Genomic DNA, 57,671 nt, shown 5'->3' on the forward strand with positions numbered 1-57,671 from the left:
AACAGGCTGTAGGACTCCAGCGCGCCGAACCAGACGCCCACGGGCGCGTCGTTCGAGCCCAGCTTGAGGCCGCGCACCACCTGCCCGAAGTCGGACAGGTGGTCCCAGTCCTCCCTCCTCACGAGACCCGTGCCACCCCATGCTCGCAATCTGACCGGTGCGCCGAGGTTGAGCCCGAACTCCGAACCACCCTCCAGGATGAGCGTGGGCTCCAGTTGGATGAAGCCCTCGGCCTCACCGCCGCCTGAGCGCGGAAGGTACGCGAGCGGTGCCACCTCCAGCCGTGCCAATGGAGACCCGGAGCGCGAGGATTCCTGGGGGCCTGAAGTCCCGGAGTCAGGCGCATCCGTAGCCGCTCCTCGCATGGGAAGCAGACCCAGCCACAGCACCGCCCACCAGCGGTTGCCCATTGCTCGCCCCTCGTGACTGCACTCCGGTGCGGTGTGCGGAACCCCGTGATAGCCGCCGAGTCCGACACGTCCGCCGTAAGCGCTCGCCGTGCCCGGTCGTGACGGGCGCCCGTGAAGTCGCGAAACCTCCAGGCCACTGGGCGGCGGGGCCTCCCGGTGACGCTTCGCACGAACTTGTCCGACAGTCGGACAGGTTTGGGCCCGAGCGGGGCGGGAGGTGTAGCGCAGGGAGGCCTGGGGGCTTGAGATGCTCCCGGCCACGGGAAACACGGAGGCAGCCATGTTCGTCATCACGGGAGCCACGGGGCGGTTGGGCCGGTTCGTCGTCGAGGGCCTGTTGAAGAAGGTCCCCGCGGACCAGGTCGCGGTCGCGGTGCGCAATCCGGACAAGGCCGCGGAGTGGGCCGCGCGCGGCGTGCAGGTCCGCAAGGCGGACTACAGCCGCCCGGAGACGTGGGACGGCGTGTTCTCCGGCGGAGACACGGCGCTGCTCATCTCCTCCAGCGAGGTGGGCCAGCGGCGCAAGCAGCACCAGACCGTGGTGGACGCGGCGAAGAAGGCTGGCGTGAAGCTCCTGGCCTATACGAGCATCCTGCACGCGGACACATCGCGGATGGTGCTGGCGCCGGAGCACCTGTTCACGGAGGAGGCCATCCGCGCGTCAGGCTTGCCGTTCGTGTTCCTGCGCCACGGTTGGTACCTGGAGAACTACACGGAGGCCGCGAAGCGCACGCTGGAGCAGGGCGTGCTCCGGGGCTGCGCGAAGGACGGCCGCGTCGCCCCCGCCACCCGCCAGGACTTCGCGGACGCCGCCGTCGCGGTGCTCACCGGCACGGGCCACGGGAACCCGGTGTACGAGCTCGCGGGTGACACGGGCTTCACGCTGGCGGAGTACGCGGCGGAGCTGTCACGCCAGTCCGGCAGGACCGTGACGTACCAGGACCTGCCACCCGCCGACTTCGCCGCCGCGCTCATGCAGGCGGGCCTGCCCAAGGGCTACGCCGACGTGCTGGCCAACTCCGACGAAGGTATCGCCCGGGGCGACCTGAACGACACCAGCCGCACGCTCAGCCGCCTCATCGGCCGCCCCACCACGACCCTGGCGGAGGCGCTGGCCGAGGCGCTCCAACAGGCCTGAGAAACACCACGGGGGAGCAGGCCCTGATGGACGGCTCCCCCGCGTTGCTTCAAGTCTGGACCGGAACTCAGGCCGCCTGTGCTCCCGCGCCGCTCTGGCGGGCCACTTCGCGCGGCTCCGGGTACACGGCGCGCTGGGGCGTGGTGATGCGGATGACGCCCAGCTTCGACAGCACGCGCATCACCTGCCACGTGGGGTCGATTTCGAAGGCGCGCGCCGCGAAGTTCGGGCTGCTGCCGTACTTGTGGTGGTTGTTCTGGAACAGCTCACCCATGCACAGCACGTCCACCGGCAGCGTGTTGCGCGACTTGTCCGCGCCCTTGAAGTTCCGGTAGCCGTACTTGTGCCCGCACCAGTTCACGATGGCGCCGTGCACCGGCCCCATCACGAAGTGCACCGGCAACAGCAGGAACATCCAGGGCGACGTCGCGAACGCCGCGTAGAACGCCGTGTACAGCGCCACCCAGCCCAGCACCGCCCACCAGGACTGGCCCAGCGTCTCGTCCACCAGCTTCCACTCCGGATAGCCACCCTCGAAGCGCGGCTCCGGCTGGATCCTGCGCGTCAGGATGCCCGAGTAGCGCTCCTTCGTGTGCCACATCATCCGCACCACGTCCTTGAAGTAGTGCGGCGAATGCGGGTCGTTCTCCGTGTCCGAGAACGCGTGGTGCTCGCGGTGCAGGATGGCGTACGCCCGCGGCGACAGGTACGACGAGCCCTGCACCAGGTAGGTGAGCAGGTGCATCACCTTCTCCGTGCGCGGCCCCATGCTGTACATGCGGTGCGCCGCGTAACGGTGCTGGAAGAAGCTCTGGAAGAAGACGCAGAGCAGCCAGTGACTGATGAAGAAGATGATGATGGCCATGACTCTCCCGTGATGACAGACACAGGGCTAACACCCCCCCTGTCACGGCAATGTCAGCGCTCCCCACGTCACCGGCACCGGACCGGCCCCACCGTCCCGTCCCGGACGCACGCCACTGAGCGTCACCCTCCGCCGCCTGTCCGCTGGTGGATAAGGCCCGGTGCGGTCACCCATTCGCCCCCGTCCCACGTGTCGCACCGCGACGTTGCGGGCCGTCCCCGGGGAGGGCAGAAGGGCACGCGGCGCGTCACCCCCCTTCACACCCAGGAGCCTCCACCGTGGATCGGGCAACCCTCGTCGGACTCGACAAGCAGCACGTCTGGCACCCCTACACCGCCATGGAGCAGTACGTCGCGAAGACGGACCCCCTGGTCATCGTCCGCGCGGAGGGCGTCTGGCTCCATGACGCGGACGGACGGCGCTACCTGGACGCCAACGGCTCCTGGTGGGTGTCCACCCTGGGACACCGCCACCCGCGCCTCGTGCACGCGCTCACCGAGCAACTGGGCAGCCTGGCCCACGTCTCGCTCGCGGGCATCACCCACGGCCCCGCGGCCCGGCTGGGCGCGGAGCTGACGGCGCTGGCCCCGGGCGCGGAGCGGGCGGACGTGCCTTCGGGCGAGAAGCTGTCGCGCGTCTTCTATTCGGACAACGGCAGCACCGCGGTGGAGGTGGCCATCAAGATGGCCGCGCAGTACTGGGCGCAGAACGGACGGCCCCGCCGCACCCGCTTCATCACCCTGACCGGCGCCTTCCACGGCGAGACCCTGGGCGCCACCAGCGTGGGCGGCGTGCACGAGTTCCGCGACGTGTTCGGCCCGCTCCTCTTCGACGTGGTGCACGTGCCGTCCCCCGCCGAACCCGACGGCCACGCGCGCGCCCTGGCCCAGGTGAAGGCCGCGCTCGCGGCGGATCCGGATGGCATCGCCGGCGTCATCCTGGAGCCCGTCATCCAGGGCGCCGCGGGCATGTGGATGTCGTCGCCGGACTTCGTGCGCGAGGTGCGCGAGGCCACCCGCGCGGTGGACACCTTCCTCATCGCCGACGAGGTCTTCACCGGCATGGGCCGCACCGGCGCGCGCTTCGCGGTGGACCTGGCCGGCGTGGTGCCGGACCTCCTGTGCCTGGCCAAGGCGCTCAGCGGGGGCCTGCTGCCCTTCGCCGCCACGCTCGCGTCGGAGCGCATCTTCCAGGGCTTCCTGGGGGCGAAGGACCGGGCGCTGTATTACGGGCACTCGTACTGCGGCAACCCGCTGGGCGCGGCCGTGGCGCGCGAGGTGCTGGCCGTGTACCGCGACGAGGATGTGCTGGGGCAGGTCCAGCGCAAGGCGCCGCGCGTGAAGGCCGCCTTCGAGCGCATGGCCGCCACCCTCCCCGGGCTGGTGCGCCCGCGCGCGGTGGGCATGGTGGGCGCGGTGGACCTGGGCGGCGGAGGCTACTTCGCGGACAGCGGGTGGCGCGTCTACGAGGCCGCCCGCCGCCGCGGCCTGTACCTGCGCCCCATGGGCAACACCGTCTACATCGCGCCGGCGCTCAACATCCCGGACGCGGACCTGGACCTGCTGCTCCAGGGCGTGGAGGACAGCCTGCGCGAGGTGGCGGCGGGCTGAGCCGTCCCCCGCGCGGAGAGCGCGAGCGCCCCCGTGCGCTCGCGCGGCCGCGAGCCTCGCGCCGCGAGGGCGTGCCCATCCTCCTCCGGGAGCGTGGCGCCCCGGGAGGGAAGGAGGGGCGGAGCGCCACGTCCGCGCCCGCCGGTCGGCGCGTGCCGGGAGGCCCCCTCCTGCCTCCCGGTGCCGCGCGGGCCTCCCCCGTGCGCATCCGTTGAGTCAGGCGCCGTGCCGGCGCCGATGCTCGACGAGGGGACCGCCATGACACTCGAAACCCACCGCCCGCAGACAGGCCCCGGCCTGCCCGCGGGGTTGACGCCGGACAGCGTGGAGTTGTTCCGGGCGCAACTGCGCGGCGCGCTCATCCAGCCGGGAGACGCCGACTACGCGGAGGCCTGTCAGTTGTACAACGCGATGATCCACAAGCGCCCGGCCATGGTGGCCCGGTGCGCGGACGTGGCGGACGTCATCGCCGCGGTGGCCCTGGCCCGCGAACGCAAGCTCCCCCTGGCCGTGCGCGGCGGCGGCCACAACGGCGGCGGCCTGGGGCTGGTGGATGACGGGTTGGTCATCGACCTGTCGCGCATGCGCGGCGTGCGCGTGGACCCCGAGGCCCGCACGGTGCGCGTCTCCGGCGGCGCCGTCTGGGGGGACGTGGACCACGCCACCCACGCCTTCGGGCTCGCGGTGCCCTCCGGCATCATCTCCACCACGGGCGTGGCCGGGCTCACGCTGGGCGGCGGCCTGGGGTACCTCACGCGCCGCTTCGGGCTCACCATCGACAACCTGCTCGCCGTGGACATGGTGCTCGCGGACGGCCGCTTCGTCACCGCGAACGAGGAGAAGCACCCGGACCTGTTCTGGGCGGTGCGCGGCGGAGGCGGCAACTTCGGCGTGGTGACGTCCTTCCTGTTCCGCGCCAACCCCGTGGACACCGTCATCGGAGGCCCCACGCTCTGGCCCCTGGACCGCGCTGCGGAGGTGCTGCGCTGGTACCGCGAGTTCCTCCCGGCCGCGCCGGAAGAGCTCAGCGGCTTCTTCGGCTTCCTCACCGTGCCGCCCGCGCCGCCCTTCCCGGAGGCGCTCCACTTCCAGAAGATGTGCGGCGTGGTGTGGTGCTACACGGGCGACCCCGCGCGCGCGGATGAGTTCTTCGCGCCCGTGCTGGCGCTCAAGCCCGCGCTGCACGGCGCGATGCCCATGCCCTTCCCCATGCTCCAGAGCGCCTTCGACGCGCTCTATCCGCCGGGGCACCAGTGGTACTGGCGCGCGGACTTCGTGCGCGAGATCCCGGACGCGGCCATCGAGCAGCACGTGCACTTCGCCGAGCGCCTGCCGTCCATGCAGTCCACCATGCACCTGTACCCCATCGACGGGGCGGCGCACCGGGTGGGCCCGCATGACACGGCGTTCCGCTTCCGCGACGCGCGCTGGTCGGAGGTCATCGTCGGGGTGGACCCGTCACCGGACCGGGCGGCGGACATCTCCGCCTGGGCGAAGGAGTACTGGAGCGCGCTGCACCCGTACTCGGCGGGCGGCGCCTACGTGAACTTCATGATGGAGGAGGGCCAGGAGCGCGTGCAGGCCACCTACGGCGACAACTACGCGCGGCTGGTGGAGGTGAAGCGGGCCTACGACCCCCAGAACCTCTTCCACGTGAACCAGAACATCCTGCCCGGCCCGGTGAAGCCCCCGGGCGTCGCGCACTGAAGGCGCGCGCTCAGGCCTGGGCCCGGGGCGGCAGCGGCAGGTCGATGATGAAGGCGGCGCCCTGGCCGGGGGCGCTCTTCAGGACCAGCTTGCCGTGGTGGCCCTCGACGATCTGCCTGGCGATGAAGAGGCCCAGCCCCAGGCCGTGCACGGAGCGGGGCGGGCCTCCGCGCTCGAAGCGCTCGAAGACGCGGGCCTGGTGCTCGGGAGGGATGCCCGGGCCGCCGTCCGACACGTAGAGGATGAGCCGGTCGCCGTGCTTCCTGAGCCCGACGCCGAGCGACGTGCCCGGCGCGTACTTGATGGCGTTGGACACCAGGTTCGTCAGCACCTGCTGCATGCGCGAGCGGTCCCACCACACGCGCACGTTCAGCTCCGCCCGGAGCTGCAGGATGCACCGGGCCTGCTCCATCTGCTCGCGGAAGATGTCCAGGACCTCGTGCACCAGCTCCATCGGGTCGCTCTCCTCCATGTGGAGGTCGAGCTTGCCCGCGCGGATGCGGGAGACGTCCAGCAGCTCGTCCACCAGCCGCGACATCCGCTCCACCTGCCGCTGCGCGGACTCCACCGCCACGAGGAGCTTCTCCGGGGTGGGAGGGTCGCTGCGCGTGGGGGACAGGCGCCGGCGCGTCATCTCCAGGTGCAGCAGCAGCGCGGTGACGGGCGTCTTCAGCTCGTGGGACGCCACGCCCAGGAAGGTGTCGCGCGCGGTGAGCGCGTGCTGGAGGTCTCGGGTGAGGGCCTCCAGTTGCTGGCGCGCGTGGGTCCGCTCGCTGACCTCCTGCACGGCGACGAGCAGCCCCTGGATGTGGCCCTCGCCGTCGCGCTGGGCGTGGATGTCCACGTCCAGGATGAGCTCCTGGAGCCCGCCCTGGCCGTCCGGCTGGCGCGCCGGGACCTCGTGGCCCACGAAGGGCTCGCCGGTGCGGTAGACGCGCTCCAGGTGCTGGAGCAGCACGCCGTGGCCTCCGACGGGCTGCGCTTCGCGCGCGGGCCGGCCCAGCATGTCCCGGCCCATCAGCTTCGCGAACAGGGGGTTGATGACCGTGAAGACGAGGTCCGGGCCCGTCATCACGCACATGGCCGAGGGGGCCTGCATGAAGAAGTCGGAGAGCTGCCGCCGGGCCCGCGCCAGTTGCAGTTGGCTGTCCACGCGCGCCAGCAGCTCGCGCGCGGAGAAGGGCTTCACCAGGTAGTCATCCGCGCCCGCCTGGAGCCCCTCGATGCGGGCCTCCTCGCCCGCGCGCGCCGACAGCATGATGAAGGGGATGCCGCGCGTGCGCGCGTCGCCGCGCAGCTTCTGGAGCAGGCCGAAGCCGTCCAGCCGCGGCATCATCACGTCGCTGAGGATGAGGTCCGGCTTGTGCTCGACCGCCGCCTCGAAGGCCGCCTCGCCGTCCGCCACCGCGCGCACGTTCCAGTGCGGCGCCAGGAGGCCGCTGACGTACGCGCGCATGTCCGCGTTGTCGTCCGCGACGAGGATGCGCCCGCGCCCCGCCGGCAGCACGAGCCCCGCGCCCGGGCCCCCCAGCGCGGTGGCGCCGCGAGGGGCCCCCACCGGCTCCGGGCCCGGCGGCGGGAGGGGCTCCGGCGCATCCGGCAGCCAGCGCAGCGCCTCCTCGCTGAAGGCGGAGCCCAGCTTGCCCGCGTGCGGCGTCCCCACGTCGTCGTGGACCTGCTCCGCGGGCAGGTGCGCGCGGCCCAGCGGCAGCTCCACGAAGAAGGTGCTGCCCTCGCCCTCCACGCTGTGGACGCCCAGCGTGCCGCCGTGCAGCTTCACCAGCTCCTGGATGAGCGCCAGGCCAATGCCGGTGCCCTCGTGCGTGCGCCCGCGCGAGGACTCCACGCGGTGGAAGCGCTCGAACACGCGCGGCAGCTCCGCCTCCGGGATGCCGGTGCCGGTGTCCCGCACGGTGAGCCGCACCCGCGTCCCCTCGCGCGCGAGCCGCACGCTGACGCCGCCGTGGAGCGTGAACTTGAACGCGTTGGAGAGCAGGTTGAGGACAACCTTCTCCCACATGTCCCGGTCCACGTAGACGGGCTCGCCCACGTCCTGCGTCTCCACGGTGTACCGCAGCCCGCCCTTCTCCATGGCGGAGCGGAAGACGCTGGCCAGGTCCCCGGTGAGCCGCGCCAGGTCCGTGGGGTGGAAGCCCGCCTTCACCCGGCCCGCCTCGATGCGGGAGAAGTCCAGCAGCGAATTGACCAGCTTCAACAGGCGCAGCGCGTTGCGGTGGGTGAGCTCCTGGCGCGCGCGCTGGGCCGGCGGCAGGGGCGCGTCCTCGTCCGCGAGCGACTCCTCCAGCGGGCCCAGGATGAGCGTGAGCGGCGTGCGGAACTCGTGCGACACGTTGGAGAAGAACGCCGTCTTCGCCCGGTCGATGGCCGCCAGCGCCTCCGCGCGCTGGGCCTCCGCCTCGTAGGTGCGCACGCTGACGACGGCGTTGGTGACCGTGGCCTGGAGCTGCTCGTAGAAGCTCCGGTAGGCGTCATCCATCGCGCGGCGGGGGCTCACGCCGGCCACCAGGTGGCCATAGGGCTCCGCCATGCCGGCCGGGTGGACGGGGAGCACGAGCGCGTGCGCGGGCGGCTCCTCGTAGGGCCCTGGCACGGTGCCCGCGTCCAGCGGCGCGCGCGGCACGTCCACGGGGTCCGCGCCCCCGGTGGCGAAGGGCCACGGCCCGTCCAGCCCCGCCTCCTCCGGGCTCCACGCGGTGCCCGGGGGCAGGCCCATGCCGCCCACCCACCGGACGCGCGGGGCGGCTTCGTCGCGGCGGTAGAAGAGGAGGAAGGGCACGTCGAGCGCGGCGTCCGGCTGCAACTGCGCCAGCGCGGCGCCAATGTCCTCCAGCGTCTTCACCTTGCCCAGGAGCGCGGACAGCTCGCGCAGCGTCTGCGTGCGCCGCGCGCTGAGCATCTTCTCCGTCACCTCCGTGATGGGGTGGAAGAGGCCGCCCACGCCCCCGGACTCGTCCCGGATGGGGCTGAAGGAGAAGGTCATGAAGGCCTCCTCCAGGTAGCCGTGCCGGTCCAGGAACATGCGCTGGTTCTCGATGTAGGAACCGATGCCCGTGCCCGCCTTCTCGAACACGCCGCCCACCACCGGCAGCGCCGTGGCCCAGCAGTCGCGGAAGCGCTGGCCCATGGACTCCGGGTGCTTCGCGCCGCAGATGGGCCGGTAGCTGTCGTTGTAGAGCTGTACCCGCTCCGGCCCCCACGCGATGAGGATGGGGAAGGTGGAGGACAGGCAGAGGCTGACCGTCGTGCGCAGGCTCTGCGGCCAGGTCTCCACCGGCCCGAGCGGCGTCTTCGACCAGTCCATGGAGCGGATCAACCGCCCCATCTCACCGCCGCCGGACAGCCAGTCCATGCCCCCTTCCGGGGACGCCGCCGCGGTGGAGCCGGCCTGGGAGGGACTGGGGAGCGTCATGAGGCCTCGGATGTTCGTCCAGGAAAACCATCCGGTTGATAGCGGATTCGCGCGGCGCGCGCCGGGTCATGCAGAACAAGTGTGAGCTTGCTTGCTTCAACCCCAGGTGGGGCGGCGGGGACCGCCGCTCACGGGCCTCGGGGCGACGGGCGGGGCGGCCGCTTCTCGCGGGCATGCCGCACGGCGAGCACCACGAGCAGCGCCGCCACGCCGGCCAGCGCGACGAAGTGCTCCACGCGGCCCACGCCCTTCGCCACGCGGTCCACGCTCGCGGAGCCCAGGTAGCCCAGCGTCACCACCAGGGGCGAGCTCAGGCACAGCGCCAGCCCGTCCCAGAGCAGGAAGCGGCGCAGGGGCATGCCCTCCGCGGCGGCCATGGCGAACACCGGCACGCGCAGCACGGACATGAACCGGCCCACGAAGACGACGCGCGAGCCGTGCTTCGCGTACAGACCCTGGATGCGCTCGCGGCGCTCCGGGGGGAACAGGCGGCGGGTGCGCCGGTGCGTGTACAGGGCTTGTCCCAGCCGGCGCGCCGTGAGGAAGAGCACGGTGTCCCCGCACAGCACGCCCGCGAAGCACAGCGCGATGGCGGCCGGGAGCGGCATGGCCCCCCGGTGCGACAGCACGCCCGCCGCGAGCTGCACCAGGTCCTCCGGGAACGGCAGCCCCAGGCCTCCCGCCACCAGCGCGAGGAAGAGCAGCGGGCCGGAGCCGTGCGTCAACAGGAGCTGGAGCGGCGAGGCGGTCATCGGGGCTGGGGCCCTTCAGGGCTCCGGGAGGACGGCCGCGGCGCGGCGCTCCTGGCGGAAGAGGAGGACCTCCCGGACGATGATCTGCACGGTGGCCGCCACGGGCACGGCCACCACCGCGCCCACGATGCCCCCCAGCTCCACGCAGAAGAGGACCGCGAGCAGGGTGACGAGCGGGTTGACGTGCACGGTGCGCTTGAACACGAGCGGCGCCATCACGTTGCCCTCCAGTTGGCCGTAGAGGAGGAAGTAGATGAACACCGCCAGCGCCTTCCACAGGCCGCCGGTGGCCAGCGTGAGCAGGGTGATGATGCCGCCCGCGATGATGGGCCCCGCGTAGGGCACCAGGCTGGAGAAGCCGCTGGCCACGCCCAGGGGCAGATAGAAGGGCATGCCCAGCACCGCCAGCATGGTGGTGGTGAGCGTGGCGTTGATGGCGCAGATGAGGGTGATGCCGGACAGGTAGCCGCCCGTCGCGCTGTACACGTTGCGCAGCACGCGCACGTAGCGCAGGCGGTGGTCGGGGCGGGCCAGGTCCAGCAGGCGCCGGAGCACGCCGCCGCCGAACACCAGCATGAACACCACCAGGAAGAAGACGGTGATGACGCCACCCAGGAGGCCCACCACGCCGCCAATGGCGCTCATCAGGAGCTCGGGCAGGGGCCCCGCGAGCGCGGGCGTGGCCTCCTCCAGCCGTTCGTTCCAGCCCAGGCTGTGCAGCCGCTGGTTGAGCGCGCGCAGGATGCCGGTGCCGCGCACCTGCTTCCACAGGTGCGGCCACTGCGTCACCAGCGCGTCCACCTGCTCCACCAGGTCCGGAATCACCAGCAGGCCCAGCGCCACGGTGGCCACGAACAGCGCGAACAGCACCAGGGTGATGGCCAGCCACCGCCGCATGCCGCGCTTCTCCAGCCGCGACACGCCGTGCTCCAGCGACAGCGCGATGATGGCCGCGATGCCGGTGAGCGTGAGCGCCACGCGCGTCCTGGCGACGAGCACCACCAGGGCCATCACGCCCAGCACCACGAGGCACACGGTGAACACCGTGCGGGGCGACACCTGGGACTTCGGCGGCAACGTGACGACGGGCTCGGACACCGGCAAAGGCTCCCCGGGGCGGGCCACCGGCTGCGGGCCCCATGCCTTGCGGATGCGTCATCCCGCGCCCGGCGGCAACCACCGTCGTCCTCCAAATGTGCGCGCCGGGGCCGCGCGCCGTCCAAGCGTCCTGCGGGTGACACCCGGCGCCGCGCGGAAGGCCGGGGCCGGACGCAATCACCGGCCGCGCGGTTCGTCACCCCGGCAGCCCCGAAATGGCCGGGCTGGCCGCCAGGCCGTCCGTCCCCCCGAGCACGGTTGCGCGTCCGCCACGCGACGGCGCCGCGCTCGGGCGTCCTGCACCTGACGCGCCGGGACGTCTTGGAAAGAGGGGACAGCACGGTTTGCCGGGCCCGTGCGTCAGACGGGGATGGGAACCTTCGTGGGAAGGGACTTTCGCGGGCCGGGAGAGGACACCATGAAAAAGATGGGTGAGCAGGAGCTGGAAGGGGTGCTTCGGGAGGCCCTGGAGACCGAGGCCCGGTGGCGCGGGCTGGCGGCGAAGCTGGCGGAGCTGGGCGGCGAGGAGATGGACGCGCAGTTGCTGGTGACGTTCCGGGGCGCGCGGGACGCGGGCGCGGTGCCGCCGGACGCGGGCTTCTTCCTGGTGGCGCACATCCTGACGGCGATGGCGGACGAGGCCATCGCGGAGGATCCGCGCGTGCGGATGCGGGCGCGCGAGCTGGACGCGATGGAGCGCGACTACGGCCTCACCGGCGAGGGCTGGCCGGAGGGGGAGCCTCCGCCGGAGGACTGGGAGGCGCTGTGCGTGGAGTACGAGCGCGCCTGTGACGAGGCGCGCGCCGCGTTCTTCCGCGCGTACGGCGAGGAGGAGATGGCGCGGCTGTACCTGGACCAGCGCGTGACGTTCCACCACCGCTTCGAGAGCGGGCGGCGCTTCTTCCACGGGCTGCCCATGCTGCCCACGCAACTGCACTGAGCGGCGGGTCCGCTACACTCCGCCCCGGTCTTTCGCGGGAGGCGGCGGATGCGAGCGGCAAGCCTGGCTGTGGCGGTGGGGTGTTGCGTGTGGGGCGCGCTGGCGTCCGGGGCGGCGCCCGCGCGGGGGGAGGCGAGCGCCACGTACGACGCGCTCCAGCGCCTGGTGCGCATCCGCGAGGTGTCGCTGTCGCCGGACGGCACGCGGGTGGCCTGGGTGGAGTCGGTGCCCGGGACCGCGGAGGCCGCGAGGCTCCAGGTGCGGGAGCTGGCGCATCCGGAGCGGGCCCCGGTGCGCGTCACCGCGTCGAAGGACGGCGCGCCGTGCGCGGAGGGGGCGCTGACGTGGAGCCCGGACGGCCGGCGGCTCGCGTTCCTGTCCACGGCGGGCGAGGGCCGGGCGAAGCAGCTCTACGTGGCGGACGCGTCCGGAGCTGGCGGGCCCGCGCGGCGGCTCACCACGGTGAAGGGCGTGCTGGCGGCGCCGAGGTGGTCCCCGGACGGGACGTCCGTGGGGCTGCTCGTCATCGAGGGCGCGGAGGACGCGCTGGGGCCCCGGGGGCCGGCGGCGCGGGAGACGGGCGTGGTGCAGGCGTCCCCGCCGGTGAAGCGCTTCGCGGTGGTGACGGTGGAGGACGCGCGGCTGCGGATGGTGTCGCCCGCGGGGTTGTTCATCCACGAGTACGCGTGGAGTCCGGACGGCGCGCGGGTGGCGGTGACGGCGTCGAAGCCCCCGGGGGACGCGAACTGGTGGAGCGCGCGGGTGTACGCGGTGGAGGCGGGGACGGGGGAGACGTCGCTCTTGCACGCGCCCCGGTGGCAGGTGGCGGAGCCCGCGTGGAGTCCGGATGGCCGGCGGCTCGCGTTCATCGAGGGGCTGATGAGCGACGAGGGCAACACGGGCGGGGACGTGCTCGTGGTGTCGGTGCCGGAGCGGCTGGCGGCGAAGGTGCGGTTCGGGGAGAAGGCGGCGCTGCCCGTGGAGGTGCCGCCCGCGCAAAACGTGACGGAGGGGCTGAAGGCGACGGCCACGGACCTCTTCTGGCCCGCGGCGGAGCGGCTGGTGTTCGTGGCGCAGGCGCAGGGCGAGGCCGCGCTGATGGCGGTGGCTCCGGGGGGCGGAGCGGTGAAGACGCTGTGGAAGGGCCCGGAGCACGTGACGGTGTCGCTGGGGAGGGACGGGGTGACGAGCGCGGTGGTGCGCGACTCCATCACCCAGGCGCCGGAGCTGTGGACGGGGAGGGTGGGGGCGTGGAGGCAGGTGACGCGCCTCAACGCGGACGTGCGCGTGCCGGTGGGCGACGTGCGCAGCGTGACATGGACGCGCGACGGGCAGCCGGTGCAGGGGTGGCTGGTGTTGCCGGTGCCGGACGTGTCCGGACGCAAGGCGCCCATGGTGACGGTGGTGCACGGAGGGCCGGCGGCGGGAGTGCTGCCCGCGTTCAGTCCGCAGACGGCGTTGTTCACGGCGAGCGGCTACGCGGTGTTCATGCCCAACCCGCGAGGCAGCTACGGCCAGGGGGAGGCGTTCGTGCAGGCGAACCGCCGCGACTTCGGCTTCGGGGACTTCAGCGACGTGCTGGCGGGGCTGGACGCGGTGCTGGCGTCCGCGCCGGTGGATCCGGCGCGGCAGGGCATCACGGGGTGGAGCTACGGCGGCTTCCTGACGATGTGGGCGGTGACGCGGACGCAGCGCTTCCAGGCGGCGGTGGCGGGCGCGGGCATCGCGAACTGGCAGAGCTACTACGGCACGAACCACATCGACGCCTGGATGCTGCCGTACTTCGGGGCGTCGGTGTACGACGAGCCGGAGGTGTACACGCGCTCCTCGCCCATCAACGGCGTGAAGCAGGTGAGGGCGCCCACGCTGGTGCTGCACGGTGAAAGGGACATGGAAGTGCCCGCGTCGCAGGGCTACGAGTTCCACAAGGCGCTGAAGACGCTGGGCGTGAAGACCCAGTTGGTCATCTACGCGGACGAAGGCCACAGCCTGCGCAAGCCCGAGCACCAGAAGGACCGGCTGCTCCGGACGCTGGACTGGTTCGACGCGAACCTGCCGGCGGCGGAGTCGAAGCCGAAGGTGCGAGCACCGGCGCGCTGAGGATCAGAGCTCCGAGAACAGGTCGACCGCCGCCTGGGCCAGCAGGGCCTGCTCGTCCGCATCGAGGCTCGCTGCGTAGCGGATGACGTCGCGCGGGCCTGGCGCTTCCGTGTTCCAGAAGAGTTGAAGCAATCTGTTCCGGAGCGTCCGTCCTTCCTCCCCCGCCTGCTGCAGTGAGTCGCGCACGGCCTGCGGGCCCACCAGCTTGACGTAGGCGAACATGTCGAAGCTGTCCTTGGTCTTGTCCGGGCGCAGCTCACGCTTGGCGCGTTCCTTCATCGTCAGGAACCCCGTGGCATCCGGCAGCAGGATCCGCAGCGGCTTTCCCGCGACCAGGACCACGGCATGACCGCGGCGGAGCGCCAGCCGTGCATCCGGCAAGGGCGTCATTCCGGTGGGCAGCTCGTTGGGGTCGACGTCCTTGGGGACGAAGAGGTCCACGTCCATCTGCCCACCGGGCAAGGTCTTCGACCAGCGGAAGTGCCGGGTCCTGGCATAGCCTCGATGGCGGAGGACATCCGGAAGGCGCTCGGCCATGAAGTCCGAGCCATCCACGTCGAACAGCAGATCCGGCTCGTAGGAGAAGCCTCGCTCGATCACGATACCGGTATCGGTCTCGATGGAGATGACCCCGCTTCCACCCCGCTGCCTGGACTCCAGCGCGAGGACTTGCCCTCCAATGAGCATGATGCGGCTGGAAAGGTCTCCCAAGTCGAGCATCAGCTCGCCCAATTCACCGAGGATTTCGTCGAAGCGCTCTTCATCCGTCATCAAGGCTCATCCGAAAGGGGGAGGGCCTGCGCGAAGCGCCGGGCCAAATCCTCCGCCTGTTCGGTTCCCCTGCCGCCGCTCTGGTGGAAGTCCACGGCCAACTGGGGCAGCGCGACCGCTGGACCGTGCGGTAGCAGTCGCTGTGCATGGTAGATGCCGCCCGCGTCGGTTTCGGCGGCTGGCTCCGGGCGAAGCACGAAGAAGTTGTGCGGAGTCATCCGGCGCAGTCCGAACGCCGAGACGGCGGGTTCAAGGGATCCCGAAAGGTAGATGCCGTGGGGGAGCCCGGAGACGGCTCGTTCGTCGGGACGCAGGGCGCTTGCCAGCGTGAAGGTCGAGCGGATGCCCTGGGAGGTCAGCAGGCCATGGGCCTTGCCGAGCAGGTCCGGAGTCGTGGCTGGAGCGTTGAAGCCTTCCCGGGTGATGGCTGTCGGCTTGTCGCTCGTCAGCCATGCTCTCAGCAGGGCCACCGGATCCCGAAGCCGGAAGCCGGTGCCGCGGCCTCCTTCGACGAAGCCTTCCTTCAGGAGTCTCGTGGTGACTCCATGTGCATAGGAGTAGCTCGTCTGGGTCTGCTCGGAGAGCGCGCGAACTGTCCAGCGCTGCTCGGGGGACTGGAGCAGGACGCGCACGAGCCGGCATCCCTTGCCATGGAACAAGGGCTCGCGAGGCGTTCGCTCCAGGGGGCGATGTCCCTGCACCCGGATGAAGGTGCTGCCTGTGCGCAGGAAGAACGTTCCGCGCATGTCGAGCAGGCCCACCTCCTCGCGCTCGCAGAGGTCGATGACGCTGGCGGAGGCCGAGTCCGTGACGAGCATCGGGAGCCGGAAGGCGGGAAGCGAGCGCGGATCCGCATCCCTGCGTTGAATCTGCTCGCGCAGGGCAGACAGCTTCTCGCGTTGGCTCAGCACATCCGTCGGGAACAGAGGGGCGCGATACCCCAACAACACGGGAACGCGAGCCTCCGGGAGCTGGACCACCGCGAGGTCGTAGAGGGATTCCCCCCGAGGACCTACCCGCGGCACCACGATGGCTTCCTGCTGCACCAGCTTGACGCCACGAGGCAGCGGCGGCGGATTCCGCCAGAACTCGTCACGGAAATGGGAGGGCCCGGGTCTCATTCAATTCTGTCGATATTGGCGTCCAAGCTTCGAAAAAGGGGCTATTAAAGCCCCATATCCACAATATCGACAAAATTGGCGTAAGGTCAGGGGCCGCGGCGGAGGCCGGGGTCGGCGGGGGCCACGAGCGAGTTGATCACTTGGTCGCGCCACTGGCCGTTGATGAGGAGGAAGTCGCGGGCGTAGCCCTCGGGGATGAAGCCCAGGCGGCGGAGGACGGCGGCGCTGCGCAGGTTCTCCGGCAGGTGGCTGGCCTGGAGCCGGTGCAGGCCCATGGCGCTGAAGGCGAAGTCGCAGAAGGCGCGGAGGGCCTCGGTCATGAGGCCCTTGCCCTCGTGGCGGTGATCCAGGCCATAGCCCAGGTCCGCGGCCTGGAGCGGCCCCCGGCGGATGTGGGCGAGCGAGGCGTTGCCGATGACCGGCGCGAGCGCGAGGGGCTGGCCCCTGGGGAGCAGGAAGACGCGCAGGGACACGTCGTGGCGGAAGTCCTCGCGGTCCTGGGCCAGGCGCGTGCGCCAGTAGGCCGAGGAGAAGAAGGTCGCCGGGCGCGCTGGCGACACCGGGCCCAGGTGGTCCTTGTTGGCCACGTGGTACGCCAGCACCCGCTCCGCCGCGTCGGGCGGCAGCAGCATCAGGTGGAGGCGCTCGGTGGTGAGCAGGACGGGCGACTTGTCGATCATGGCGGAGCCGGGCTTCCAAGGGTAACGCGCCCCCTCGGAACGTGCGCGAATGAAGCGCGGATGAAGAAAAAGGTCCCCACCCGCATGGAGTGAGGACCTTCATGCTCAGGGAGCACGGACGTGCGTTACTGCCCGTGGTCCATGGGCTGCTGGGGCACCTGCTGCTTCGCGGCACCGTCACCCGAGCCCTGTTCCGGCTGCGGGCTCTGGTGGTCCACGCCCGCGCCGTGCGGCTGCGCATCCGTGCCGCTGCCTCCCGTGCCATCCGGCTGCGCGTTCTGTCCCTGGTCCTGGTCGCCCTGGGGCGGCGGCTGCTGCGCTCCACTTCCACCCACGCCGCCGCTTCGCGACGGCTGCGCTCCCGCCACGTTGCGCTCCACCACGATCTCCACGCGGCGGTTGTTCGCGCGGCCCTCCGCCGTGCTGTTCGACGCCACCGGCCGGTTCTCACCCATGCCTCGAATCTGGATGCGGTCCGCGGGCACGCCCTGGTTCACCAGGAAGTTCCGCACGCTCTCCGCCCGGCGCTCCGACAACTGGTCGTTGTAGTCCTCCGAGCCTCGCGAGTCCGTGTGGCCTTCGATGAGCAACGGGTTCTTCGACTCCTTCAGCGCCGTCGCCACCTCCGACAGCCGGTCGCGCGCCGCGGGCAACAGCTCCGTCGCGTTCGTCGCGAACAGCACGCTGCCCGACAACGTCACCACCGTGCCGCGCGCCTCCTCCCGCACCTTCACGTTCTCGTCCTGCAGCCGCGTCAGCGCCTGCGACGCGCGCTGCTCCGCCTGGAGCCGCGCCTGCCGCTCCTGCTCCAGCTCCTGCGTGCGCTGCTGGAGCTGCTGGTTCAGCTCGGCCAGCCGCTGCGCCTCCGCCTGCTGCTGCTCCAGGCGCCGCTGCATCTCCGCTTCCATCTGCTGGCGCTGCTGCGCATCCGCCGCGCGCAGGCGCTCCGCCTCCTGCTGGCGCTGGGCGTCGAGCTGCTGACGCTGGGCCTCGAACTGCTGGCGCTGCTGCTCATACTGCTGGCGCTGGGCCTCGTACCTCGCGCGCTCCTCCTCCTGCTGGCGCGTGAGGTTCTGCGCGCGCGCCTCCTGCTGCTCCCGCAGGGACGCCTCCGCCTGCGCCCGCTGCTGCGCGGCCAGGTCCGCCTCGCCGCGCGCCGAGGCGATCTCCGCCTTGCGCAGGGCCACGTACGCCAACGAGCGCGTCCTCACCGAGCCCCTGCTCTCCGCGTACTCGTTCTCCGCCTCCTGCAGGGCCGCCCGGGCCGCCGCCACGTCCGCGGGGCGCTCGCGGCCCTCGGGGCTCGTGGACACCTCGCGGTACGCCTGGCGCGCCGCGGTCAGTTCACTGGGCGGGGGACCGTGCGCACACCCCACCGAGAGCGCCGTGACTCCCGCGACCGCCAACCATCCAAGTTTCCAACGCTGCATGACTCGCTCCTCACAAGGCTAGAGGTGGGGGACTCACTGACCGCGGCGGAGGGACTCGGCCTGCTCGGAGGCCCGCCGCGCCTCGTTCTTCAGGGGCACCGCGCGCGCCAGCGCCGACGCCAGGTCCGCGTCCGCCGCCGCCTGCCGGAACCGCAGCTCCGCGGCCTCCTGCTCGCCCTCTTGAATCAGCCGCTCACCGTCGGCGATCTGCTGACGCGCGAACTGAAGGTGCCGGGCGGCCTCGGGCACGTTCGGCGCCTGCGAGTTCTCCGCCGAGCGGAGCGCGGCCTCCGCCTGGACGCGCTGCTGATGGGTGGACGTAGCAATCACCTGCTTGCCTGCACAGCCAAGGGCCGCGACGCAGAGCAGGGCGGCGGCGAACAGCTTCGGGCGCATGGGTCACCTCATGCCGGTGGAATGCTGGGACGCTCCGGCGCGGCCCAGGGGGAGTTGGTTTGGAAAATGGGCGGTGCGCACCCGGTCGGCATCGGCGGCCTGTCCCCACCCGGCACGCTGGCCGAGGGGGTTGACAGGCGTCGTGTAGGGAACGAGGCGCACAGGCCCCGGCACGCACGGGCTGCTGGCCGTGCGGCGGGAGGGACGCTAGAGGGGGAACATGCGCCTGCACCTCGTGGACGGCACGTATGAGCTGTACCGGGCCCACTTCTCGCCCCGGCCGGGCACCACCGCGCCGGACGGGCGCGACGTGAAGGCCACGGCGGGCGTGATGGACTCGCTGCTCGCCCTCCTGCACGACGAGGAGGAGGCCGTGACGCACGTCGCGGTCGCGTTCGACAACCCCATCCGCTCGTTCCGCAACGCGCTGTTCGCCGGTTACAAAGGGGACGAGGGCGTGCCGCCGGAGCTGCGCGCGCAGTTCGACCTGGTGGAGGAGGCCGTCTCCGCGCTGGGCGTGCGCGTCTGGTCCATGAAGGACCAGGAGGCGGACGACGCGCTGGCCACCGCGGCGGCGCGCTGGGCGGGCGAGGTGGAGCAGGTGCGGCTGCTCACGCCGGACAAGGACCTGGGCCAGTGTGTGCGCGGCCAGCGCGTGGTGCAGGTGGACCGGCGGCAGCAGAAGGTGGTGGACGCGGACGGGGTGAAGGCGAAGCTGGGCGTGGCGCCAGAGAGCGTCCCGGACCTGCTGGCGCTGATGGGCGACGACGCGGACGGCATCCCGGGGCTGCCGGGCTTCGGGGCGAAGGGCGCGGCGGCGGTGCTCCAGGCGTATGGACACCTGGAAGCCATCCCGGACGACGCGGCGGAGTGGACGGTGAAGGTGCGGGGCGCGGACAAGCTGGCGGCGACGCTGAAGGCGCACCGCGAGGACGCGCGGCTGTACCGCACGCTGGCCACGTTGGTGGAGGACGCGCCGCTGCCGGGCACGGCGTCGCTCGCGGACCTGGAGTGGAAGGGCGTGCCGGAAGCGCGCTTCAAGGCGTTCTGTGAAGGATTGGGATTGAAGAGCCTCCAGCGCCGGCCGAAGCGCTGGGCGGCATGAGGAAGCCATGAGCATGGAATTGAAGCCCCCGCCGTCGGACGGCTGGGTCCCCACCCTGGACGACACCCCCTTCACCCGCATGGGCGGCGAGGCGCCCGTCCACGCGCTGGCGGAGGCCTTCTACGACGTGATGGACGCGGAGGAGCCCGCGCTCGCCGCCATTCACGAACTGGATGCGCAGGGGAAGGTGAACCGGGGCACGCGCCAGCGCTTCGGCATGTTCCTGGTGGGCTGGCTGGGCGGGCCGCAGCACTACAGCGCGACGCACGGCCACCCCCGCCTGCGCATGCGCCACGGGCACCTGCCGGTGGACACGGCGATGCGGGACGCGTGGCTGCGGTGCATGCGGAAGGCCATGGACCAGCAAGGCATCACCGGCGGCCTGCGAAGCTTCCTGGATGACCGCTTCGCCCAGGTGGCGGACTTCCTCCGCAACACGGAAGGGTGACCCCGGGGGCTTGGATGTAGCGCCGGCACAGGCCGGCCACTCCACCGTCCGCCTGGGTGCTCGCTCGCCGGTTCGTGGCCGGACGGGCGCCGCGCCCCCACCCTCCAGTTTTCACCACCCAATGGGGGTCGGGACCCATGCGAACGAACAATGAAATCTGGACGGCGGCGGGCTTCGGCGTCCTCGCCGGGATGCGGAGCATGACGGCGCCCGCGTTCCTCTCGCGGGAGCTGTCTCGCAAGCCGACGCGCGCGCTGAAGCGGGCCCTGCCGGGCCTCGCGTCGAAGAAGGTGTCGCAGCGCCTGGGCCTCCTGGCCCTGGGTGAGCTCCTGGGAGACAAGAACCCCAAGGCTCCTCCGCGCACCGCGTTCCCGGTCCTGTCCGGCCGCATCCTCTCCGGGGCCATCACCGGCGCCGCGGTGTCGCGCAAGCGCAAGGGGGCGCGGGTGGGCTTCGCCCTCGTCGGCGCCGCCGCGGCCATCGCCTCCAGCTACTTCTTCGTCGGCTTCCGCCGCCTCCTGACGCAGCGGCTGCGCGTGCCGAACGTGGCCGCGGGCCTGGTCGAGGACGGGCTCGCGCTGGCCCTGGGCTCCCGCCTCACCCGGGCGCTGCGTTAGGCGCCGTCCCGGGGCTCACCCCTGCGCCTTGCCGGGGGTGAGCCGCGCCTCCAGCCGCGCCAGCACCGCGTGCTCCGCCCGCGCCCGCTCCGCCAGGGGCGCGAAGAGCAGCCGCGAGCGCAGGCCCATGCCCTCCGTCAGTTCGAACTGGCGCAGGTCCTCCGGCAACGCGAGCAGCACCTCGCCCAGCGGCCGCACCCGGTGCAACTGGTACGAACCCGCCGCCTCCAGCGCGCGCACCACGTCCGCCACGGGCTCCGCGCGGGCCATGGCCTTGCGGGACTGCTCCTCGTACCGCAAGCCCGCCTCCACCCGCTCCTCCAGGTCCGCGAGCACCGCCGCCGACGTGCGCTGCGCCTCCTTCACCAGCCGCAGCGGATCCAACGCCCGCTCCACGCGCCGCCGCACCGCCGGGGACAGCGCCCGGGCCCGGCCCTCCACGCGCGACAGCACCGCGTCGCGGTAGCTCGCCGCGAAGCAGACCACGAACAGCGCCTCCTCCAGCGGCGCCCGCTCCCGCGCGGCCAGCCCCTCCGCCAGCGAGCACAGCCCCTCGCCGGTGAGCACGTACCGGCGTCCCCGGGGCAGCCCCTTCACGGGCGCGCTGGTGCTCGCCTCCGCGTGGCCCGCGCGCACCAGCCGCTCCAGCGTCCGGCGCACCTGCGTCAGGTCGATGTCCTGCGAGGGCCGGGTGACGTCGTGCTCCACCCAGTTGGTGAACAGCAGGAAGTAGAAGCGCACGTCCGACACGCGGAAGCCGCCCGCCCGAGCCCCGGCCCCGTGCGCCGCCAGCAGCGCCGCCTGCACGAAGGTGGCCTGCGTGTCGATGTAACCCAACCGCGCCGTCAGGGTGCTGTTCCGAGCCATGGCCCCCAGGATGCCAGCCCCCGTCCCGCCCGTCCCATTCCTCCCAGGTGACAGTGTCAGTCCGGTCGAAAGACATCTCCGGCGTGCTCATGCGTATGAGGGGCCAGCCTGACGTCACGGAGGGATTTCCATGCTGCCCTGGCTCGTCCTCATCGCCGGTTTTTGTCTGCTCATTGAGCAGTGCTCCCTGGGGTGGAAGCTGCCTCGCGTGCGCGGCTGGCACCTGCGGGTGGTGCTCATCAACCTGGCGCAGGTGGGCGTGGTGGTGCTGGGCGGCTACACCTGGGACCGGTGGTTCTCCGCGCACTCGGTCTTCCACCTGTCCCGGCACGTGAGCCCGGTGGTGGGCGGGGTGCTGGCCTATCTCATCGCCACGTTCGTCTTCTACTGGTGGCACCGCGCCCGGCACGAGAGCGACGTGCTCTGGCGGCTCTTCCATCAAATCCATCACAGCCCCCAGCGGCTGGAGGTCATCACCAGCTTCTACAAGCACCCGCTGGAGATGACGGCCAACAGCCTCATTGGCGGGCTGCTCGTCTACACGGTGCTGGGATTGAGCCCGGCGGCGGGCGCCATCTACACGGCCTGCTGCGCGCTGGGCGAATACTTCTACCACACCAACATCCGCACCCCGCGCTGGGTGGGCTGGTTCTTCCAGCGGCCGGAGATGCACCGCATCCACCACGAGTACGGCAAGCACCGGAACAACTACGGCGACCTGCCCATCTGGGACATGCTGTTCGGCACCTACGAGAACCCCGCCACCTGGGACGCCGCGTGCGGCTTCGACGACGCGAAGGAGCAGCGGCTGGGGGACATGCTCGCCTTCCGCGACGTGCATCGCTCGTAGGCGGTGGCACACTGGCGCCCCCTTCGCTTCATCCGTGAGGTCGCGCCATGAGCAGCTCGCGTCGGCAGTTCCTGACCCACACCGTGATTGGACTCGCGAGCACCGCCGTCTCCGCGGCGCCGGACGCGGGCACGTCCGCCCCGCCGGCCGGAGCGCCGCCCACCTTCGGCGCGGGCCCCACGGTGGGGCCCGAGGTGAGCCCCACAACCTTCGCGGAGGCCGAAAAGCTGATGCAGGTGCGACTCACGCCCGCCGAGCGCACCCAGGCCGCCAGCAACTGGCGCGTGTCCCTGGCCCCGCTGCACGAGCGCCGCACCGGCCCTCGCAAGCTGGAGCTGGAGCCCACGCTGTCGCCCGCCTCGCAGTGGAACCCGTCGCTGCCGGGGCTCAAGCCCACCGCGCCCGCGAAGGAGCGCTTCGTGCGCAGCCGCGACGCGAAGGTGCCGCTGCCCGCGAAGGAGGAGGACATCGCCTTCGCGCCGCTCACGCGGTTGTCGCGCTGGGTGCAGTCGCGCGCCATCACCTCGGAGCGACTCACGCGGCTGTACCTGGAGCGGCTGAAGCGCCATGACCCGAAGCTCCAGTGCGTCATCACGCTGACGGAGGAGCTGGCGCTCCAGCAGGCGCGGCAGGCGGACCAGGAACTCGCGGCGGGCCGCTACAGGGGCCCGCTGCACGGCATCCCCTGGGGGGCGAAGGACCTGGTGGACACCGCGGGCATCCGCACCACCTACGGCGCCGAGCCGTTCCGCGACCGCGTCCCCACCACGGACGCCGCCGCGGTGGAGCGGCTGCACCGCGCGGGCGCCGTGCTGGTGGCGAAGCTCAGCCTGGGGGCGCTCGCGCTCAACGACATCTGGTTCGGCGGCGAGACGAAGAACCCGTGGTTGTTGGAGGAGGGCTCCTCTGGCAGCAGCGCGGGGCCGGGCGCGGCGACGGCGGCGGGGCTCGTGGGCTTCTCCCTGGGCAGCGAGACGGGCGGCAGCATCGTGTCGCCGTCCATGCGCTGCGGCATCACCGGCCTGCGCCCCACCTATGGCCGCGTGCCTCGCACGGGCGCGATGACGCTGTGCTGGTCGCTGGACAAGCTGGGGCCCATGACGCGCGGGGTGGAGGACTCGCTGCTGGTGCTCGCCGCGCTCAACGGCGCGGACGCGGGTGACGTGGCGAGCGTGTCCGCGAAGCTGGACTTCGACGCGAACGCGCCCGTGAAGGGCCTGCGCGTGGGCTACGTGCCCGCGTGGATGAAGGAGAGCCCCGCCACGGACGTGGACCGCGCGGCGCTGGAGGCGCTCAGGGGGCTGGGCCTGACGCCGGTGGAGGTCCAGTTCCCCGACTGGCCGTACCCTGCCCTCAACGTCATCCTCTTCGCGGAGGCCGCCGCCGCGTTTGAAGAGCTCACGCTCAGCCACGGCGTGGACGCGCTGAAGATGCAGACGCCGGACGCGTGGCCCAACCTCTTCCGCCAGTCCCGCTTCCTGTCCGCGGTGGACTTCGTCCAGGCGGACCGGCTGCGCCGCAAGGTGGCGCAGGAGATGGCGCGCGTCATGTCGCAGGTGGACGTGCTGCTCGTGCCCTCGCTGCGCGACGAGGCCCTCACCATCACCAACCACACGGGCCACCCGTCGCTCACGCTGCGCACCGGCTTCGTGGAGGTGTCCAGGGCCCGCAGCGACTGGGCCCCGGACCCCAAACGCCCCATGCCCACCTTCGCCACCCCGCGCCGCGTCCCCCACGGCGTGACGCTCATCGGCCAGCTCTTCGACGAGGGCACCCTGGGCCGCGTGGGCATCGCCCTGGAGCGCGCCTCCGGCGTCGCCGGTGAGCGCCCGCCCGGCTTCTAGGTCGGGTGGGCCACATCCCATCCCTGCCGCGAGGCAGGGGGGACGGCCAGCCAGCACCCCCGAGGGCCCTGTTCCCCGGGCTGGCACACCCGCACCTTGCTTGCCTGTCATTGCAGGGGAGGGTGTATGGGATTGTCCAAGCCGGGAGTGAAGCTGTGGTGGATGATGGCGCTGCTGGTGGCGCCGGTGGCGAACGCCTTCACGGACGCGGACGCGGTGCGCGTGTTCACGTTCGCCCGGGCGCAGCTCGCGGACACGATTCTGGAGTTGCCCAACGTGAACCGCTCGCCCAAGGCGTCCCTGTCCAACGGGACGTGGACCACGGTGGCCAACACGGACCGCGTCGCGTGGACGCAGGGCTTCTTCCCCGGGAGCATGTGGTTCATGTTCCAGGTGGCCAACGAGCCCTACTGGCGCGACCGCGCGGACCTGTGGACGCGCCCCCTGGAGGTCCAGAAGACCAACACGGAGACGCACGACCTGGGCTTCAAGATGTACAACAGCTACGGCAATGCCTACCGGCTCACCGGCAATCCCTACTACCGGGACGTGCTGCTCACCTCCGCCGCGTCGCTGGCCACGCGCTACAACAGCACCGTGGGCATCATCGATTGTTGTGATTGGAACTCGAACTGGAACATCCCGCTCGTCACCGACACGATGATGGACATCGAGCTGCTGCTCTGGGGCGCCCAGAACGGCGGCCCCGCCGCGTGGCGCACCATGGCGGTGAACCACGCGCTCCGGACGCTCCAGGACGCGGTGCGCACCAATGGCAGCTCGTTCCACTACGTGGACTACAACAACAACGGCACCATCCGGTCGCAAGGCACCTTCCAGGGCTACCGTGACTGGTCCACCTGGGCGCGCGGGCAGGCGTGGCTCATCTATGGCTTCACGATGGTGTACCGCTACACGCAGGACGCGCGCTTCCTCACCGCGGCCCGCCGGGTGACGGACTACTACCTGGCGAACCTGCCCGCGGACCGCGTGCCCAACTGGGACTTCAACGCGCCCAGCCAGTCCAAGGACTCCTCCGCCGCGGCCGTCGTCGCGTCTGGCCTGCTGGAGCTGAGCAGCCTGGAGACGGACGCCACCCGGCGCACCACCTACCGCAACGCCGCGCTGGCCATGCTCGACTCGCTGGCGTCGACCGCGTACCTGGCGCAGGGCACCAACAGCCCGGGCCTGCTGCTGCACGGCGTGGGCAACTACCCGGCGGGGCAGGAGATCAACGTCAGCCTCATCTACGGCGACTACTACTTCCTGGAGGCGCTGCTGCGCTTCAACCCGCGCCCCAACTACCCCTGGTACTCGAAGCTGGAGCTGCCGCGGAGCCAGCATCTGCTGGGCACGGGCAACACGGGCACGCGCATCGTGGAGTTCGACCTCACCCCTCTGGCGGACAACCTGGGCGGCGGCGTGGTGGGCTGGACGGACAGCTCCACGGAGGTCACGGCCTTCAACCGGCTGAACATGGCGCTGCGCATGAGCGAGGACGGCATCTTCCAGGTGCGCAACGGCGCGGGCTACTCGTGGATCCGCCGGGTGCCGTACGTGCGCAACCAGACGTACCACTTCCGCATGAACGTGGACCTGCTCGCCCGGCGCTACTCCGTCTGGGTGACGCCGCCCGGCGCCGCGGAGGTGCAGCTCGTGGACCGGGTCGCGTTCCGGTCGGACGGGCCGCCCATCGACGACCTGGGCCGCGTCGCGGTCATCTCCACCGTGACGGACAGCGACTTCCGCGTGAACAACCACCGCGTCTACGCGCCCACCGCGAGCGTCGCCGCCGCGCTGGAGAAGCCCGCTCCACTGCCTGAAGCCGTGCTGAAGGAACTGGACGCGCGGGCCCCCGCCCCCACGCGCCGCTCGGCTCCGTCCGAGCGCTGACCGAGGGCCCCGGCCCGGTGGCCCACCCGACACAAGGTGGGCCACCGTGGGTGCGCGCAGGCCGGAAGCCGGTTACATCCGCCGGGTGACGAACCTGGACCTCTTCCTCCCGGAACCCGCCCCGCGCCCGGCCGCCGTCCCGGCGGGCCCCGGCCCGCTCGACCGGCTGCTGAAGGTGTCGCGCATCTACCTGGAGCCCGCCGTGCGGGAGCATGCGCGCGGCCGGGAGATCCTGGCGCGCTATCCGGACGCGGAGCGGGTGGAGGTGGCCTCGCACCAGCACATCCCCGGCCTCTTCGGCAACGAAGGCAACGTGGAGGCCTGGAACCGCATCAAGGGCAGCACCCTGGTGCTGGGGGGGAAGAAGACGCTGTCCTTCATCGCCAACGACCGCAGCTCGGACTTTATCGCGCCCTCCACGGCGAACGGCTGCGTGATGGCGTGCGCGTACTGCTACGTGCCGCGCAACAAGGGCTACGCGAACCCGGTCACGGTGTTCGTGAACATCGACCGCATCCAGGACGCCATCCGCAAGCACGCGCACAAGCGCGGGCCCAAGCTGGAGCCCAACACGGTGGACCCCCACGCGTGGGTCTACGACATCGGGTGCAACAGTGACTGCGCCGCGGACGCGGCCATCAGCGACAACGTGCGGGACCTGGTGCGGCTGTTCACCACGCTGCCCAACGCCAAGGCCAGCTTCGCCACCAAGCTGGTGAACCGCGAGCTGCTCACCTACGAGCCGAAGGGCAGAACGCGCATCCGCTTCAGCCTGATGCCGCACGCGCCGGCGAAGCTGCTGGACGTGCGCACCAGCCCCATCGCGGAGCGCATCGCAGCCATCGACGACTTCGTGGCCGCCGGCTACGAGGTGCACCTCAACTTCTCCCCCGTCATCCTCCACGAGGGCTGGCAGGACGCCTACGTGGAGCTGTTCCAGCAGGTGGACGCAGGCATCGGCGAGCGGGCGAAGCAGCAGCTCGCGTGTGAGGTCATCTTCCTCACGCACAACGCGGGCCTGCACGAGGTGAACCTGCGCTGGCACCCGAAGGCGGAGGAGCTGCTCTGGCGGCCGGAAATCCAGGAGACGAAGGTGTCCCAGGGCGGCGGCATCAACGTGCGCTACCGCACCGGCTTCAAGGGCCGCCACGTTGCGGAGTTCCAGGCCCTGCTCGCGAAGCACCTGCCGTACTGCCGCGTGCGGTACGCCTTCTAGGCAGGTGGCCCCGCAGCGCAGTCGCTACCCGTCGGAGCGCCGCGTACAAGCGTGGGCGCGCCGGGCGGCCGCCACCCACGAAACAGGTGAAGGTCCTGGAATGGGCCAGCGCCAGAGGCGCGCAGCCCACCGGATCAGAACCCCCTGGATGGTCTGTAACGATCCGCTCACCGTGTGCGGAGTCACGCGTGTCCGCTCACCGCGGTCCGAGCATGGTGGCTCGGGCCGGATGCCGCCGTCCGGTGACGAAACGCGCGGACATGTCCGGCTGTCGGACGGGCTTCCCAAGCCCGCCTCCGTCACGCCCTCTTCGACGCACCCCAGGTCGAGCACGCATGGGGCGAACATCAAGGTGGGAGGTGACGGCGGCGCCCTGTGGTCAGGCTTCACGGCAAGAGCCGCATGATGGCGGCCTGTAACCGCAAGCACTCCAGTGTCCTCGACGTCTTCTACAAGGGGGGCGGGGGCGCCCTCGCAGGGACGCGGGATCTCCAGTGAGTCGTCCCGCAGGACAATCGGTGAGAGATGGCGGGGGCCAGGTCTTTCGACGCAAGGCAGAGCCTCCAGCACCTCATCCTGCTCGGCGGCTGCCTCGCCGCAGCCAACGCCATGATCCTCCACACAGGGATGTGCCGAGGGTGCCTTGTCCTGCTCGGTGGCGCCGAGAGGCCATTCCTGGGCGCACGTGGCCTCGGGGGACGCAGGCTTCTGCGGAGCAGGAGCAAAGGCATTCAGCACGAGCTCATCGCAAGCCTTCATCAGTACCGGCAGCTCGTGCTGAAGCGCCTGCACGTCGCGCTCGTGCAGGATTGCCATCGCGCGTGAGGCCCATGCGCGAAGCGCGGCTCCGCCCAGGAGCGGCAGCAGTTTGGCGGCGCCTCCCAGGAAGGCCCGTTGCAGGGACTGGACGAGGAGCACATGCCCCGGCCGCTCCGCCACGCGTGCCGCCTCCCGAAGCAGCTCGAACTCCGCCTGGGCGCAGGCTGCCCCCGACTCCCAGCGCGCCGCGTCCTGGAGCCGGAAGCACGCGCTCCCCAGCCGGTCCAGGTCGCGATCCGAGGCCTTCGCGCAGCAGTCGACCAGCAGCTCCACCAACACCTGCCGCTTGAGGCTGAAGTAGCCCTCCAGAAGCCACCGGGCCTGCGGGGAGCGCGCGTCATGCAGCGCCAGCCCCAGGTTCTCCAGCGTCAGCGATTCATCCAGGGCCACCGCGCGAGTCTTTCGCCCGGGGCGCTGCACCACCAGGCCCCGCGCCGCCAGCCGCCGCAGTGCCTCGCGGATGGTGCCCCGGCACACCTCATAGCGACGCGCCAGCTTCGCTTCGGAGCCAAACTGCCCGCTCGGGTGCAGCCGCCCCAGCGCGATATCGCGCTCGATTTGCGCTTCCACGTACGCCACGAGTCCTCGCCGCTCCATCCCCATCCCCCTCCTCGTTTCAGCATCGCCATCCCACCACAGGGGTCTGACATGGACGTGCGGGGGCCCACCCTCCGCGTCGCTTGCCGGGTGAGCGCGCCCCCGGGCGGCGGGCGGCGAAAACCTGTCCGACTGTCGGACAAGTTCGCCGGCCCCAGGTGGCGAAAACCTGTCCGACAGTCGGACAGCTTTTGAGGCAACCGGCCCCGGGTGGGCGCCTCTGCCCATGTCCTCATCCTGGTACCCGAGCACGCACGACATCGCGGCTGCCGCTGTGCTCCGCGAGGTGTACGTTCCCCGGCTTCATGCCGCGCGGACCTGTCGGACAGTCGGACAAGTTTTGAGGCAACCGGCCCCCGGGCGGGCGCCTCTGCCCATTCCTCATTCTGGTACCCGAGCACGCGCGACATCGCGGCTGCCGCTGTGCTCCACGCGGCGTTCGTTTCCTGGCTTCATTCCGCGCGGACCTGTCCGACTGTCGGACAGGTTTCGCGGCCACCGTGCCCGGGCGGGTGCCTTTTCTCGTGGGCCCGACTTTGCGTCTGCTTGAGTTCCCGTTGTGGTCCACCGCAGCGATCCACGAGGCGCGCGTCTTCGCGAAGGATTTGTGGCGCGGGGGGAGTGACGGACTGCTGGGGCCTTCTTGGGCGCCTTTGTCTGGCGGTGGCTTCCTGGCTCAGTACTCGTGCTGGATGAGCCAGAACACCGCGGTGCGGTGCGACTGGGGGAAGTGCACGATGCTGTAGAGGTTGTGGAAGTCACGCGCGCCTCGGGCCACCAGCGGATCATTGTTGAGGTGCGCCATTACTGGCACCTCCGTGCCGTTGCCCGGCGACTGGGGTAGTACCTGGCCCAGCTCCGGGCTGGCCCGGGCGATGTGGCTCGAGAAGTTCGCGTACGTCAGGTCCGGCTTCCGCGTGAATTGCACGCGCTGGTTGGACGACAGCTCCGGCAGCGTGGCGAAGGCTCCCTCCACCACCCAGTCCAACTGCGTGGGCTGCGTGTCCTCCACGGAGGGCACGTTGAACGTCCAGAGGAACTCGTCGCAGGCGTTCTCTCCGGCCTTGCACCTCGCGTGGCCGTCCGCCCGTGCCTCTTTGATGGTGTCGTTGTCCTCCAACTGCGTGAGGGGCAGCGGCCCCGCGCCTTGGTAGCGCTGGTAGAAGTCCTTGCACGCCGGCCACATCCGCGACGTGAAGGCCGCCTCTCCGTTCGTGCACCAGGGCTTCTGGCCGGAGGACACCGCGCACTGTGACAGCCAGGCGTTGTGCGCGTCCTGTGCGTCCGTGCACTGCGACAACGCCTTCGCGGGCGTCACGCCCTGGCTCTACCACGCTCTCGTCACACCTCGATGCGCGTGGCCACGTCCAGGTCGCATGCGGTGAACAGGTCCTCCTGCGCGCAGGCTCCGTTGATGCAGCCCAGCGCCAGGCGGAACTTCTTGCCCGCGCCCGTGCCTGTGCTCACCACCGCCAGATACTCGCCGCCGTGGGCCAGCGTCAGGCTGGCCACCTTGGAGAGCTGGCCGTAGCCCGCGTCGTCGTCCTGCGCGAGCACCGGGGTGCCGTCGCTGCCGCTTGCGTTCTTCGGGCCGTAGATGAACAGGCCCGTGTCCAGGTACATGCTGCTGCCCAGGTGCGTCACCTCCAGGCTCACCTGCTCGCCCGTGGCCACGTTGAGGCTGAAGGACAGGTACTGCGGGTTCGTCGTGAACTGCGTCCGCACTGCGTCGTTCAGTCCCACCGGGCCCAGGTACGCCGTACTGTCCAACGGGCGGCGGGTACAGGATGGTCTGCGTGCTCGCGCCGACCTCCCGCGCTTCTGGCGAAGCCTCCGGCTTCCACGACGAGCCACACGCCGCCACGAACAACGACGGCACCAGCCATCACCGCCGATTCCAGGCGTGACGCAGACACCCGTTCCTTCTTGTCTTGGGGGAATGCCGCTTCGGGGCGGGAGGCGTGGTTCATGCCCGGAGGTGGGCGTTCACGTCAGCCCCGGCTCAGGGGGCCTGGGGCAGGTCCTGGTACCAGGCGGCGTAGGGCGTGTTCCGGACGAGGCGCCGGTTGAGGTCCGGCGTGCCGTCCGTCCACCACGGCGGGCCCCGCTCTCCCAGGCCCACCTTGGCCCGGTGCACGCGGTCCCGGGCCCTGCGCTCCAGGGCCGCGTCCTTCGCTCGCTTCGCCCGGCCCACGTCGGCGCGGGCCCTCATCAGCGCGGCCACCAGCAGCTCTCGCTGCCGGGGCCCGAGCGCCGGATTGGAGCGACGCCACAGCCTCCCGTCCACCACCAGGTAGCGCCCATCCGGCGTGGTGGGGGGCGGCGGCTTCGTCACTGCTTCGCGGGATAGAGGAAGCGGAGGATGTCTCCGAAGCGCGCGCTCCACGCGGCCTCGTTGTGCTGGCCTCCCTCCACCACGGTGTACTTGAGGTCGTCGTCCAGCACCCAGCCCTTGGCCACCAGCGCGTCGCGCAGCGCCTGCGCATCCGCCACCGTCTCCGCCTCCGCTCCGGAGCCTTCCTGGGTGCCGATGTCCTCCCAGATGCGCAGCGCGGGCTTCGCGGCGAGCGCGTTCACCTGCGCGACAATCTCCCGGTCCGCCCACCACACCGACGGCGACACCACGCCCAGGCGGGTGAAGACGTCCGGGTGCTTGAGCCCCAGCGACATGGACACGAGCCCGCCCAGCGACGAGCCCGCGAGCCCCGTGAACTCCGCCTGCGGCTTCGTGCGGAACTCCGCGTCGATGCGCGGCTTCAGCTCCTGGATGAGGAACCGGCCGTACACGTCCGCGCGGCCCGCGTCCGGGTACCCCGGTGGGAAGGGCACGGGCGTGTACTCCGCGATGCGGTCGCTGGTGTTGTAGACGCCCACGATGATGAGCGGCTCCACCTGGCCGGACTCCACCAGCGCCTGCGCCGTCTCGTCCACGTTCCACTCGCCGGCGAACGCGGTGCTGACGTCCATCAGGTTCTGGCCGTCATGCATGTAGAGCACCGGGTAGCGGCGCGCGGTGTCCGCCTCGTAGCCGGGCGGCAGCCAGATGATGACGTCACGCGGCTTGAGCGTGGCGTCCTGGGGCACGACGTCGCGCAGGTAGCGCACGTCGCCGGTGAGCGGCGGGGGCGGCGGAGGCGTGGTCAGGTCCGCCCAGCCCTTCACCCCCACGGACACGCGCTCGAAGTGGCCGCCGGTGGTGAAGGTGTGGTTCGCCACCTCCGCGCCTGTTTCGCTCTTCTCCACCGTGTCCCACGAGCCGCGCGTCACCTTGAACTCCAGGCCCGTGGCCGCCGCGAACGTGACGGCGCCGGCATAGGCGTTGTCCACGGCCTTGTAGAGCTCCACCTCCGCGCCATTCCAGTTCCCCAGTTCCGGCTGGTTTCCGGACAGCCACACCCTGGCATCCACCGGCGTGATGTCCGGGACCTGGACAATGAACACGGTCCTCGCGCCTGTCTGCCCCCCCTCCGCGCCGAAGCGCTCCACCGTGAAGGCGACACGCTCCTCGTTCTCCTGGGCGGTGAAGGTGTGCTCCGGCTCCGGTGCCCCCTGGGCGTCCAGCGCCACCTGGGCCGTGGGCGCCGCCATCCGCACCGCGTAGGTGAACGCGGTGCCCTTGGGCAGCCGGGCCTTCAGGCTGAACTGCCGGCCGCCCTGGTAGACCAGCGCCAGACCCCGCCCGTCCGCGCCGCCGAACGTGGCGCTGGGGCCCTGGAGGAAGAGCTCCGCGGCGACCGGCGTCTCCGGCGGGACCGTGACGTCGAACTGGACGTCCGAGAAGAGCTGCTCGGTGGGCTTCGGCTCGTCGGAGGCGCAGCCCCAGAGGGCCGTCAACGCCAGGACGAGCAGCAGGGTGGGCCTTGGGAGCGACATGGGTGGGGGCCTCCGGGGGCGGGAGCAGGCCCCTCGTGGAGGCGAACCCTAGCAGCGTGTTCCGACACGCCGCAGTGGGGCCCGGATGCCCCGGAGTGGACATCCCGGAGGGCTGCCCCTTGGCAGCTAGCGGACAGTGCCTACCTTGCGGCGCGCACGGGGGAAGGCGGGTCGCATCCCGCCACCCCCCTCTCGCGAAGGAGTCACACCGCATGAAGAAGCTGACGCTGCTGGCCTTGACGCTGAGCGCCCTGTCCGTGGGCACGGGCTGCCACCGCAACACCCGCGAGTCCGCCAAGGACGACATGGAGCAGGCGGGCGACAAGGTGAAGGACACCGCCGAGGACGCCGCCGACGCCACGGGCGACGCCGCGGAGAAGGCCGGCGACAAGATCGAGGACGCGACCGACAAGTAGCCGTCCGCCGCCGTTCGCGCGCGGAAGGGAAACAAGCACCCCGGACGCCGGCCCCTTTCACGGCGCCGGCCTCCGGGGTGTTGTCTTTCACGGAGGCTGAAGCCGGGCGCTACGGGAACTGCGCCGCGAAGTCCTGGATGAACCAGTACAGGCTGAGCTGGTGGGACGTGCCCTGCGTCGTGCCGTAATCCGACACGGTCCTGCCCGCCAGCGCGGGAATCTGGGGACAGGTCAGCTTGCCGTGGATGGCCTGGGCATGGCCGTTGGTGGTCATGGCGCTCGCGTAGCTGGACGTGGAGGGCACCGACACCCGGCCCGTCGTGCTGACCGTGTTGTAGGCGCTGGTGTTGGAGAACGAGACGGCGATGGCGTCCGCGTCGAAGGCGTTGTTCCCGGTGATGACCTGGTTGATGTACGGCGAGCCGCCGTTCACGCGCCAGGTGCCCGCTTCATACGCGGAGGCCACGCCGCTGAGGGTCGTGCGGCCGGTGACGCGCCCCATGTGGTCGAAGCGGGCCTGGCACGGCGAGGTGCAGGGCACGCTGACGGGGAAGGGGAAGCGCACCGGGAACAGCCCGCCCGGCCGGTAGATGAGGACGTCCCACCAGTAATAGTAGACCCGGCGCGAGCACCGCAGTCCCAGCGACAGTTGGCTGGAGCCGATGACGGTCCGGTTGAGGGTGACCGGGTACGTGGTGAGGGCGTTGGCGCTCAGCGTGTGCTTCGCGCCCGGCCCGGTCCAGCCGTAGAGGTCGCGGCCCGGGTAGGAGACGAAGATGTTCTGGGTGGTGGTGGGCGTGCGCGTCGTCGTGGTCGTCCAGCCGCAGGTGCAGGGGCCGGAGATGGGGATGGGGTACCACCAGGACCACTGCTGGGCGTAGACCATGGCCTCGCCGCGCAGGTGCGGGAAGTCCTTGGACACCTCCTGCATCAGGTCGTACTCGCCCTGGCCATACCGGGCGTCGAGCTCCGTGAGGGCGGCGTCCAGCTCGCTGCTCACGTGCACGACGTCCTGGTCCGACGTGACGCCCCTGGACACGGTGAGGCTGCACTCCTTGTCGCTCGCGCAGTCCAGGTTGACGTCGTAGGGCTGGGTGGCCAGCGGCTGGCCCTTCGGGTCCTCCAGCACCAGCTTCTGCGCCCAGCCCGTCTGCCAGGGCTTGTCCAGCGCGCCGAACACCTTCACCGTGGAGATTCCGCCTGCCTTCGGCGTCACGTCCACGCCCGCGGTGGCGCTGTCCTTGCCGTCATACGAGACGAGCTTCGAGGACGCGGGCAGGTCCTCCTGCCGGTCCGTCCACAGGATGCGCGCGGTCAGCTCCCCGTCCTCCAGCGCCACGTCGAGCACGGTGGCGATGTTCGGGCGGACCTCCTCTTGCGGATCCGCGGCGTGGGCCGGAGCGCCCGCCAGCAGGCCTCCGAGCGCGAGGGAGGAGGCGGTCAGCGAGCGAAGCCAGGACGGAACGAGGCCGGTCGGGCCTCGCGACGGGGGACGGGGCATGGGGCAATCCCTTGCGGAGAATGGGGGTCCGCCCTCCAGCGCGAAGGGCTGGAGGGCGGTTCCCCGTCAGAGCAGGTCCCGTGCCAGGGATTGCGCCACGTCTGTGATTGACGCGGGCTTGGGAGGAAATGCGTGGTTTTCCACTATGTTTCCGAAAACGTTGCTTGCGCTGGGAATGTGTCCCTTCACGTCACGGAAACCCCGCCGGGTGTAGCGCCGCGGGCTACAGGCCGTTGAAGAAGTTCCAGATGCTGTCCGTGAGGGGGAGCGACTCCGGCGGGAGCGCATAGGTGGACTCGGTGTCCCAGGCGCGGCCAATGGGGTTCAGGCCTCCGCCCGGGCACACCGCGACTCCCTGGATGGCGATGGCGTAGTTGGCCTGCGCGCGGCCGTAGGGCTGCCAGGTGAAGGCGTCGCCGTTGTAGGCGTAGAAGGCCTCGCCGGACGTCTGGACGTAGCCGGAACCGCTGCCCACGTCGTTCAGGGTGGTGCTGACGTCGAAGTCACCGTCGGTGGGCGCGTAGCGGGTCTCATTCAGGAGCGGGCTCAGGGCATTGCCCAGGTGGTACTTGCTCTGCTCCATGGCCGTGGCGTTGAGGAGGGTCATGGGAGGCGGGGGATAGATGGGGGTGGTCCGCGCGGTCGCGCGGCCGGTGATGCGGCCGAAGTGGCTGAAGCGGCCGCTGCACGTCCCGGCGCAGGTGCTGTAGACGGGCTGGAGCATGCGCACGGTCTTCACCAGACCGCCCGGCTGACGGATGCCCACGTGCTGGGTGAGGATCGAGGCCAACGACGTGCAGTGAAGATTCAGGGTGACCCGGCTGCTGCCCTGCGTGGACAGGCGGGCGTTCGAGGCCTGCGTCTGGCGCAGGGGGCGCGCATACAGGTCGTGCGCCGCGCCCAGGCTCGTTCCCTGGGTGTTGGAGCGCGCATGGGACGTCGTCCAGGAGCACTGGCAGCCCTGGGCGGGGCCGACCTTGACCAGGCCATGGGCGTAGGTCAGGGCCTCGCCGTACAGCGAGGGCTCACGCCGGGCCACCTCGCGCACCATGTCGAACTGCTTCGTCCCCAGCTCCTTCTCGATGGCGCCGAGCGTCTGCTGCAGGTCCGTGCTCAGGTGCAGGACCTCGCGGCTGGCGGAGACGCCCGGCGTGGCCGTGAGCTGGCAGGTCTTCTCGTCCTCGCAGGCCAGGCTGACGTCATAGGGCTGGCTGGCCAGCTCCCGGCCTTTCGCCTCCCGCACGACGAGCCGCTGGGCCCAGCCCGTCTCCCACGGCTCCCGCACCGCGCCGGACAGTTTCACCTCCACCTCCTCGCCGGCCTTCGGCGAGAGCCGCTCGCCCGCGGTGGGCTTGTCCGTGCCGTCAAGGGACACGACCTCCACCTCCGTGGGCAGGGACTTCGACGCCGCGCCCCAGCGGATGCGCGCGGTCAGCTCGCCGTCCTGCATGGACACGTCGAGGATGGTGGCGGGTGCTTCGCTCGTTTCAGCGGCCCGGGCGGGCGCGGCCACGAACAGGCCACCCACGGCGAACGAGGAGAGGGTCAGGGCGCGAAGCCAGGGAGAGGGGGAACGACGGTGCATGGTGCTGTCCCTTGGGAAGAGGGGGTTGCGCCATTTCTGACAGGCGATGTCAGATTTGGCGGGCCGCCCCAAAAGCAGGTTGCGTGCCAGGGGTTCTCCGCCTCTGTCGCGCGGCGGACCTGTAGCGCGAAACGCTACGGGGGCGGCCCGTGAGGGTCGGGCCCGCAGCCCTGGCGTGCTAGAAGGGCAGGGTGACCTTCGCCCTTCCCGTCCCGGAGCGCGCGGGCGTCGCGCGGCTCGCGTTCGAGCGCTCGGGGCCTCGCACCGTGGTGCGCACCGCGCTGGCGCACAGCCCCTTGCGGCTGCTCACGCCGCGCAACCACGGCCACGCGGCGTGGGCCTATACCAGCTCCTTCGGTGGCGGGCTGGTGGACGGGGACCACCTGCGCTTGGAGGTGGACGTGGCGGACGGTGCTTGCGCGCTGCTCGCGACGCAGGGCGCGAACCGCGTCTACCGCTCGCCCCAGGGGTGCCGCAGCGACCTGGTCGCGCGCGTGGGCCCGGACGCGCTGCTGGCGTGGGTGCCAGACCCCACCGTCTGCTTCACCGGCGCCCGCTACGCGCAGTCCCTGGACGTGACGCTGTCGCCGGGCGCGTCGCTGGTGCTCGCGGACGTGGTGACGGCGGGGCGCAGCGCCCGGGGCGAGCGCTGGGCCTTCCTGCACTACGCCTCCCGTCTGCGCGTCGCGCGGGAGGGGCGCGCGCTGGTGGATGAGCGCTGGGTGCTGGACCCCGCGCACGGCGCGCTGCCGGAGCGGCTGGGCCGCTTCGACGCGCTGGCGTCCGTGCTGCTGGTGGGCCCCGCGTTGAAGGACGCCCGGGAGTCCCTGGCCGCGCGCGTGGCGGGCCTGCCGGTGCAGCCGCGCGCCCGGGAGGTGGTCTCCGCCAGCCCCCTGGGCGAGGACGGGCTGCTCCTGCGCGTGGCGGCCGTGTCGCTGGAGACGCTGCTGGGCACCACGCGCGACTGGCTGTCGTTCCTGCCGGGCCTGCTGGGCGACGACCCGTGGGCCCGGCGGGTGTGACTAATAGCGGGTGATGTCGAACGTGCTGTAGTCCTTGTACAGCTCGCTGAGGTGATCCGCCGTCAGGTTGACCGCGTCCTCGTGGCTGTCCGTCTTCCACTCGGCGGTGTTCGCATCCAGCAAGCGGTTCGGGCCGTCCGTCTTGTGCAGGCCCAGCACGTGGCCCTCCGCGGACTCGCCCGACTTGCGCAGGCCGATGCGGTAGTGGCCGTTCTCCTTCGTGCCGGCGTACAGCTTCTGCGCGAAGGTGTCGGAGGTGATGGGCTCGAAGTCCTGCACCTTCACGCCCGGGTGGCCGCCGCCACGGCCGGTGCGGAAGTCGTCCACCAGGCTGGCGATGGCCGTCTGCTTCTGGGCGATGGCGTCCTTGTCCTGGTTGAGCTGGGCCATCCCGTCCTTGAGCTCCTGGGTCAACTGGCTGCGCTGCGCCTTCAGACCCTGGCGCTGCTCCAGCGTGAGGTCCGGGTTCGTGAGCAGCTCGTTGATCTCCTTGCGCTGCGCGCTCTTGCCCTGGAGCTGCTCCACGCGGCCCTGGAGCTTGGAGATGTCGTCCATGTGCGCGCCGTTCAGCTTCGTGAGCGCGTCGCTCTGCAGGTGCTCGGCGTGCTGCTTGTCGATGAGCTTGCCGAAGTGATTGTCCGTCAGCTTGCCGAACGCCTGCGAGCCCTTCATCGGGTCACCGCCCGCCTCCTTGCCGGTGCGGATCCACTCGGAGGTCATCGCGCTGCACACGCCCGCGTCCGTGCCCGCGGGCAGGTTCGGCTGCTTCAGCATCGGATGGCCGCCCTGGTCCGTGTAGCGCAGGACCTCCGCGCCCGGGTTCTCCAGCTTCAGGTCCTCGACCAGCTTCTGGATTTCAGGGCGCGGCGCCACGGCCCTGCCCTTGCCCGGCGTGCGGCCCAGGGCCAGGTCCGCGATGTCGCTCTCGGAGAGGTTGGGCGACTGAAGCTGCGGGCCCTGGAGCGAGTGCGCGTCGATGGTCGGGCGCGACGAGGACGCCTGCGGCTGTCCGGACGTCTTGAACGCGTCACCCTGGGGCGTCGTTCCGGTGGGAGTCGTCGGCCGGGAGACAGCCGGCGAGGCGTTGGGCGTCTCGGCCGTCGCGCCCGGCTTGGAGAAGGTCGGGGTCGCCACCGCGTTCGTCGTCTTCGGCGGAGCAGGAGGCGCCGTGGGCGTCTTGGGGAAGCCGGCCTTGAAGCTCTTCATGGGGGACTCCGGAGGGGGAGAACGGCGCGAGGGGCCCCCATCCTGGCCCACGCTAACGCGTCGCGCTAGGGTCTGACGGGTCGGCGCATCCCGCACCCGGAAGAACCGAGGGAGTCGGACCCATGCATCTGTCCCCCCGTGACGTGGACAAGCTGCTCTTGCACCAGGCGGGCGTCGTCGCCCAGAAGCGATTGGCGCGAGGCCTGCGCCTCAACTACCCGGAGGCGGTGGCGCTCATCGCCACGCAGTTGCTGGAGTACATCCGTGACGGCAGGAGCGTGGCGGAGCTGATGGACCTGGGGCGCCGGTTCCTGGGGCGCGCGCAGGTGATGGACGGCGTGCCGGAGATGCTCGCGGAGGTGCAGGTGGAGGGCACCTTCCCGGACGGCACCAAGCTCGTCACCGTGCACCACCCGGTGGTGGCGGAGCACGGGGACCTGTCGCTCGCGCTCCACGGCAGCTTCCTGCCGGTGCCGCCGCTGGAGCGCTTCACCGTGCCCGCCGCGTCGCCGGAGGGCGCCCCCGGTGCCGTGCGCGCGGCGGAGGGCGCGCTGGAGCTCAACGCGGGCCGCGAGGCCATCACCCTGCGCGTCACGCACCGGGGCGACCGGCCCATCCAGGTGGGCAGCCACTACGCGTTCGCGGAAGTGAACCGCGCGCTGGTGTTCGACCGGGGCCGCGCCTACGGCCACCGGCTGGACATCCCCGCGGGCACGGCGGTGCGCTTCGAGCCCGGCGAGGTGAAGACGGTGCCGCTGGTCCCCATCGCGGGCGAGCAGGTGGTGCGCGGCGGCAACGCGCTGGGCAGCGGCAAGGTGTCCGACGAAGGCCGCCAGCGCCTGCTGGACGCGGTGCGCGCGCAGGGCTTCGGTCACGAGGAAGAGCCCGAGGAGGACCGCTCATGAGCCGCAAGCTGGACAGACGTCACTACGCGGACATGTTCGGTCCCACCACGGGGGACCGCGTGCGGCTGGGGGACACCGGCCTGTGGCTCCAGGTGGAGCGCGACGCCACCGTGTACGGCGACGAGTGCAAGTTCGGCGGCGGCAAGGTGCTGCGTGAAGGCATGGGCCAGCGCGCGGGCGCGGGCGACGCGGACGCGCTCGACTGCGTCATCACCAACGCGCTGGTGGTGGACTGGACGGGCATCTTCAAGGCGGACGTGGGCATCAAGGCGGGGCGCATCCTCGCCCTCGGCAAGGCGGGCAACCCGGACGTCATGGCGGGCGTCACGCCGGGCATGGTGGTGGGCGTCACCACGGAGGTCATCGCGGGTGAAGGGCTCCTCCTCACCGCGGGCGGCCTGGACACCCATATCCACTTCATCAGCCCGCAGCAGGCGGACGAGGCCATCGCCAGCGGCATCACCACCTGGGTGGGCGGCGGCACCGGCCCGGCCACCGGCACCAACGCCACCACCTGCACGCCGGGCGCGTGGAACCTGGCGCGCATGCTGGAGGCCACGGACACGCTGCCCCTGAACATCGGCCTCACCGGCAAGGGCAACACGTCCCTGCCGGAGGGGCTGCTGGAGCAGGTCCGCGCGGGCGCCATCGGCCTGAAGCTGCACGAGGACTGGGGCACCACGCCCGCGGCCATCGACACGTGCCTCACGCTGGCGGACGCGGAGGACGTGCAGGTCACCATCCACACGGACACGCTCAACGAGTCCGGCTACGTGGATGACTCGCTGGCGGCGTTCAAGGGCCGCACCATCCACACGTACCACTCGGAGGGCGCGGGCGGCGGCCACGCGCCGGACATCATCCGCGTGTGCGGCGCGCCCAACGTGCTGCCCAGCTCCACCAACCCCACGCGGCCGTACACGGTGAACACGCTGGATGAGCACCTGGACATGCTCATGGTGTGTCACCACCTGGACCGCGAGATTCCGGAGGACGTGGCCTTCGCGGAGAGCCGCATCCGCGGAGAGACCATCGCCGCGGAGGACATCCTCCACGACCTGGGCGCCATCAGCATGATGGCCTCCGACAGCCAGGCCATGGGCCGCGTGGGCGAGGTCATCACCCGCACGTGGCAGACGGCGCACAAGATGCGCGAGCAGCGCGGGCGCCTTGCCGGTGAGCAGGGGGACAACGACAACCTGCGCATCCGCCGCTACGTGGCGAAGTACACCATCAACCCGGCCATCGCCCACGGGCTGTCCCATGAGGTCGGCTCCGTGGAGCCGGGCAAGCTCGCGGACCTGGTGCTGTGGCGGCCCGCCTTCTTCGGCGCGAAGCCGGAGCTGGTCATCAAGGGTGGCTTCATCGCGTGGGGCCAGATGGGGGACGCGAACGCGTCCATCCCCACGCCGCAGCCGTACCTCATGCGCCCCATGTTCGGCGCGCGCGGAAGGGCGCGCGGCTCCACCAGCCTCGCCTTCGTGTCCGGGCGCGCGCTGCGGGAGGGCACCGTGCAGGGGCTGGGGCTCACCAAGCGGCTGTCCGCGGTGGTGGGCTGCCGCGCGCTGGGCAAGAAGGACATGCGCCTCAACGACGCGCTGCCGGTCATCACGGTGGACCCGGAGACGTACGAGGTCCGCGCGGACGGGGAGCTTTTGCGCTGCGAGCCCGCCACCTGGCTGCCCCTGGCGCAGCGCTACTCGCTGTTCTGACGGAGGCTCGCCATGGCATCCGGCTGGAGGGTGTTGCAGTTGGCGGACTCGGGGTTCCCCACGGGCGGCTTCGCGCACTCGGGGGGGCTGGAGGCCGCGGTGCAGGCGGGCGAGGTGCGCGGCCCGGGGGACGTGCGGCGCTTCGTGGAGGCGCTGGCGTGGCAGGCGGGCCTGGGCGGCCTGCCGCTGGTGGGCGCGGCGTGGCGCGAGCCCGCTTCAGTGCCGGCGCTGGACGCGAGAGCGGACGCGTTCCTCACCAACCACGTCGCGAACCGGGCCAGCCGCACGCAAGGGCGGGCCTTCCTGGACACCTGCGCGCGCATCTTCCCGGAGGCCGTGGGGCCCGTGCGCGAGGCGGCCCGCGCGGCCGGCGTGAAGTTCCACCACGCGCCCGCGTTCGGCGCGGTGCTGCGCGCGCTGGACGTGGAGCACGAGGACGCGCTGCGCCTCTTCCTGTCGCTCACCCTGCGGGGCGCCCTGTCCGCGGGCGTGCGCATGGGCGTCATCGGCACGCATGAGTCCCACCAGGTGCAGCACGCGGCCACGCCGCTCCTGGAGGCCGTCCTGGAGCAATGCAAGGCATTGGGCGTGGAGGACCTGGCCCAGCCCGCGCCGCTGTGGGACCTGGTGGGCGCCACGCATGACCGGCTGTACTCCCGGCTGTTCCTGTCCTGAAGCCAGACACGAAAAGGAAGCGCGAGACATGCACGACGACGACCACCGCGGCCATGGGCAGGACGGGCACGAGCACACGCACGAGGACTGGGAACACCCGGGCCACTTCGACGCGCGCGACAAGCCGCACCGGCGGGACTACTCGCAGCGGGCCTTCACGGTTGGGATTGGCGGGCCGGTGGGCAGCGGCAAGACGGCGCTGGTGCTGGCCCTGTGCAAGAAGCTGCGGGACCAGTACCGCCTGGGCGTGGTGACCAACGACATCTTCACCAAGGAGGACGCGGAGTTCCTGGTGCGCAACCAGGCCCTGTCCCCGGAGCGCATCAAGGCGGTGGAGACGGGCGGCTGCCCCCACGCCGCCATCCGCGAGGACATCAGCCACAACCTGCTCGCGCTGGAGCAGTTGATGGAGGAGCTGCACCCGGAGCTGCTCATCGTGGAGAGCGGCGGTGACAACCTGGCCGCCCAGTACAGCCGCGAGCTGGCGGACTACACGGTGTACGTCATCGACGTGGCGGGCGGGGACAAGGTGCCGCGCAAGGGCGGGCCCGGTATTACGCAGTCGGACCTTTTGATCATCAACAAGACGGACCTGGCACCGCACGTGGGGGCGGACCTGGGCGTGATGGAGCGGGACGCCCGGAAGATGCGGGGCGAGGGCCCCTTCGTCTTCACGCAGGTCACACGCGATGTCGGGGTGGACGCGGTGGTGGGCCACCTGCTCGACGCCTGGCGGCGGCGCTAAGCACTGGACGAAAGGCGTCCCCACCCGATACCCGCGCCGACACACCGGGGCGGGTTGTGTCAGGGTGCGCGCCGTGGAACTCCTGGAGCGGGCTCGCGTTGAGTGGTTCGCGGCGGCGGTGGGGCTCGTCGTGGGCACCTCGATGGTGTTCGTGCCCTATGAGTTCGGCTCCGCCCTCTTCCATTACGTCTACCCGCACATCCGGCCGCTGGGGAGCCTGTTCCTCGTTGGCGCGGGGATGACGCTCGTCGCGCTCATGTACCCGGCCTGGCCCGCCTTCGTGGGCCGGGTGGGGCGCGCGCTGCTGCTGGCGGCGATCGCGAGCTACTGGTGGGCGGTCTGCGTCCTGCCCGTCAGCCCCACGGGCACCGTCATCTACCTGCTCCTCATGGCCCTGCTCGTCCTGGAGCGGCGCGCCCTGCGCCGGGGGCGGGGGCTGCTGCTGGTGTTCCTGGCCTGCGTGGCGCTGTGCTTCGGGCCGCTGATGCTCTGGACGCCCCAGGGCTTCGTGCGCTTCGCCCTGGCGTCGATGGGGCCCTACGTCCGGTGGGTGGGGCTCCTCTTCCTGTTGATGGGGACCCTGCTCGCCGTGGGGCTCTGGCGCCGCAAGCCGTGGCCGTGCCGGCTGGCCCTGGGGGGCCTGGCCCTCCTGTTCCTGCACATGACGGTCGCGGTGGTGGCGCGGCGCTCGTGGTCGGGGATGAGCGTGTACGGCGTGGCGGCCCTGACGTGCGCGCTGCTGGCGGCGGTGCGCCGGTGGCCCACGCTGGTGGGCGTGCGCTGGCGGCTGTTGCGCGGCATGGCGCTGGCGTCGGTGCTGCCCATCCTGGGCGTGGGCGCGGTGACGTCATACCTGGCGCAGCGGGCCCTGGAGGTGGAGCTGCGCGGCAAGGCGCGGCAGGCGGTGGCCGCGGAGACCGCGTGGCTGGAGCAGACGGCCTCCATGGCGAGCTCGCTGCTGCGCGTGTACAGCCAGGGACCGGGCCTCATCGCCGCGGTGCGCTCGGGGGACCGCGAGGGCATGCGGGAGCGGTTGGCGCTGCTGGAGGGGCCGGCCGGGCTGTTCGACGCGGCCTGGCTGCTGGATGAAGCCGGCGACACGCTGATGTCCTCCGCGCGGCTCGACTGGGTGAGCGGCAACTTCGCGGACCGGACCTATTTCCAGGACGCGGTGAAGGGCGGCGCCCAGGTGCTGCTGTCGCGGCCCTTCCTCTCCCTCGCGAACCTGCCCTTCGTCGTGTTCACGGTGCCCATGGAGCTGGGCTCGGGCCGGCGCGCCTTCCTGGTGGGCGCGCTGTCGCTGAAGCGGCTGGGATTGCAGCCGGCGCTCGCCTCGCCCGGCTACCACGTGGAGATCTTCGACCGCCGCGACGGCAGCCTCCTGCGGGAGACGGAGCGGGGAAACGCGCTCTCGCGGGCGCCGGTGCTGGACCTCGTCGGGGCGGAGGAGCTGACGCGGCCGGAGGGGCTCGTGGAGGCGTTCGACGGCACGGGGCGCCGGATGGTGGTGGCGCACGCGCGGGTGGCGGGCACGCCGTGGACGGTGGTGGTGACGGCGCGGCTGCGCGAGGCGTTCGCGCCGGTGACGCGCATGGGCGCGTGGGTGGTGGCCATCGCGGTGCTCGCGGGGGCCATCGCGCTCGTGTTGTCGCAGTGGGTGGGGCGGGACGTGGCGGTGCGGCTGGAGAGCCTCCGGGACGGCTTCGCCGTGCTGGGCACGCCGTCGGTGGAGCAGCGCGTGCAGGCCCGGGGCGATGATGAGATTGCCCAGCTCACCCTGGGCTTCAACGAGATGGCGGCGCGCATCGACCGGACGCAGAAGGAGCTGCGCGAGGCCATCGCCATCCGGGACCAGTTCCTGTCCATGGCGAGCCACGAGCTGCGCACGCCGCTGACGCCCCTGAAGGCGACGCTGGACCTGCTCATCCGCCAGCTCAAGGCCGGGCAGGGGATGAACCCGGAGCGGCAGCGGGACACCATCGCCCGGTTGAACCGGCAGGTGGACCGGCTGACGCGACTGATTGGCGACATGCTGGACGTGTCGCGGTTGCAGTCCGGGCGCTTCACGCTGACGGTGGCGCCGTTGGACCTGACGGCGCTGGCGCGCGAGGTGGTGGAGCGCGTCCAGGTCACGCGGCCGGAGCGCGCCGCGCAGTTGATGCTGGAGCTCCCCACGGAGCCGCTGGTGGGCCGGTGGGACGAGCAGCGGTTGGACCAGTTGCTGACGAACCTGGTGGAGAACGCCCTGCGCTATTCGCCGCCGGGGACGCCAGTGCTCGTGCGGGTGCGCGAGGAGGCGGACGGGGTGCGGGTGGAGGTGGAGGACCGGGGCATCGGCATCCCGGAGGAGAGCCTGCCGCAGCTCTTCACGCCCTTCTTCCGGGCGCGCAACGCGACCGAGCACTACGCCGGAGGGCTGGGCCTGGGGCTGGCCATCTGCCGTGAAATCGTGGAGCGGCACGGGGGGCGCATCCAGGCGCGCAGCGAGGGGCCGGGGAAGGGCACGTGCTTCACGGTGTGGCTGCCCCGCTCGGCTGCCGCGGAAGCAGCCTGATACGCGACAGGGCGCCCGCGGCGGCGGCAACCGGACCGCGCGCTCCCGCCCGGGTTGTGTACTCTGCCTCCGTGGGCATCCTGGAACGCGCACGGGTGGAGTGGTTCGCGGCGGCCTGCGGGCTCGTCGTGGGCACCACGATGGTCTTCGTGCCCTTCGAGTTCGGGGCCGCCATCTTCCAGCTCATCTACCCGTACGTCCGCCCGCTCGGCAGCCTGTTCCTGGTGGGCTCGGCGATGATGATCGCCTCGCTGCTGTACCCCGCCTGGCCGGGCTTCGTGGGGTGGCTGGGGCGCGCGCTCTTCCTGGGCGCGGTGGGGGTCTACTGGTGGTGCGCCAGCATCCTGTTCCTCAGTCCGTCGGGGGCCATCCTGTACCCGCTCATCGCGGCCACGCTCCTCGCGGAGCGGAGCGCGCGCTTCCAGGGCCGCGGCCTGCTGACGGTGCTCATCGCCAGCGTGTCGCTGTGCTTCGGGACGCTGATGCTCCTGGTCCCCCACGGCTTCGACCGCTTCTCGTTCCAGGGGGCCGGGATCCAGCCGCTGGGGGCGGCCCTGCTGGGGGCGGGGGCCCTGCTGGCGGTGGGGCTGTGGCGCCGGTGGCCAGGGGCTGGCCGGGTGGCCCTGGGCGGGCTGAGCGCCGCCTTCCTCTACATGATGGGCGTGCTGGCGGTGCGCGGCTCATGGACGGGGATGAGCGTGTACGCCGTGCTGACCCTGACGTGCGCGCTGCTGGCGGCGGTGCGCCGGTGGCCCACGCTGGCGGGCGTGCGCTGGCGGCTGTTCCGCGGCATGGCGCTGGCGTCGGTGCTGCCCATCCTGGGCGTGGGCGCGGTGACGTCGTACCTGGCGCAGCGGGCCCTGGAGGTGGAGCTGCGCGGCAAGGCGCGGCAGGCGGTGGCCGCGGAGACCGCGTGGCTGGAGCAGACGGTCACCCTGGCGCGCTCGCTGCTGCGCGCGCAGAGCCGGAACGCGGGCTTCCTCGCCGCGGTGCGCGCCGGGGACCGCGAGGGCATGCGGGAGACGGTGGAGCTGCTGGAGAGCGAGGTCGCGCTGTTCGACGCGGCGTGGCTGCTGGACGCCTCCGGTGAGACGCTGGTGGCCTCCGCGCGGCTCAACCGCATCGTCGGCAACTTCGCGCACCGGGACTACTTCCAGGACGCGATGAAGGGGGGCGACCAGGTGCTGTTGTCGCGGCCCTTCCTCACCCGCGCGAACCTGCCCTTCGTCGTCTTCACGGTGCCGGTGGACGCGGGGAACGGCACGCGGGTCGTGCTCGTGGGCGGGCTGTCATTGCAGCGGCTGGGGTTGCAGCCAACGCTCGCCTCGCGCAGCTACCACGTGGAGCTGTTCGACCGGCGCGACGGGACGCTGCTGCGGGAGACGGACCGCGGCGGCGTGCTCACCCGCGCGCCCCTGCTGGCGCTGCTGGGAGAAGAGGCGCTGTCGACAGCGGAGGGGATGTGGGAGGCGCTCGACGCGTCGGGGCGCCGCCTGCTGGTGGCGCACGCGCAGGTGGCGGGCACGCCGTGGACGGTGGGGGTGACGGCGCGGCTGCGCGAGGCGTTCGCGCCGGTGACGCGCATGGGCGCGTGGGTGGTGGCCATCGCGGTGCTCGCTGGGGCCATCGCGCTCATGTTGTCGCAGTGGGTGGGGCGGGACGTGGCGGTGCGGCTGGAGAGCCTCCGGGACGGCTTCGCCGCGCTGGGCACGCCCGCGCGGGAGCTGCGGGTGCGGGCCGAGGGCGACGACGAGGTCGCGCAGTTGGCGTCGGGTTTCAACGAGATGGCGGCGCGCATCGACCGGACGCAGAAGGAGCTGCGCGAGGCCATCGCCATCCGGGACCAGTTCCTGTCCATGGCGAGCCATGAGCTGCGCACGCCGCTGACGCCCTTGAAGGCGACGCTGGACCTGCTCATCCGTCAGTCGGAGTCCGGCGCGAGGCCGACGCCGGAGCGGCAGCGCGCCGTCTTCGAGCGGCTGACGCGGCAGGTGGACCGGCTGACGCGGCTGATTGGCGACATGCTGGACGTGTCGCGGTTGCAGTCCGGGCGCTTCGCGTTGACGGTGGCCCCCATGGACCTGACGGCGCTGGCGCGCGACGTGATGGAGCGCGTCCAGGTCTCGCGGCCTGAGCGCCAGGGGGGGTTGTCCCTGGAGCTCCCCACGGAGCCGCTGATGGGCCGGTGGGACGAGCAGCGGTTGGACCAGTTGCTGACGAACCTGGTGGAGAACGCCCTGCGCTATTCGCCGCCGGGGACGCCAGTGCTCGTGCGGGTGCGCGAGGAGGCGGACGGGGTGCGGGTGGAGGTGGAGGACCGGGGCATCGGCATCCCGGAGGAGAGCCTGCCGCAGCTCTTCACGCCCTTCTTCCGGGCGCGCAACGCGACCGAGCACTACGCCGGAGGGCTGGGCCTGGGCTTGGCCATCTGCCGCGAAATCGTGGAGCGGCACGGCGGGCGCATCCAGGCGAGAAGCGAGGGGCCGGGGAAGGGCACGTGCTTCACGGTGTGGCTGCCCCGCGCGGCCGTCGCGGACGCGGCCTGATGCGCTACGTGGAGGCGAGCCCCTGCGCGGCGCTGGCGCCGTACGTCCAGTGCTACTGGGCGCTGGAGTTGTCTGGCGCGGCGCCGGTGGGGGTGCACCGGGTGCTGCCGGACGGGTGCCTGGACATCCTGGTGGACCTGACGGACGGGGCGGGGCCGCGCGTCGTGGGCGCGATGCGGACGGCGGAGGTGGTGCCGTTGTCCGCGCGAGCGTCCTTCGTCGCGGTGCGCTTCCGGCCCGGGGGCGCGCAGCCGTTCCTGCGGCTGCCCTTGCTGGAGCTGACGGACGCGAAGGTGGCGCTGGGGGACCTCTGGCCGCGCGAGGCGCGCGAGTGGCGGGAGCGGCTGGGCGCGGTGCAGGGGACGGCGGCGCGCTTCGCCCTGCTGGAGCGGCTGCTGCTGGGCCGGCTGCCCGCGCAGGAGGGGGACGTGGGGGTCCGGCGCGCGGTGGACCTCATCCTGGGAGCCAGGGGGCAGGTGCCGGTGCGTTCGCTGGAGGAGGTCATGGGGGTGGGGGCGCGGCAGGTGGAGCGGCGCTTCCACGCGGCGGTGGGGCTGTCGCCGAAGGTGCTGTGCCGCATCGCGAGGTTGCAGCACGCGGTGGAGCTGTCGCGGGAACTGGAGGGCGCGCAGTGGGCGTTGGCGGCGGGGTACTACGACCAGGCGCACCAGGTGCGGGAGTTCCGGGCGCTGACGGGGCTGACGCCGGGGGCGTACGTGCGCGAGCAGGCGGAGGTCGGATTCGTCCAATCGCCGGAGGAGGCGGGTGCGTAAGGTGGGGGTGTTCCCACTTCGAGGAGGCACACCGTGTCCACCGCACCGCAGCAGGCCGAGCAGCACCACCGCATCGACTACATCGAGCTCCCCGTGAAGGACATCGCGGAGGCGAAGCGCTTCTACGGCGCGGTGTTCGGCTGGAGGTTCGAGGACTACGGCCCGGACTACACGAGCTTCATGGACGGGCGGCTCAACGGCGGCTTCGACAAGGAGCGGGAGGTGTCGAAGGGCGGCGCGCTGCTGGTGCTGTATTCCAAGGACATGGACGCGACGCTGGCGAAGGTGCGCGAGGCCGGGGGGCGCATCGTGAAGGACACGTTCTCCTTCCCCGGAGGCAAGCGCTTCCACTTCACCGACCCCACGGGCAATGAGCTGGCGGTGTGGACGGAGCCTTGAGCTGTCGCGGTCCCAACACTCCCGGTCCCCCCATGACGCGTGGTGCGCGAATGGGCGGGACGCGGAGTGATGCCGGATCGCGTGGGTTCCGGGCCCGGGGTAGAAGTGGAATTGGCTCCTCCCTGGGAACGTCGCCCGTGCTCGCTACCGCCAAAGCCACCGTCCTCCACGTCAACGACACGCCCGCGAGCCTCTACCTGGGGACCTTCTCGCTGCGGCAGGCGGGCTACCACGTGCTGGAGGCGGTCACCGGGGAAGAGGCCCTGGGGGTCGCCTTCGCTTCCCGCCCTGACGTCATCGTGCTCGACGTGAAGCTGCCCGACATGAGCGGCTACGAGGTGTGCCGGCTGCTGAAGGAGGACCCGCGCACCTGTGAGATCGCCATCATCCACACCTCCGCCACCTTCATCACCGCGGAGAAGAAGGTCGCGGGCCTGCGGGCCGGCGCGGACGTCTACCTCACCCAGCCCTTCGACCCCGAGGAGCTCATCGCCACCGTCAACAGCGTCCTGCGCCTGCGGCGCGTGGAGCGCGAGGCCCTGGCGAACGCCGCCCGTCTGGAGGAGGCCGACCGCAAGAAGGACGAGTTCCTCGCCATGCTCGCCCACGAGCTGCGCAACCCGCTGGCCGCCATCTCCCTCGCGGTGCAGATGCTGGGACAGAAGGACTCGAACGGCCTGTCCGAAGCGGACACGCACCGCCGCGACATCATCGAGCGGCAGGTGAAGCACCTGCGCCACCTGGTGGACGACCTGCTCGACGTCAGCCGCATCACGCGCGGCAAGTACTCGCTGCGCCGCGGCCGGCTGGACCTCAACACCGTGTTGCAGCACTCGCTCGCCGCCGCGCGGCCCGTGATGGAGGAGCGCGGGCTCCTCCTGCGGGAGTCCCTGCCCACCGAGCCCTGCTGGGTGGACGGCGACCGGACGCGCCTGGAGCAGGTCTTCATCAACCTGCTGGACAACGCCGCCAAGTACTCCCCCGCGGGCAGCACCGTCACCGTGAGCGCCCATGGGTCCGATGACTCGCGCGTGCGCGTCTCCGTGCAGGACACCGGCATCGGCCTGCGGCCGGAGGACCAGGAGCGCATCTTCGAGCTCTTCGCGCAGTTGGACGCGGGGCTCGCGCGCAGCCGGGGCGGGCTGGGCATTGGCCTGACGCTGGTGCGCAACCTGGTGGAGGAGCACGGCGGCCACGTGGAGGCCTTCAGCGAGGGCCCCGGCCGGGGCAGCACCTTCACCGTCACGCTGTCGCTGCTCACGGATGACGTGAGGCCGGAGGCCCCCCTGGAGCGCATCGAGCCCTCCCGGGGCGAGTGGCGCATCCTCCTGGTGGACGACAACCCGGACGCGCGCGAAGGCCTGTGCGAGATGCTCCAGATGTGGGGCCACACCGTCGCCGTGGCCGCGGATGGCGCGGAGGCGCTCCGCATGGCGACCCCCGGCACCTACGACGTCATCATCCTGGACATCGGCCTGCCGGGCCTGGACGGGTTCCAGGTGGCGCGGGAGCTGCGCGGGCGCATGGTCTCGGACGCGCACATCATCGCGCTCACGGGCTATGGGACGCCGGAGGACCGGGCCCGCAGTGAGGACGCCGGCTTCGACCTGCACCTGGTCAAGCCCGTGGAGCTGGTGGAGATCAGCCGGGTGCTCGCGCAACTGGAGCCCGTGAAGCGCGGCACGCGCCACCGGCCCCGGTTGAAGAGCGCGTAGGGCCGCACGCGCGAAGGCGCTCCCGTGCCCCTTTCATGCGCGACGCTGGAAATGGAGGCCCCCGCTTCGTCGTAGAACGGGCCACATGCTCAGCCTGCGCAACCTGGTGAAGGTGTATCCGGGGCCGGTGACGGCCCTTCGTGGCGTGGACCTGGACGTCCCCAAGGGGATGTTCGGCCTGCTCGGGCCCAACGGCGCGGGCAAGTCCACGCTGATGAAGATCCTCTCCGGCCTGCTGGAGCCGACCTCCGGCGAGGTGACGCTCGACGGCCTGGACCTGGTGCGCCACCCGGAGGCGCTGCGCCCGCACCTGGGCTACCTGCCGCAGGAGTTCGGCTTCTACCCGTACCTCTCCGGCCAGGACATGCTGCGCTACCTGCTGGAGCTCAAGGGCGTCACCGCGCCGCAGGGGCTGACGGCCCTGTGCGCCCAGTTGCTGGAGCGCGTGAACCTCACCTTCGCGGCGAAGCGCAAGGTGAAGGAGTACTCCGGCGGCATGCGGCAGCGGCTGGGCATCGCGCAGGCCCTGGCCGGTGACCCGAAGCTCCTCATCGTGGACGAGCCCACCGCGGGCCTGGACCCCGAGGAGCGCCAGCGCTTCTACCGGCTGCTCGCGGAGATGGCCCACGAGCGCACGGTGCTCCTGTCCACGCACATCGTGGAGGACGTGGCCATGCTCTGCCCGCGCTTCGCCGTCATCCGCCACGGCCGCGTGATGACCATCACCAGCCCCACCGAGGCGAAGGCCGCCCTCCAGGACTCCCTCTTCGAGGGCACCGTCCCCCCGGCGGACATGGCCGCCTTCCAGCAGGCCTGGCGCGTCACCCAGGCCGTGCTCTTCGAGGGGAAGAACCGCGTGCGCATCCACGCCGCCCCGGGCACGCCCGTGCCCCCCGGCTTCGAGCGCACGCCGCCCACGCTGGAGGACGCCTACCTCCTCCTGATGAAGGACGAGCCCAAGGCCCCGGCGGTGGGCGCGTGAACGCGGCCCGGCTCTGGCGCGTGGCTCGCACGGAGGGGCGTCACCAGACCCGGCGCCCGCTGTTCTGGGTGCTGCTGGTGCTGCTGGTGCTGGTGGTGTGGGGCGTGTCCTCCGGCAACGTCACCATCGACGCGGGCAGCACGGAGGTGGGGGGCAAGAAGGCGTGGATCACCAGCGCCTTCGCCGTCGCGCAGACGGTGGTGCTGCTCACCTTCATGCTGTTCACCTTCTTCGTGTCCGTGGGCGCGGGCATGTCCGTCATCTCCGACGACGAGGCCCGCGTGCAGCACCTGCTGCACACCACGCCGCTGACGCCCGCGGAGTACGTGTGGGGCAAGTTCGCGGGCGTGCTGGGCGCGTACGTGCTGGCGCTCGGGTGGATGATGGGGCTGCTCGTCTTCTTCCACCACGTCGTGCCGGCGGGCGCGGACGCGGAGTTCCGCGGGCCCTTCGCGTGGGGGAACTACGTGGGCGCCGCGGCGGGGTTCGGCCTGCCGCTCATCGTCTTCATGGCGGGCATGGCCTTCGCCACGGGCGAGCGCACGCGCCGCGCGGTGCCGGTGTACTTCCTGCCGGTGGGGCTGTTCTTCCTCTGCGCGTTCTTCCTCTGGGACTGGTCCCCCGGCTGGTTGGATCCGCGCGTGAACCGGCTCCTGATGGCGCTGGACCCCGGCGGCTTCCGGTGGCTCACGGAGGAGTGGCTCAAGGTGGACCGGGGCGTGGACTTCTACAACACGCAGCCCGTGGGCCTGGACGCCCTCTTCGTCACCAGCCGCTTCGTGTTCATGGCCCTGGGCCTGGGCGCGGTGGCCTGGAGTGAGCGCCACTTCCGCCGCGCGCTCCGGGGCGAGGTGCGCGCGAAGGGCCCTCGCAAGAGCGTCCTCCTGGACGCGCCTCCCGCGCAGGTGGCGCTGTCGCACGCGGAGGCGCCGCTGTCCGCGCTGCGCATGTCCGTCCGTCCGCCGGGCTTCTGGACGGGGCTGTGGACGGTGGCGCGCGCGGAGGGGCGGGGCCTGCTGTCGCAGCCGGGGCTCTACCTGTTCCTGCCGCTGCTGGGGTTCCAGATGATGTCCCAGGGCGCCACGGGGGTGGGCCCCTTCGACACGCGCGTGCTGCTGGTGCCCGGCCGCTTCGCGGTGCACACGATGGGACAGGCGTCCGTGCTCGTGTGTCTGTTGTTGATGTTCTACGTGGTGGAGTCGCTGGAGCGTGAGCAGGCCTCCCACTTCGCGCCCATCCACGACGCGACCCCGGTGCGCACGCTGTCGGTGCTGCTGGGCAAGGCGCTGGCGAACACCCTGGTGGCGGTGGCGCTGCTGACGGCCATGGCGCTCGCGGGCTCGCTGGTGCAGGTGTTCCAGGGCACGGTGCCGCTGTCGCTGACGCCGTATGTGCTGGTGTGGGGCCTGTTGCTGTTCCCCACCTTCCTCTTGTGGACGGGCTTCATCCTGGCCGCGCGCGCGGTGACGGGGGGCCGCTTCGGCACCTACGCGCTGGCGCTGTCCGCGCTGGGGCTCACCGGCTACGTCGCCGTGCGAGGCGACCTCACCTGGGTGACGAACTGGCCCCTGTGGGACGCGGTGCGGTGGACCGACCTGGGCGCCTTCCAGGTGGACCGCGCCGCGCTGGTGCTCAACCGCGTGGCCGCGCTGGGCGGGGCCGTCTTCTTCACCGCGCTGGCGGTGCGCCTGGACGGCCGGCGCGTCCGCGACGCGGTGACGACGCTGGAGGGACTGAAGCCCGCGGGCCTCGCGCGCGGGCTGTGGCGGCTGGCGCCGTACCTGGCGGTGCCGGTGGTGGCGCTGACGTGGCTGGGCATCCTCGTGGGGCAGGGCCACCAGTGCGCGGCGGCGAAGAAGCGCGCGAAGGAGTACTGGCAGAAGAACCTGGCGACGTGGAAGGACGCGCCGCGGCCCATGCTGGCGGACGTGGACCTGGACGTGGACCTGGAGCCGGAGGCGAGCGCCTTCCGCATGAAGGGCACGTACACGCTGCTGAACCGGCACGCCGTGGCGCTGCCTCGCTTCGCCTTGAGCGGCGGCGACGGATGGACGGACGTGCGCTGGACGCTGGACGGAAAGGACGTGACGCCGGAGGACCGCGCCGGGCTGTATGTCTTCACCCCGCCCACGCCGCTGCCCCCCGGCGCGAAGGTGACGGTGGGCTTCCAGTACTCGGGCCACGTCCCGGAGGGCGTGTCCCGCGCGGGCGGCGCGTTCCGGGAGTTCATCCTCCCGGCGGGCGCGGTGCTCACCAGCGAGACGGCCACGTTCGCGCCGGTGGTGGGCTACGAGGAGGAGCGCGGCATCGACCCGAAGGAGAACAAGTACGAGCCGCGCGTGTACCCGGACGACTTCCACGAGGGGCCCACGGAGTCCGCCTGGGGCAGCAACCTGCCGTTCCCCTTCCGCATCCGCGTGAGCGGCCCGGAGGCCTACACGCTCAACTCCGTGGGCGTGCGCGAGAGCGACACGGTGAAGGACGGCCGGCGCGCCACCGTGTGGCGCAGCGACCACCCGGTGAGCTTCTTCAACGTCATCGCGGGCCGGTGGACCCGCGTGGACGGCGCGGGCGCGGTGGTGTTCCACGACCCGGCGCATGGCTACAACGTGCCGGAGATGATGCGGGGGCTGGAGGCCGCGCGCCGGTACTACTCGGAGTGGTTCCACCCGTTCCCGTGGGCGGAGCTGAAGCTGTCCGAGTTCGCCGGCCTGGCCAACTACGCACAGGGCTTCCCCACGAACATCACGTTCTCGGAGTCCATCGGGTTCCTCACGCGGACGACGCCGGAGTCGAACGCGGTGCTGCTCGTCACCGCGCACGAGGCCGCGCACCAGTGGTGGGGCAACCTGCTCATCCCCGGCAAGGGGCCCGGCGGAAACGTGCTGTCGGAGGGCATGTCGCACTACTCGGCGCTGAAGCTCATCGAGCAGCTCGACGGACAGGAGGCGCGCCGGCAGACCGCGAAGCGCCTGGAGGAGCGCTACGGCAAGGGCCGGCGCGTGGACGGCGAGCAGCCGCTGGTGAAGCTGGACGACTCGCGCGAGGGCGACACGGTGGTCCTCTACGAGAAGGGCGGCTGGACGTTCTGGATGCTGGAGGACCTGATGGGCCGCGACGCGATGCACGCGGGGCTCCAGGCCTTCCTGAAGCAATCCATGAACAACGCCGACCACCCGGTGCTGCAGGACTTCATCGCGGTGATGCGCCCCTTCGCGCCGTCCCCTGATGCGTTCGACCGCTTCACCCGCCAGGCCTTCTTCGAGGTCGTGGTGCCCGAGTACCGCGTCAGCGACGCGCGCGTGACGAAGGAGCGCGGCCAGTGGGTGACCACGGCGACGGTGACGAACGTGGGCACGGGCCGCATGCCGGTGGAGGTGACGGTGACGAAGGCCGGGGAGTCCGCCGTGCCCGCGGAGGCCGCGGAGGCCGAGACGCGCGTGGAGCCCGGCGCCGGTGAGTCCGTGCGGGTGACGCTGCGCTCGGCGTTCCCGCCGGAGCGGCTGCTGGTGGATCCGGACGTGCGCGTGCTCCAACTGCGCCGCGAGCAGGCGCAGGCGAAGCTCTCGCCGCCGTGACACGGTGACATGCGTGTCCGCTCGCGCTGGGGACACGTTGTCACGCGGCCGGGCGCCACCGGCGCGTCGCTCCCTCTGGCGTCAGGCTGGCACATCGATTGCGATGGACGTCCCCGGCATGGCGGACCTTGGGGGTCCGGCTTCATGACGGGGGTTCATCACATGGTCGCGATGCAGTGGAAGCTGGGGGTGTCGCTGGTGCTGGTGTCCGCGGCGGCGTTCGCGGAGGACGGCATCACCACGGGGTCGTTCCCGGTGGAGCGGCGCAACGTGGTGACGGTGTCCGTCCCCCTCCAGAACCTGGGTCAGTTGTCCCTGGAGGGGGAGCGCGTGCTGGGGGAGCGCTTCTCCTTGGGGCTGGGCGTGTCCGCGACGTTCAGCCACGACCGGACGCGGTTCGAGGAGGAGCTCAGCGGGGCGGAGGGCTACAACCGCTCGTTCTTTCAAGTCGGCCTGGCGCCCTCGGCGCGCTTCTACCTGACGGGCCGGGCCCCCCAGGGGCTGTGGCTGTCACCGCGCCTGGAGGTGGGCGTGGGCCGGAGCTCCAACGGGATGGTGGGGAGCCTCCTGGGAGAGCCCGAGGACACCCACGCGGACAACTGGTTCGTGGGGGGAATGGCGGTCCTGGGATACACCGTGGTGGTGGATCCCGGCTTCACGGTGCAGGGCGGCGTGGGGTTCGGAGCCCGGCGCGACGCGCTCGCCTATGACACCGTCCGGCTGGGCAGTGGCGGCGGGACGGAGTGGGTGCGGCTCCACCAGTCGTCGTGGAACCTCACCCAGCGCCTCCTGCTCAACGTGGGCTGGGCCTTCTGACGTCAGGGCGCGTGGGCCCGCGTGCTCACGCTCCACGGCGTGCGCGTGGTGTCCACCCACAGCAACTGGAGGTCCCAGCTCCCGGGTGTGGAGCCCGGCGTGTCGGTGGCGACGGCGAAGACGCGCGTGTCCGGCTGGGGCGTCACGGAGAAGCTCGTGCGCGGCGCGCGGTTGGCGTCGTTGGACGGCACCACGCCCAGGGTGACGGTGCCCCCCGCGGGCAGCGGCAGCCCGTCCTGCGCGGTGGCGGAGGCGAAGGGCACGTCGAGGAAGGGCGCGTCCGGCAGCACGCGGCGCTCCGAGCCCAGCGGGCCCACGTCCACGGCGGGCGTGTCCGCGGCCGCGTGCACCCAGCGCAGGCGCAGGTTGGACGGGTCGCTCGCGAAGCGGTCCGTGAGGGGCAGCAGCGTGAAGGCGGACGCCGCCGGCCGGGGCGGCGCGAGGTAGCCCGCGGCGACCATCAGGTAGCGCTCGCCCGGGACGAGCGTGGGCGTCGTCGCCGTCACCACCGGCGCGCCCGCGGGGCGCTCCGTGCCGGGCGCGGCGGCGAAGAAGTCCAGCGTGTACGCGCCCGGCGGCACCTGGAGCGGCGAGGACAGCGCGCCGTACGAGAGGCCCCCGGACAGCTCGCGGTCGCTGGCGAAGAGGTCCAGCGCGGGCGCGTCCGGCGACGCGTGCAGCACGTACACCGTGGGGTTCTGCCGGAGGATGGCCAGCGTGCCGTCCCGGCCCGCAGTGAGCAGCGAGAAGCCGTCGCCCGCGCGCGCGGGCGCGGACATGAGGCCGGTGGCGACGATGAGCGTGTCGGTGCCGGAGCCGGGCGCGGGCACCGTGAAGGACGTCAGCGCCCTGCCGCCCGTGCGCAGGCCCACCTGGAACGCGGCGCCGGAGGGCAGCACCTGGGCCTCTTCGCCGGACTCCTTGAAGCGCGCGAGCGACGCCACCTCCACCGAGCCGTCATTGCCCAGGTCCACGTCCACCGTCGGCGCGTCCGTGCCGGCGTTGACGATGCGCACGCGCGTCTGGCCGCCGTCCGCGGGCACGGTGTTGTCGCGCAGGAGCAGCGCGCGCATCGCCGCGTCGGAGTCCGGGGAGGCGAAGGCCCCCGCGGTCACCACCGTCCAGCGCGTCCCGGCCTCCATGCCCACCCGCTGGGACACGACGGGCGCGGAGTTCGCCGCCGAGCCCGTGGGCCGCAGCTCCACGGTGACGGCGCCCGCGTCGCGCGTGAGGTAGGGCGTGGTGGCGCCATAGGCCACGGCCCGGGCCACGGGCGTGGGGTCGCCCGCGAGGTACACGTCCATCGCGGGCGCGCCCGGCGCGGCCTGCACGATGCGCAACTGGGCCTGGGTGGGCGGGACGAGCACCGGCCCGTCCTGCGTGGGCGGCGCGCCGGAGTCCTCCGCCGGGCCGCCGCCGCACGCGGGCGCGAACACCCCCAGTGACGTGAGCGCGACGACGAGCAGTGTCTTCCCCCGCATCCAGGCCATGTCGAAGTCCCCCTCCCGGCGGGCCGCGGACGCGGCTCGGCACCGATGTCGACAGGGGGAAGGGTGGGCATCACCCCCACGCGGGCGAACCCCCACGCAAGGGCCACTGTCCGCTCGCGACGTTGTGCACTGGCGCACGTCGCAAGTCCCGGGCATCACGGGCGCCAAGGGCTCCCGCGTGGAGTTCAGGGCGATCACCCGGCCCCGCCGTCGCGCTCGCCCGGCCGCCGCGCCGCATCACCCGGCCGGGGGCATCCCGTGTTCAGAACGCGTCATCGCGCGGGGATGCCGGGGAACGCGACGGCGCTGGTAGGGTCGGCGGCACCATGAACCTCGCGTCCCTCCCGCTCATCGTGTCCCTGCTCACGGCGCAGACGCCCGCGCCCGCGCCGTCGAAGGCGGCCCCCGCGCCGGCCGCCGCGAAGGCGCCGTCCGCCGTCCCTGGCATCGCCCCGCTGCCCGGCCTGCCCAATT

46 protein-coding genes and 1 pseudogene (1 of these 47 running past the window's edge) are annotated in these 57,671 nt (G+C 71.7%); 27 read left to right on the top strand and 20 right to left on the bottom strand.

The features are described from left to right. A pseudogene (locus K8612_RS22700) lies at window positions 1-275 on the bottom strand (hypothetical protein); the annotation flags it as partial. Between the two features lie 415 nt (window positions 276-690). Between K8612_RS22700 and K8612_RS22705 the strand changes: the two are divergent. After that, window positions 691-1,548, top strand: coding sequence for an SDR family oxidoreductase (locus tag K8612_RS22705; protein WP_223763829.1), 858 nt, complete (start codon window positions 691-693; stop codon window positions 1,546-1,548). 67 nt (window positions 1,549-1,615) lie between these two features. Here K8612_RS22705 and K8612_RS22710 read toward each other — a convergent pair whose 3' ends face one another. Beyond that, window positions 1,616-2,413, bottom strand: a complete 798-nt coding sequence (locus tag K8612_RS22710) for an acyl-CoA desaturase (protein ID WP_223763830.1) — start codon at window positions 2,411-2,413, stop codon at window positions 1,616-1,618. Window positions 2,414-2,691: 278 nt separating this feature from the next. On the opposite strand from K8612_RS22710, the gene bioA reads away from it, so the two are divergent. Continuing rightward, window positions 2,692-4,023: an adenosylmethionine--8-amino-7-oxononanoate transaminase gene (bioA, locus tag K8612_RS22715; RefSeq protein WP_223763831.1), complete on the top strand. Its 1,332-nt coding sequence runs from the start codon at window positions 2,692-2,694 to the stop codon at window positions 4,021-4,023. Between the two features lie 258 nt (window positions 4,024-4,281). After that, on the top strand, window positions 4,282-5,730 hold the full coding sequence (locus K8612_RS22720) for an FAD-binding oxidoreductase (protein WP_223763832.1): 1,449 nt from the start codon (window positions 4,282-4,284) through the stop codon (window positions 5,728-5,730). A gap of 10 nt (window positions 5,731-5,740) precedes the next feature. Here the strand turns inward: K8612_RS22720 and K8612_RS22725 are convergent, their stop codons facing one another. The 3 genes from K8612_RS22725 to K8612_RS22735 all read right to left on the bottom strand — a co-directional run bounded on the left by K8612_RS22725 (window position 5,741) and on the right by K8612_RS22735 (window position 11,010). After that, the gene (locus tag K8612_RS22725; RefSeq protein ID WP_223763833.1) at window positions 5,741-9,160 is read right to left on the bottom strand and encodes an ATP-binding protein; all 3,420 of its coding nucleotides are present in this window, start codon (window positions 9,158-9,160) and stop codon (window positions 5,741-5,743) included. A 128-nt stretch (window positions 9,161-9,288) separates the two neighbouring features. After that, window positions 9,289-9,912 carry a DedA family protein gene (locus tag K8612_RS22730; protein WP_223763834.1) on the bottom strand — a complete coding sequence of 208 codons (624 nt, stop codon included), beginning with the start codon at window positions 9,910-9,912 and terminating at the stop codon, window positions 9,289-9,291. 15 nt (window positions 9,913-9,927) lie between these two features. Then, entirely contained in the window at window positions 9,928-11,010 is a 1,083-nt protein-coding gene (locus tag K8612_RS22735) for an AI-2E family transporter (RefSeq protein ID WP_223763835.1), read from the bottom strand. A 418-nt stretch (window positions 11,011-11,428) separates the two neighbouring features. Between K8612_RS22735 and K8612_RS22740 the strand changes: the two genes are divergently transcribed. Together K8612_RS22740 and K8612_RS22745 are read left to right on the top strand one after the other, a co-directional pair. Further along, on the top strand, window positions 11,429-11,950 hold the full coding sequence (locus K8612_RS22740; RefSeq protein ID WP_223744914.1) for a hypothetical protein: 522 nt from the start codon (window positions 11,429-11,431) through the stop codon (window positions 11,948-11,950). Window positions 11,951-11,998: 48 nt separating this feature from the next. After that, a complete protein-coding gene (locus K8612_RS22745; protein ID WP_223763836.1) occupies window positions 11,999-14,050 on the top strand; it encodes a S9 family peptidase in 2,052 nt (683 codons plus the stop codon). A 3-nt stretch (window positions 14,051-14,053) separates the two neighbouring features. Here K8612_RS22745 and K8612_RS22750 read toward each other — a convergent pair whose 3' ends face one another. From K8612_RS22750 to K8612_RS22770, 5 genes are all read right to left on the bottom strand, one after another. Next, complete coding sequence (locus K8612_RS22750) at window positions 14,054-14,821, bottom strand: hypothetical protein (protein ID WP_223744913.1); 768 nt, start codon at window positions 14,819-14,821, stop codon at window positions 14,054-14,056. After that, window positions 14,821-15,867 carry a hypothetical protein gene (locus K8612_RS22755; protein ID WP_223763837.1) on the bottom strand — a complete coding sequence of 349 codons (1,047 nt, stop codon included), beginning with the start codon at window positions 15,865-15,867 and terminating at the stop codon, window positions 14,821-14,823. The genes K8612_RS22750 and K8612_RS22755 overlap by 1 nt, the downstream gene beginning before the upstream one ends. A gap of 161 nt (window positions 15,868-16,028) precedes the next feature. Beyond that, window positions 16,029-16,622 carry a GNAT family N-acetyltransferase gene (locus K8612_RS22760; protein ID WP_223763838.1) on the bottom strand — a complete coding sequence of 198 codons (594 nt, stop codon included), beginning with the start codon at window positions 16,620-16,622 and terminating at the stop codon, window positions 16,029-16,031. A 125-nt stretch (window positions 16,623-16,747) separates the two neighbouring features. Further along, window positions 16,748-18,052, bottom strand: coding sequence for an OmpA family protein (locus K8612_RS22765; RefSeq protein WP_223744908.1), 1,305 nt, complete (start codon window positions 18,050-18,052; stop codon window positions 16,748-16,750). Between the two features lie 33 nt (window positions 18,053-18,085). After that, window positions 18,086-18,448 carry a DUF4398 domain-containing protein gene (locus tag K8612_RS22770; protein ID WP_223744907.1) on the bottom strand — a complete coding sequence of 121 codons (363 nt, stop codon included), beginning with the start codon at window positions 18,446-18,448 and terminating at the stop codon, window positions 18,086-18,088. 220 nt (window positions 18,449-18,668) lie between these two features. Here K8612_RS22770 and K8612_RS22775 point away from each other — a divergent pair, with 220 nt between their 5' ends. From K8612_RS22775 to K8612_RS22785, 3 genes are all read left to right on the top strand, one after another. Continuing rightward, entirely contained in the window at window positions 18,669-19,553 is an 885-nt protein-coding gene (locus K8612_RS22775; protein WP_223763839.1) for a 5'-3' exonuclease H3TH domain-containing protein, read from the top strand. 7 nt (window positions 19,554-19,560) lie between these two features. Further along, window positions 19,561-20,001 (top strand): group II truncated hemoglobin, encoded by a 441-nt coding sequence (locus tag K8612_RS22780; RefSeq protein ID WP_223744905.1) that lies wholly within the window; start codon window positions 19,561-19,563, stop codon window positions 19,999-20,001. Window positions 20,002-20,138: 137 nt separating this feature from the next. Further along, on the top strand, window positions 20,139-20,618 hold the full coding sequence (locus tag K8612_RS22785) for a hypothetical protein (protein WP_223763840.1): 480 nt from the start codon (window positions 20,139-20,141) through the stop codon (window positions 20,616-20,618). A gap of 15 nt (window positions 20,619-20,633) precedes the next feature. Here K8612_RS22785 and K8612_RS22790 read toward each other — a convergent pair whose 3' ends face one another. Beyond that, window positions 20,634-21,485 (bottom strand): hypothetical protein, encoded by an 852-nt coding sequence (locus K8612_RS22790; RefSeq protein WP_223744903.1) that lies wholly within the window; start codon window positions 21,483-21,485, stop codon window positions 20,634-20,636. Window positions 21,486-21,615: 130 nt separating this feature from the next. On the opposite strand from K8612_RS22790, the gene K8612_RS22795 reads away from it, so the two are divergent. The 4 genes from K8612_RS22795 (at window position 21,616) to K8612_RS22810 (ending at window position 27,288) form a co-directional block, all read left to right on the top strand. After that, window positions 21,616-22,335 (top strand): sterol desaturase family protein, encoded by a 720-nt coding sequence (locus K8612_RS22795; protein ID WP_223763841.1) that lies wholly within the window; start codon window positions 21,616-21,618, stop codon window positions 22,333-22,335. 47 nt (window positions 22,336-22,382) lie between these two features. Further along, complete coding sequence (locus K8612_RS22800; protein WP_223763842.1) at window positions 22,383-24,179, top strand: amidase; 1,797 nt, start codon at window positions 22,383-22,385, stop codon at window positions 24,177-24,179. A 126-nt stretch (window positions 24,180-24,305) separates the two neighbouring features. Then, on the top strand, window positions 24,306-26,072 hold the full coding sequence (locus K8612_RS22805) for a glycoside hydrolase family 88 protein (RefSeq protein ID WP_223744900.1): 1,767 nt from the start codon (window positions 24,306-24,308) through the stop codon (window positions 26,070-26,072). A gap of 46 nt (window positions 26,073-26,118) precedes the next feature. Further along, complete coding sequence (locus K8612_RS22810) at window positions 26,119-27,288, top strand: spore photoproduct lyase family protein (protein WP_223763843.1); 1,170 nt, start codon at window positions 26,119-26,121, stop codon at window positions 27,286-27,288. 24 nt (window positions 27,289-27,312) lie between these two features. Here K8612_RS22810 and K8612_RS22815 read toward each other — a convergent pair whose 3' ends face one another. From K8612_RS22815 to K8612_RS22835, 5 genes are all read right to left on the bottom strand, one after another. After that, the gene (locus tag K8612_RS22815) at window positions 27,313-28,710 is read right to left on the bottom strand and encodes a FadR/GntR family transcriptional regulator (RefSeq protein ID WP_223763844.1); all 1,398 of its coding nucleotides are present in this window, start codon (window positions 28,708-28,710) and stop codon (window positions 27,313-27,315) included. 670 nt (window positions 28,711-29,380) lie between these two features. Next, window positions 29,381-30,022, bottom strand: coding sequence for a hypothetical protein (locus tag K8612_RS22820; protein WP_223763845.1), 642 nt, complete (start codon window positions 30,020-30,022; stop codon window positions 29,381-29,383). Window positions 30,023-30,045: 23 nt separating this feature from the next. Next, window positions 30,046-30,429, bottom strand: a complete 384-nt coding sequence (locus tag K8612_RS22825; protein WP_223763846.1) for a hypothetical protein — start codon at window positions 30,427-30,429, stop codon at window positions 30,046-30,048. Between the two features lie 277 nt (window positions 30,430-30,706). Beyond that, window positions 30,707-31,039: a hypothetical protein gene (locus tag K8612_RS22830; RefSeq protein WP_223763847.1), complete on the bottom strand. Its 333-nt coding sequence runs from the start codon at window positions 31,037-31,039 to the stop codon at window positions 30,707-30,709. Continuing rightward, the gene (locus tag K8612_RS22835) at window positions 31,036-32,577 is read right to left on the bottom strand and encodes an alpha/beta hydrolase-fold protein (RefSeq protein ID WP_223763848.1); all 1,542 of its coding nucleotides are present in this window, start codon (window positions 32,575-32,577) and stop codon (window positions 31,036-31,038) included. The genes K8612_RS22830 and K8612_RS22835 overlap by 4 nt, the downstream gene beginning before the upstream one ends. A 212-nt stretch (window positions 32,578-32,789) precedes the next feature. Between K8612_RS22835 and K8612_RS22840 the strand changes: the two genes are divergently transcribed. After that, window positions 32,790-32,993, top strand: a complete 204-nt coding sequence (locus K8612_RS22840; RefSeq protein WP_120568379.1) for a YtxH domain-containing protein — start codon at window positions 32,790-32,792, stop codon at window positions 32,991-32,993. A gap of 109 nt (window positions 32,994-33,102) precedes the next feature. Here K8612_RS22840 and K8612_RS22845 read toward each other — a convergent pair whose 3' ends face one another. Continuing rightward, window positions 33,103-34,494 (bottom strand): hypothetical protein, encoded by a 1,392-nt coding sequence (locus tag K8612_RS22845; RefSeq protein WP_223763849.1) that lies wholly within the window; start codon window positions 34,492-34,494, stop codon window positions 33,103-33,105. A 223-nt stretch (window positions 34,495-34,717) separates the two neighbouring features. Then, entirely contained in the window at window positions 34,718-36,079 is a 1,362-nt protein-coding gene (locus K8612_RS22850) for a hypothetical protein (RefSeq protein WP_223763850.1), read from the bottom strand. 191 nt (window positions 36,080-36,270) lie between these two features. On the opposite strand from K8612_RS22850, the gene K8612_RS22855 reads away from it, so the two are divergent. Then, window positions 36,271-37,101, top strand: coding sequence for an urease accessory protein UreD (locus K8612_RS22855; RefSeq protein ID WP_223763851.1), 831 nt, complete (start codon window positions 36,271-36,273; stop codon window positions 37,099-37,101). Here K8612_RS22855 and K8612_RS22860 read toward each other — a convergent pair whose 3' ends face one another. Further along, window positions 37,102-38,307 carry a cell division protein ZapB gene (locus K8612_RS22860; RefSeq protein ID WP_223763852.1) on the bottom strand — a complete coding sequence of 402 codons (1,206 nt, stop codon included), beginning with the start codon at window positions 38,305-38,307 and terminating at the stop codon, window positions 37,102-37,104. A gap of 122 nt (window positions 38,308-38,429) precedes the next feature. Here K8612_RS22860 and ureA point away from each other — a divergent pair, with 122 nt between their 5' ends. The 12 genes from ureA to K8612_RS22920 all read left to right on the top strand — a co-directional run bounded on the left by ureA (window position 38,430) and on the right by K8612_RS22920 (window position 55,707). Next, entirely contained in the window at window positions 38,430-39,212 is a 783-nt protein-coding gene (gene ureA, locus K8612_RS22865) for an urease subunit gamma (RefSeq protein ID WP_223763853.1), read from the top strand. Then, the gene (gene ureC / locus K8612_RS22870) at window positions 39,209-40,924 is read left to right on the top strand and encodes an urease subunit alpha (RefSeq protein ID WP_223763854.1); all 1,716 of its coding nucleotides are present in this window, start codon (window positions 39,209-39,211) and stop codon (window positions 40,922-40,924) included. The genes ureA and ureC overlap by 4 nt, the downstream gene beginning before the upstream one ends. A gap of 12 nt (window positions 40,925-40,936) precedes the next feature. Beyond that, the gene (locus K8612_RS22875; protein WP_223763855.1) at window positions 40,937-41,599 is read left to right on the top strand and encodes an urease accessory protein UreF; all 663 of its coding nucleotides are present in this window, start codon (window positions 40,937-40,939) and stop codon (window positions 41,597-41,599) included. A 28-nt stretch (window positions 41,600-41,627) separates the two neighbouring features. After that, a complete protein-coding gene (ureG, locus tag K8612_RS22880; RefSeq protein WP_223763856.1) occupies window positions 41,628-42,344 on the top strand; it encodes an urease accessory protein UreG in 717 nt (238 codons plus the stop codon). 73 nt (window positions 42,345-42,417) lie between these two features. Further along, the gene (locus K8612_RS22885; protein ID WP_223763857.1) at window positions 42,418-44,898 is read left to right on the top strand and encodes an ATP-binding protein; all 2,481 of its coding nucleotides are present in this window, start codon (window positions 42,418-42,420) and stop codon (window positions 44,896-44,898) included. Between the two features lie 71 nt (window positions 44,899-44,969). Beyond that, window positions 44,970-47,444, top strand: a complete 2,475-nt coding sequence (locus K8612_RS22890; RefSeq protein WP_223763858.1) for an ATP-binding protein — start codon at window positions 44,970-44,972, stop codon at window positions 47,442-47,444. Further along, the gene (locus tag K8612_RS39335) at window positions 47,444-48,217 is read left to right on the top strand and encodes a helix-turn-helix domain-containing protein (RefSeq protein ID WP_306799708.1); all 774 of its coding nucleotides are present in this window, start codon (window positions 47,444-47,446) and stop codon (window positions 48,215-48,217) included. Before K8612_RS22890 ends, K8612_RS39335 begins: the two co-directional genes overlap by 1 nt. 33 nt (window positions 48,218-48,250) lie before the next feature. Then, entirely contained in the window at window positions 48,251-48,616 is a 366-nt protein-coding gene (locus K8612_RS22900; protein WP_223763859.1) for a VOC family protein, read from the top strand. 137 nt (window positions 48,617-48,753) lie between these two features. Then, entirely contained in the window at window positions 48,754-50,331 is a 1,578-nt protein-coding gene (locus K8612_RS22905) for a response regulator (protein ID WP_223763860.1), read from the top strand. A gap of 85 nt (window positions 50,332-50,416) precedes the next feature. Further along, window positions 50,417-51,313, top strand: a complete 897-nt coding sequence (locus K8612_RS22910) for an ABC transporter ATP-binding protein (protein ID WP_223744616.1) — start codon at window positions 50,417-50,419, stop codon at window positions 51,311-51,313. Beyond that, window positions 51,310-54,891 (top strand): M1 family aminopeptidase, encoded by a 3,582-nt coding sequence (locus K8612_RS39625; protein ID WP_223763861.1) that lies wholly within the window; start codon window positions 51,310-51,312, stop codon window positions 54,889-54,891. The genes K8612_RS22910 and K8612_RS39625 overlap by 4 nt, the downstream gene beginning before the upstream one ends. A 144-nt stretch (window positions 54,892-55,035) precedes the next feature. Continuing rightward, on the top strand, window positions 55,036-55,707 hold the full coding sequence (locus K8612_RS22920; RefSeq protein WP_223763862.1) for an autotransporter outer membrane beta-barrel domain-containing protein: 672 nt from the start codon (window positions 55,036-55,038) through the stop codon (window positions 55,705-55,707). Window positions 55,708-55,709: 2 nt separating this feature from the next. Here K8612_RS22920 and K8612_RS22925 read toward each other — a convergent pair whose 3' ends face one another. After that, window positions 55,710-57,197 (bottom strand): DUF4397 domain-containing protein, encoded by a 1,488-nt coding sequence (locus tag K8612_RS22925; protein WP_223763863.1) that lies wholly within the window; start codon window positions 57,195-57,197, stop codon window positions 55,710-55,712. Between the two features lie 326 nt (window positions 57,198-57,523). Here K8612_RS22925 and K8612_RS22930 point away from each other — a divergent pair, with 326 nt between their 5' ends. Next, window positions 57,524-57,671: the 5' end (the start) of an alpha/beta fold hydrolase gene (locus tag K8612_RS22930; protein ID WP_223763864.1), read on the top strand. It continues 1,886 nt past the right edge of the window; only the first 148 of its 2,034 coding nucleotides appear in the window; it begins with the start codon at window positions 57,524-57,526; the stop codon falls past the right edge of the window.

The sequence above is a fragment of the Corallococcus sp. AS-1-6 genome, assembly GCF_020037015.1.
Classification (GTDB): domain Bacteria; phylum Myxococcota; class Myxococcia; order Myxococcales; family Myxococcaceae; genus Corallococcus.

What these genes read in the sequence shown, in the direction of transcription:
- K8612_RS22850 (WP_223763850.1), bottom strand. Translation starts at nt 36,079, where the DNA reads ATGCACCGTCGTTCCCCCTCTCCCTGGCTTCGCGCCCTGACCCTCTCC.
- K8612_RS22760 (WP_223763838.1), bottom strand. Translation starts at nt 16,622, where the DNA reads ATGATCGACAAGTCGCCCGTCCTGCTCACCACCGAGCGCCTCCACCTG.
- K8612_RS22730 (WP_223763834.1), bottom strand. Translation starts at nt 9,912, where the DNA reads ATGACCGCCTCGCCGCTCCAGCTCCTGTTGACGCACGGCTCCGGCCCG.
- K8612_RS22780 (WP_223744905.1), top strand. Translation starts at nt 19,561, where the DNA reads ATGAGCATGGAATTGAAGCCCCCGCCGTCGGACGGCTGGGTCCCCACC.
- K8612_RS22925 (WP_223763863.1), bottom strand. Translation starts at nt 57,197, where the DNA reads ATGGCCTGGATGCGGGGGAAGACACTGCTCGTCGTCGCGCTCACGTCA.
- K8612_RS22745 (WP_223763836.1), top strand. Translation starts at nt 11,999, where the DNA reads ATGCGAGCGGCAAGCCTGGCTGTGGCGGTGGGGTGTTGCGTGTGGGGC.
- K8612_RS22775 (WP_223763839.1), top strand. Translation starts at nt 18,669, where the DNA reads ATGCGCCTGCACCTCGTGGACGGCACGTATGAGCTGTACCGGGCCCAC.
- K8612_RS22845 (WP_223763849.1), bottom strand. Translation starts at nt 34,494, where the DNA reads ATGCCCCGTCCCCCGTCGCGAGGCCCGACCGGCCTCGTTCCGTCCTGG.
- K8612_RS22765 (WP_223744908.1), bottom strand. Translation starts at nt 18,052, where the DNA reads ATGCAGCGTTGGAAACTTGGATGGTTGGCGGTCGCGGGAGTCACGGCG.
- ureC (WP_223763854.1), top strand. Translation starts at nt 39,209, where the DNA reads ATGAGCCGCAAGCTGGACAGACGTCACTACGCGGACATGTTCGGTCCC.
- K8612_RS39335 (WP_306799708.1), top strand. Translation starts at nt 47,444, where the DNA reads ATGCGCTACGTGGAGGCGAGCCCCTGCGCGGCGCTGGCGCCGTACGTC.
- K8612_RS22840 (WP_120568379.1), top strand. Translation starts at nt 32,790, where the DNA reads ATGAAGAAGCTGACGCTGCTGGCCTTGACGCTGAGCGCCCTGTCCGTG.
- K8612_RS22710 (WP_223763830.1), bottom strand. Translation starts at nt 2,413, where the DNA reads ATGGCCATCATCATCTTCTTCATCAGTCACTGGCTGCTCTGCGTCTTC.
- K8612_RS22800 (WP_223763842.1), top strand. Translation starts at nt 22,383, where the DNA reads ATGAGCAGCTCGCGTCGGCAGTTCCTGACCCACACCGTGATTGGACTC.
- K8612_RS22705 (WP_223763829.1), top strand. Translation starts at nt 691, where the DNA reads ATGTTCGTCATCACGGGAGCCACGGGGCGGTTGGGCCGGTTCGTCGTC.
- K8612_RS22725 (WP_223763833.1), bottom strand. Translation starts at nt 9,160, where the DNA reads ATGACGCTCCCCAGTCCCTCCCAGGCCGGCTCCACCGCGGCGGCGTCC.
- K8612_RS22795 (WP_223763841.1), top strand. Translation starts at nt 21,616, where the DNA reads ATGCTGCCCTGGCTCGTCCTCATCGCCGGTTTTTGTCTGCTCATTGAG.
- K8612_RS22720 (WP_223763832.1), top strand. Translation starts at nt 4,282, where the DNA reads ATGACACTCGAAACCCACCGCCCGCAGACAGGCCCCGGCCTGCCCGCG.
- K8612_RS22860 (WP_223763852.1), bottom strand. Translation starts at nt 38,307, where the DNA reads ATGAAGAGCTTCAAGGCCGGCTTCCCCAAGACGCCCACGGCGCCTCCT.
- K8612_RS22740 (WP_223744914.1), top strand. Translation starts at nt 11,429, where the DNA reads ATGAAAAAGATGGGTGAGCAGGAGCTGGAAGGGGTGCTTCGGGAGGCC.
- K8612_RS22875 (WP_223763855.1), top strand. Translation starts at nt 40,937, where the DNA reads ATGGCATCCGGCTGGAGGGTGTTGCAGTTGGCGGACTCGGGGTTCCCC.
- K8612_RS22920 (WP_223763862.1), top strand. Translation starts at nt 55,036, where the DNA reads ATGACGGGGGTTCATCACATGGTCGCGATGCAGTGGAAGCTGGGGGTG.
- K8612_RS22770 (WP_223744907.1), bottom strand. Translation starts at nt 18,448, where the DNA reads ATGCGCCCGAAGCTGTTCGCCGCCGCCCTGCTCTGCGTCGCGGCCCTT.
- ureG (WP_223763856.1), top strand. Translation starts at nt 41,628, where the DNA reads ATGCACGACGACGACCACCGCGGCCATGGGCAGGACGGGCACGAGCAC.
- K8612_RS22750 (WP_223744913.1), bottom strand. Translation starts at nt 14,821, where the DNA reads ATGACGGATGAAGAGCGCTTCGACGAAATCCTCGGTGAATTGGGCGAG.
- K8612_RS22835 (WP_223763848.1), bottom strand. Translation starts at nt 32,577, where the DNA reads ATGTCGCTCCCAAGGCCCACCCTGCTGCTCGTCCTGGCGTTGACGGCC.
- K8612_RS22805 (WP_223744900.1), top strand. Translation starts at nt 24,306, where the DNA reads ATGGGATTGTCCAAGCCGGGAGTGAAGCTGTGGTGGATGATGGCGCTG.
- K8612_RS22910 (WP_223744616.1), top strand. Translation starts at nt 50,417, where the DNA reads ATGCTCAGCCTGCGCAACCTGGTGAAGGTGTATCCGGGGCCGGTGACG.
- K8612_RS22785 (WP_223763840.1), top strand. Translation starts at nt 20,139, where the DNA reads ATGCGAACGAACAATGAAATCTGGACGGCGGCGGGCTTCGGCGTCCTC.
- K8612_RS22790 (WP_223744903.1), bottom strand. Translation starts at nt 21,485, where the DNA reads ATGGCTCGGAACAGCACCCTGACGGCGCGGTTGGGTTACATCGACACG.
- ureA (WP_223763853.1), top strand. Translation starts at nt 38,430, where the DNA reads ATGCATCTGTCCCCCCGTGACGTGGACAAGCTGCTCTTGCACCAGGCG.
- K8612_RS22815 (WP_223763844.1), bottom strand. Translation starts at nt 28,710, where the DNA reads ATGGGGATGGAGCGGCGAGGACTCGTGGCGTACGTGGAAGCGCAAATC.